Origin of the sequence: Sphingopyxis sp. J-6, assembly GCF_046603995.1 — a bacterium.
Lineage (GTDB): Bacteria > Pseudomonadota > Alphaproteobacteria > Sphingomonadales > Sphingomonadaceae > Sphingopyxis.
In genome coordinates, this window is record NZ_CP145810.1 from 3,561,760 (window position 1) to 3,616,577 (window position 54,818).

At 66.0% G+C, this 54,818-nt stretch carries 57 protein-coding genes (1 of these 57 running past the window's edge); 34 read left to right on the top strand and 23 right to left on the bottom strand.

Features of this window, described 5'->3' with window-relative positions:
• From clpX to V6U71_RS16985, 3 genes are all read left to right on the top strand, one after another.
• On the top strand, positions 1 to 227 hold the final stretch of the coding sequence (gene clpX, locus V6U71_RS16975; protein ID WP_054589037.1) for an ATP-dependent Clp protease ATP-binding subunit ClpX. The gene continues 1,042 nt to the left of window position 1, outside the view; the window shows 227 of its 1,269 coding nt (coding positions 1,043–1,269); its start codon lies beyond the left edge, outside the window; the stop codon is at positions 225 to 227.
• Positions 227 to 808 (top strand): hypothetical protein, encoded by a 582-nt coding sequence (locus V6U71_RS16980; protein WP_411339547.1) that lies wholly within the window; start codon positions 227 to 229, stop codon positions 806 to 808. The genes clpX and V6U71_RS16980 overlap by 1 nt, the downstream gene beginning before the upstream one ends.
• Before the next feature lie 275 nt (positions 809 to 1,083).
• Entirely contained in the window at positions 1,084 to 4,512 is a 3,429-nt protein-coding gene (locus V6U71_RS16985) for a TonB-dependent receptor (RefSeq protein ID WP_411339548.1), read from the top strand.
• A gap of 76 nt (positions 4,513 to 4,588) precedes the next feature.
• Here V6U71_RS16985 and V6U71_RS16990 read toward each other — a convergent pair whose 3' ends face one another.
• The 10 genes from V6U71_RS16990 to V6U71_RS17035 form a co-directional block, all read right to left on the bottom strand.
• Positions 4,589 to 4,999 carry a SufE family protein gene (locus tag V6U71_RS16990; protein ID WP_411339549.1) on the bottom strand — a complete coding sequence of 137 codons (411 nt, stop codon included), beginning with the start codon at positions 4,997 to 4,999 and terminating at the stop codon, positions 4,589 to 4,591.
• A gap of 93 nt (positions 5,000 to 5,092) precedes the next feature.
• On the bottom strand, positions 5,093 to 5,350 hold the full coding sequence (locus V6U71_RS16995; RefSeq protein ID WP_054589041.1) for a hypothetical protein: 258 nt from the start codon (positions 5,348 to 5,350) through the stop codon (positions 5,093 to 5,095).
• Positions 5,351 to 5,376: 26 nt separating this feature from the next.
• Positions 5,377 to 5,646: a hypothetical protein gene (locus V6U71_RS17000; RefSeq protein WP_411339550.1), complete on the bottom strand. Its 270-nt coding sequence runs from the start codon at positions 5,644 to 5,646 to the stop codon at positions 5,377 to 5,379.
• 40 nt (positions 5,647 to 5,686) lie between these two features.
• Complete coding sequence (locus V6U71_RS17005; RefSeq protein WP_054589043.1) at positions 5,687 to 5,935, bottom strand: hypothetical protein; 249 nt, start codon at positions 5,933 to 5,935, stop codon at positions 5,687 to 5,689.
• A gap of 14 nt (positions 5,936 to 5,949) precedes the next feature.
• The gene (locus V6U71_RS17010) at positions 5,950 to 6,267 is read right to left on the bottom strand and encodes a hypothetical protein (protein WP_054731196.1); all 318 of its coding nucleotides are present in this window, start codon (positions 6,265 to 6,267) and stop codon (positions 5,950 to 5,952) included.
• Positions 6,268 to 6,279: 12 nt separating this feature from the next.
• A complete protein-coding gene (locus tag V6U71_RS17015) occupies positions 6,280 to 6,579 on the bottom strand; it encodes a hypothetical protein (RefSeq protein ID WP_411339551.1) in 300 nt (99 codons plus the stop codon).
• Between the two features lie 50 nt (positions 6,580 to 6,629).
• Complete coding sequence (pspC, locus tag V6U71_RS17020) at positions 6,630 to 7,010, bottom strand: envelope stress response membrane protein PspC (RefSeq protein WP_054731198.1); 381 nt, start codon at positions 7,008 to 7,010, stop codon at positions 6,630 to 6,632.
• Between the two features lies 1 nt (position 7,011).
• Positions 7,012 to 7,287, bottom strand: a complete 276-nt coding sequence (gene pspB / locus V6U71_RS17025) for an envelope stress response membrane protein PspB (RefSeq protein WP_054589047.1) — start codon at positions 7,285 to 7,287, stop codon at positions 7,012 to 7,014.
• A 12-nt stretch (positions 7,288 to 7,299) separates the two neighbouring features.
• Complete coding sequence (gene pspA, locus V6U71_RS17030) at positions 7,300 to 7,962, bottom strand: phage shock protein PspA (RefSeq protein ID WP_054731200.1); 663 nt, start codon at positions 7,960 to 7,962, stop codon at positions 7,300 to 7,302.
• 105 nt (positions 7,963 to 8,067) lie between these two features.
• Positions 8,068 to 8,199, bottom strand: a complete 132-nt coding sequence (locus V6U71_RS17035) for a hypothetical protein (protein WP_257720436.1) — start codon at positions 8,197 to 8,199, stop codon at positions 8,068 to 8,070.
• A 177-nt stretch (positions 8,200 to 8,376) separates the two neighbouring features.
• Between V6U71_RS17035 and pspF the strand changes: the two genes are divergently transcribed.
• Complete coding sequence (pspF, locus tag V6U71_RS17040; protein ID WP_411339552.1) at positions 8,377 to 9,402, top strand: phage shock protein operon transcriptional activator; 1,026 nt, start codon at positions 8,377 to 8,379, stop codon at positions 9,400 to 9,402.
• A 119-nt stretch (positions 9,403 to 9,521) separates the two neighbouring features.
• On the opposite strand, the gene V6U71_RS17045 is transcribed toward pspF, so the two are convergent.
• On the bottom strand, positions 9,522 to 10,043 hold the full coding sequence (locus V6U71_RS17045) for a hypothetical protein (RefSeq protein WP_411339553.1): 522 nt from the start codon (positions 10,041 to 10,043) through the stop codon (positions 9,522 to 9,524).
• A gap of 227 nt (positions 10,044 to 10,270) precedes the next feature.
• Here V6U71_RS17045 and rplU point away from each other — a divergent pair, with 227 nt between their 5' ends.
• From rplU to V6U71_RS17060, 3 genes are all read left to right on the top strand, one after another.
• Positions 10,271 to 10,756, top strand: a complete 486-nt coding sequence (gene rplU, locus V6U71_RS17050; RefSeq protein WP_411339554.1) for a 50S ribosomal protein L21 — start codon at positions 10,271 to 10,273, stop codon at positions 10,754 to 10,756.
• A 46-nt stretch (positions 10,757 to 10,802) separates the two neighbouring features.
• Positions 10,803 to 11,072, top strand: coding sequence for a 50S ribosomal protein L27 (rpmA, locus tag V6U71_RS17055; protein WP_242771518.1), 270 nt, complete (start codon positions 10,803 to 10,805; stop codon positions 11,070 to 11,072).
• Positions 11,073 to 11,311: 239 nt separating this feature from the next.
• The gene (locus V6U71_RS17060) at positions 11,312 to 11,908 is read left to right on the top strand and encodes a GNAT family N-acetyltransferase (RefSeq protein ID WP_411339555.1); all 597 of its coding nucleotides are present in this window, start codon (positions 11,312 to 11,314) and stop codon (positions 11,906 to 11,908) included.
• A gap of 31 nt (positions 11,909 to 11,939) precedes the next feature.
• Here the strand turns inward: V6U71_RS17060 and V6U71_RS17065 are convergent, their stop codons facing one another.
• Positions 11,940 to 12,527: a DUF937 domain-containing protein gene (locus V6U71_RS17065; protein ID WP_411339556.1), complete on the bottom strand. Its 588-nt coding sequence runs from the start codon at positions 12,525 to 12,527 to the stop codon at positions 11,940 to 11,942.
• Positions 12,528 to 12,704: 177 nt separating this feature from the next.
• Between V6U71_RS17065 and V6U71_RS17070 the strand changes: the two genes are divergently transcribed.
• The 3 genes from V6U71_RS17070 (at position 12,705) to V6U71_RS17080 (ending at position 16,079) form a co-directional block, all read left to right on the top strand.
• On the top strand, positions 12,705 to 13,124 hold the full coding sequence (locus tag V6U71_RS17070) for a DUF3597 domain-containing protein (protein ID WP_054731212.1): 420 nt from the start codon (positions 12,705 to 12,707) through the stop codon (positions 13,122 to 13,124).
• A gap of 289 nt (positions 13,125 to 13,413) precedes the next feature.
• Complete coding sequence (locus V6U71_RS17075; protein WP_411339557.1) at positions 13,414 to 15,165, top strand: DUF885 domain-containing protein; 1,752 nt, start codon at positions 13,414 to 13,416, stop codon at positions 15,163 to 15,165.
• Positions 15,162 to 16,079, top strand: a complete 918-nt coding sequence (locus tag V6U71_RS17080) for a DUF2268 domain-containing putative Zn-dependent protease (RefSeq protein ID WP_411339558.1) — start codon at positions 15,162 to 15,164, stop codon at positions 16,077 to 16,079. Before V6U71_RS17075 ends, V6U71_RS17080 begins: the two co-directional genes overlap by 4 nt.
• Here the strand turns inward: V6U71_RS17080 and V6U71_RS17085 are convergent.
• Both V6U71_RS17085 and V6U71_RS17090 read right to left on the bottom strand, forming a co-directional pair.
• Positions 16,076 to 16,525, bottom strand: coding sequence for a hypothetical protein (locus tag V6U71_RS17085; RefSeq protein ID WP_411339559.1), 450 nt, complete (start codon positions 16,523 to 16,525; stop codon positions 16,076 to 16,078). The two genes, V6U71_RS17080 and V6U71_RS17085, sit on opposite strands and share 4 nt — an antisense overlap.
• A 48-nt stretch (positions 16,526 to 16,573) precedes the next feature.
• Positions 16,574 to 18,175, bottom strand: coding sequence for a phosphoenolpyruvate carboxykinase (locus V6U71_RS17090; RefSeq protein ID WP_411339560.1), 1,602 nt, complete (start codon positions 18,173 to 18,175; stop codon positions 16,574 to 16,576).
• Between the two features lie 266 nt (positions 18,176 to 18,441).
• On the opposite strand from V6U71_RS17090, the gene V6U71_RS17095 reads away from it, so the two are divergent.
• From V6U71_RS17095 to V6U71_RS17130, 8 genes are read left to right on the top strand one after another with little or no spacing between them, the layout of a single operon-like run.
• Positions 18,442 to 19,152 (top strand): response regulator transcription factor, encoded by a 711-nt coding sequence (locus tag V6U71_RS17095; protein WP_054589059.1) that lies wholly within the window; start codon positions 18,442 to 18,444, stop codon positions 19,150 to 19,152.
• The gene (locus V6U71_RS17100) at positions 19,142 to 20,728 is read left to right on the top strand and encodes a sensor histidine kinase (protein ID WP_411339561.1); all 1,587 of its coding nucleotides are present in this window, start codon (positions 19,142 to 19,144) and stop codon (positions 20,726 to 20,728) included. The genes V6U71_RS17095 and V6U71_RS17100 overlap by 11 nt, the downstream gene beginning before the upstream one ends.
• A gap of 53 nt (positions 20,729 to 20,781) precedes the next feature.
• Positions 20,782 to 21,225 (top strand): HPr kinase/phosphorylase, encoded by a 444-nt coding sequence (locus V6U71_RS17105; protein ID WP_411339562.1) that lies wholly within the window; start codon positions 20,782 to 20,784, stop codon positions 21,223 to 21,225.
• Positions 21,222 to 22,163 (top strand): RNase adapter RapZ, encoded by a 942-nt coding sequence (gene rapZ, locus V6U71_RS17110; protein WP_411339563.1) that lies wholly within the window; start codon positions 21,222 to 21,224, stop codon positions 22,161 to 22,163. The genes V6U71_RS17105 and rapZ overlap by 4 nt, the downstream gene beginning before the upstream one ends.
• 38 nt (positions 22,164 to 22,201) lie before the next feature.
• A complete protein-coding gene (locus V6U71_RS17115; RefSeq protein WP_054590355.1) occupies positions 22,202 to 22,603 on the top strand; it encodes a PTS sugar transporter subunit IIA in 402 nt (133 codons plus the stop codon).
• A complete protein-coding gene (locus V6U71_RS17120; RefSeq protein WP_054589063.1) occupies positions 22,603 to 22,881 on the top strand; it encodes an HPr family phosphocarrier protein in 279 nt (92 codons plus the stop codon). The genes V6U71_RS17115 and V6U71_RS17120 overlap by 1 nt, the downstream gene beginning before the upstream one ends.
• 4 nt (positions 22,882 to 22,885) lie before the next feature.
• Positions 22,886 to 23,707 carry a TrmH family RNA methyltransferase gene (locus V6U71_RS17125; protein WP_411339564.1) on the top strand — a complete coding sequence of 274 codons (822 nt, stop codon included), beginning with the start codon at positions 22,886 to 22,888 and terminating at the stop codon, positions 23,705 to 23,707.
• Between the two features lie 52 nt (positions 23,708 to 23,759).
• A complete protein-coding gene (locus tag V6U71_RS17130) occupies positions 23,760 to 24,470 on the top strand; it encodes an META domain-containing protein (RefSeq protein ID WP_411339565.1) in 711 nt (236 codons plus the stop codon).
• On the opposite strand, the gene V6U71_RS17135 is transcribed toward V6U71_RS17130, so the two are convergent.
• The 3 genes from V6U71_RS17135 to V6U71_RS17145 are packed head-to-tail and all read right to left on the bottom strand — an operon-like array spanning position 24,467 to position 26,881.
• Positions 24,467 to 25,810 carry a DNA recombination protein RmuC gene (locus V6U71_RS17135; RefSeq protein WP_411339566.1) on the bottom strand — a complete coding sequence of 448 codons (1,344 nt, stop codon included), beginning with the start codon at positions 25,808 to 25,810 and terminating at the stop codon, positions 24,467 to 24,469. The two genes, V6U71_RS17130 and V6U71_RS17135, sit on opposite strands and share 4 nt — an antisense overlap.
• A 44-nt stretch (positions 25,811 to 25,854) precedes the next feature.
• Entirely contained in the window at positions 25,855 to 26,337 is a 483-nt protein-coding gene (locus V6U71_RS17140) for a vgr related protein (RefSeq protein WP_411339567.1), read from the bottom strand.
• A 7-nt stretch (positions 26,338 to 26,344) separates the two neighbouring features.
• A complete protein-coding gene (locus tag V6U71_RS17145) occupies positions 26,345 to 26,881 on the bottom strand; it encodes a copper chaperone PCu(A)C (protein ID WP_411339568.1) in 537 nt (178 codons plus the stop codon).
• 156 nt (positions 26,882 to 27,037) lie between these two features.
• Here V6U71_RS17145 and dnaK point away from each other — a divergent pair, with 156 nt between their 5' ends.
• Together dnaK and dnaJ are read left to right on the top strand one after the other, a co-directional pair.
• On the top strand, positions 27,038 to 28,945 hold the full coding sequence (dnaK, locus tag V6U71_RS17150) for a molecular chaperone DnaK (RefSeq protein ID WP_411339569.1): 1,908 nt from the start codon (positions 27,038 to 27,040) through the stop codon (positions 28,943 to 28,945).
• Between the two features lie 56 nt (positions 28,946 to 29,001).
• Positions 29,002 to 30,132 (top strand): molecular chaperone DnaJ, encoded by a 1,131-nt coding sequence (gene dnaJ, locus V6U71_RS17155; RefSeq protein ID WP_411339570.1) that lies wholly within the window; start codon positions 29,002 to 29,004, stop codon positions 30,130 to 30,132.
• 21 nt (positions 30,133 to 30,153) lie between these two features.
• Here the strand turns inward: dnaJ and V6U71_RS17160 are convergent, their stop codons facing one another.
• Together V6U71_RS17160 and V6U71_RS17165 are read right to left on the bottom strand one after the other, a co-directional pair.
• Entirely contained in the window at positions 30,154 to 31,266 is a 1,113-nt protein-coding gene (locus tag V6U71_RS17160; RefSeq protein ID WP_411339571.1) for a hypothetical protein, read from the bottom strand.
• Positions 31,267 to 31,377: 111 nt separating this feature from the next.
• The gene (locus V6U71_RS17165) at positions 31,378 to 33,699 is read right to left on the bottom strand and encodes a patatin-like protein (protein ID WP_411339572.1); all 2,322 of its coding nucleotides are present in this window, start codon (positions 33,697 to 33,699) and stop codon (positions 31,378 to 31,380) included.
• A 136-nt stretch (positions 33,700 to 33,835) separates the two neighbouring features.
• Between V6U71_RS17165 and V6U71_RS17170 the strand changes: the two genes are divergently transcribed.
• The 5 genes from V6U71_RS17170 to V6U71_RS17190 all read left to right on the top strand — a co-directional run bounded on the left by V6U71_RS17170 (position 33,836) and on the right by V6U71_RS17190 (position 42,541).
• Positions 33,836 to 35,986, top strand: coding sequence for a TonB-dependent receptor (locus V6U71_RS17170; protein ID WP_411339573.1), 2,151 nt, complete (start codon positions 33,836 to 33,838; stop codon positions 35,984 to 35,986).
• 2 nt (positions 35,987 to 35,988) lie between these two features.
• Positions 35,989 to 37,074 (top strand): PepSY-associated TM helix domain-containing protein, encoded by a 1,086-nt coding sequence (locus tag V6U71_RS17175; RefSeq protein ID WP_411342371.1) that lies wholly within the window; start codon positions 35,989 to 35,991, stop codon positions 37,072 to 37,074.
• A 49-nt stretch (positions 37,075 to 37,123) separates the two neighbouring features.
• Positions 37,124 to 39,292, top strand: a complete 2,169-nt coding sequence (locus tag V6U71_RS17180) for a primosomal protein N' (protein ID WP_411339574.1) — start codon at positions 37,124 to 37,126, stop codon at positions 39,290 to 39,292.
• 102 nt (positions 39,293 to 39,394) lie between these two features.
• On the top strand, positions 39,395 to 40,966 hold the full coding sequence (locus V6U71_RS17185) for a tetratricopeptide repeat protein (protein ID WP_411339575.1): 1,572 nt from the start codon (positions 39,395 to 39,397) through the stop codon (positions 40,964 to 40,966).
• A gap of 33 nt (positions 40,967 to 40,999) precedes the next feature.
• A complete protein-coding gene (locus V6U71_RS17190; protein WP_411339576.1) occupies positions 41,000 to 42,541 on the top strand; it encodes a hypothetical protein in 1,542 nt (513 codons plus the stop codon).
• A gap of 13 nt (positions 42,542 to 42,554) precedes the next feature.
• Here the strand turns inward: V6U71_RS17190 and V6U71_RS17195 are convergent, their stop codons facing one another.
• From V6U71_RS17195 to V6U71_RS17205, 3 genes are read right to left on the bottom strand one after another with little or no spacing between them, the layout of a single operon-like run.
• Positions 42,555 to 43,313 carry an isocitrate lyase/PEP mutase family protein gene (locus V6U71_RS17195; protein ID WP_411339577.1) on the bottom strand — a complete coding sequence of 253 codons (759 nt, stop codon included), beginning with the start codon at positions 43,311 to 43,313 and terminating at the stop codon, positions 42,555 to 42,557.
• On the bottom strand, positions 43,310 to 44,350 hold the full coding sequence (gene ada, locus V6U71_RS17200; RefSeq protein WP_411339578.1) for a bifunctional DNA-binding transcriptional regulator/O6-methylguanine-DNA methyltransferase Ada: 1,041 nt from the start codon (positions 44,348 to 44,350) through the stop codon (positions 43,310 to 43,312). The genes V6U71_RS17195 and ada overlap by 4 nt, the downstream gene beginning before the upstream one ends.
• Positions 44,347 to 44,817 (bottom strand): DUF1203 domain-containing protein, encoded by a 471-nt coding sequence (locus V6U71_RS17205; protein ID WP_411339579.1) that lies wholly within the window; start codon positions 44,815 to 44,817, stop codon positions 44,347 to 44,349. The genes ada and V6U71_RS17205 overlap by 4 nt, the downstream gene beginning before the upstream one ends.
• A gap of 163 nt (positions 44,818 to 44,980) precedes the next feature.
• Between V6U71_RS17205 and V6U71_RS17210 the strand changes: the two genes are divergently transcribed.
• Together V6U71_RS17210 and V6U71_RS17215 are read left to right on the top strand one after the other, a co-directional pair.
• Positions 44,981 to 45,802 (top strand): DUF2306 domain-containing protein, encoded by an 822-nt coding sequence (locus V6U71_RS17210; RefSeq protein ID WP_411339580.1) that lies wholly within the window; start codon positions 44,981 to 44,983, stop codon positions 45,800 to 45,802.
• A gap of 41 nt (positions 45,803 to 45,843) precedes the next feature.
• On the top strand, positions 45,844 to 47,409 hold the full coding sequence (locus tag V6U71_RS17215; RefSeq protein WP_411339581.1) for a S1C family serine protease: 1,566 nt from the start codon (positions 45,844 to 45,846) through the stop codon (positions 47,407 to 47,409).
• 10 nt (positions 47,410 to 47,419) lie between these two features.
• On the opposite strand, the gene V6U71_RS17220 is transcribed toward V6U71_RS17215, so the two are convergent.
• Positions 47,420 to 48,097 carry a dienelactone hydrolase family protein gene (locus V6U71_RS17220; RefSeq protein ID WP_411339582.1) on the bottom strand — a complete coding sequence of 226 codons (678 nt, stop codon included), beginning with the start codon at positions 48,095 to 48,097 and terminating at the stop codon, positions 47,420 to 47,422.
• Here V6U71_RS17220 and V6U71_RS17225 point away from each other — a divergent pair.
• The 7 genes from V6U71_RS17225 (at position 48,078) to V6U71_RS17255 (ending at position 54,813) form a co-directional block, all read left to right on the top strand.
• On the top strand, positions 48,078 to 48,653 hold the full coding sequence (locus tag V6U71_RS17225; RefSeq protein ID WP_411339583.1) for a hypothetical protein: 576 nt from the start codon (positions 48,078 to 48,080) through the stop codon (positions 48,651 to 48,653). The genes V6U71_RS17220 and V6U71_RS17225 overlap by 20 nt on opposite strands.
• Positions 48,654 to 48,788: 135 nt before the next feature.
• Complete coding sequence (locus V6U71_RS17230) at positions 48,789 to 49,355, top strand: F0F1 ATP synthase subunit delta (RefSeq protein ID WP_411339584.1); 567 nt, start codon at positions 48,789 to 48,791, stop codon at positions 49,353 to 49,355.
• A 3-nt stretch (positions 49,356 to 49,358) separates the two neighbouring features.
• Complete coding sequence (gene atpA / locus V6U71_RS17235) at positions 49,359 to 50,888, top strand: F0F1 ATP synthase subunit alpha (protein WP_054731261.1); 1,530 nt, start codon at positions 49,359 to 49,361, stop codon at positions 50,886 to 50,888.
• A gap of 55 nt (positions 50,889 to 50,943) precedes the next feature.
• Positions 50,944 to 51,819 carry a F0F1 ATP synthase subunit gamma gene (locus V6U71_RS17240; protein WP_411339585.1) on the top strand — a complete coding sequence of 292 codons (876 nt, stop codon included), beginning with the start codon at positions 50,944 to 50,946 and terminating at the stop codon, positions 51,817 to 51,819.
• A gap of 57 nt (positions 51,820 to 51,876) precedes the next feature.
• Positions 51,877 to 53,418: a F0F1 ATP synthase subunit beta gene (gene atpD, locus V6U71_RS17245; RefSeq protein WP_411339586.1), complete on the top strand. Its 1,542-nt coding sequence runs from the start codon at positions 51,877 to 51,879 to the stop codon at positions 53,416 to 53,418.
• 50 nt (positions 53,419 to 53,468) lie between these two features.
• Positions 53,469 to 53,726, top strand: a complete 258-nt coding sequence (locus tag V6U71_RS17250) for an ATP synthase F1 subunit epsilon (protein ID WP_411339587.1) — start codon at positions 53,469 to 53,471, stop codon at positions 53,724 to 53,726.
• Positions 53,727 to 54,018: 292 nt separating this feature from the next.
• On the top strand, positions 54,019 to 54,813 hold the full coding sequence (locus V6U71_RS17255; protein WP_411339588.1) for an ABC transporter ATP-binding protein: 795 nt from the start codon (positions 54,019 to 54,021) through the stop codon (positions 54,811 to 54,813).
• Positions 54,814 to 54,818 lie beyond the last annotated feature (5 nt).

Genomic DNA, 54,818 nt, shown 5'->3' on the forward strand with positions numbered 1-54,818 from the left:
TTACCGACGACGCGCTGGTTGCGGTCGCCAAGAAGGCGATCGAACGCAAGACCGGCGCGCGCGGGCTGCGCTCGATCGTCGAGGCGATCCTGCTCGACACGATGTTCGACCTTCCCGACCTCACCGACGTCGTCGAGATCGTCGTCGACAAGGATGTCGTCGAGGGCCGCAAGGACCCGGTGCGCGTCTATGCCGACAAGGCGAAGGAAGCCGGCGACGCCGCCTGATGTTGCGCGCGGCGCGTCTGGCACTCGCCGCAGCGATCCTCGCTGCGGCGGCGCCCGTCCGCGCCGAACCGGTCAGCATCCCGATCGCCGAGGTCGTCGATTCGACGGAGGTCCGGCGCGAAGGCGATGCGATACGCCACCTTGCCGCGCAATATCTGTTTCCCGCCCGACTGGGGCAGATGCCGGCGCGCAAGTTGATCGTCTACGCGCCGGGCAATATCTCCGTCCAATATACGCTGCGCGGCGGCGGGAACGGCGACGGCTGGATCGATCTTTTCGTTTACCGGCCCGATGAAGGCACGCTGGCGGACGAGGCGCAATCGCTCCAAGCGCTGCTGATCGAACGCTATCAAGGCACGCCGCTCCCGACCCCGCAAGGCTTCACCGACCCCGACGCACCGGTGATGAGCGGATGGTATGACGCCGAGATCGGCGGCAAACCCTATCTCACTTATTACCAACTCGCCCGGCACGGCGACTGGGCCGTGAAGATACGGTTCAGCATGCCGCGCGATGGGGCGGATGACGTGCGGTCGCGCGCGGCAGAAGCGCTTGCCGATGCGCCGACGCGGTGGCGCTGAGGCGCCACGGACGGTCCTCACCGAGTCGTCACCGAGGCATGTTGCAACGCAGCAACAGTAGCTGAAAAAAACGCATGAGCGTTTTCCGATATTAACCACGTCCGGACGCAAACCCCGTGGTTTTCCCGCCTGCGGCAGAACGGGTCGTCGCACCTCGCTTGCCCCGTCAGAACCGCTGTAACAGCCGTGCCACATGCGGGCTTCAGGGGCGCTCGCAGGTGAAGCGCATCCCCCATATTTGCGCGCCTGCCCAATGCAATAAGGGACATTGTGACATGAAACTCCGTTATTCGATCGCCGCGAGCCTGATGGCGATCGGCGCCGCAACCGCGCTTGCCGCCCCCGCCCAGGCCCAGCAGATCACGACCGGCATCCAGGGCCAGGTCAGCGATGACAGCGGCGCCGCGATCGGCGGTGCGACCGTCGTCGTCACCGACACCCGCACCGGTGCCGCACGCACGCTGACGACCGGCGCCGACGGCCGCTTCAACACCTCGGGCCTGACGACGGGCGGTCCCTACACGGTGTCGGTCACCGCCGATGCGTTCGAAGGCCAGACCCTCCAGAACATCTACACCACGCTGCAGGGCAGCACCGACCTTGCCTTCTCGCTCACCTCGGGCGGCGGCGAGATCGTCGTCACCGGCAGCCGCGTCCGCGTCACGCAGCTCGAGGTCGGTCCCGGCACCAGCTTCTCGACCGAGATCCTGACCGCTGCACCGTCCTTCAATCGCGACGTCCGCGACATCATCCGCCTCGACCCGCGCGTCAGCCTCGACCGCGACGACGGCGGCTCGGGCGTCGATCGTATCTCGTGCCTCGGCGGCAACGACCGCGGCAATGCCTTCACCGTCGATGGCATCAGCCAGGGCGACATCTACGGGCTCAACGACACGGGTTTCTCGTCGCGCAGTTCTACCCCGATCCCTTATGACGCGGTGCGCGAAACGCAGGTCCAGTTCGCGCCGTTCGACGTCGATTACGGCGCCTTCACGGGCTGCGCGATCAACGTCGTCACCAAGTCGGGCACCAACGATTATCATTTCGGCGGCTTTTTCGAATATGCCGACAACGGCATGCGCGGCGACAAGGTGAAGGGCGAGCCGGTCGCGCCGATCGAAGCCGAAAAGCGCTGGGGCGCCTGGCTGAGCGGCCCGATCATCAAGGATCGCCTGTTTTTCTTCGGCGCCTATGAGCATCAGGAAGCGGGCCAGTCGCAGGACGACGGTCCGGCCGGCGCGGGCTATCCCAACGAGCTGGCCGGCGTGCCGGTCGATGCCTTCAACGAAATTTCGGACGTTCTGAGCAGCGTTTACGGCATCGAGACCGGCCCGCTGGTCCGCAGCCGCCCCTATGAGAACGACCGCTATTTCGGCCGCCTCGACTGGCAGGTCAACGACGACCACCGCCTCGAACTGACCTATCAGCGGCTCGAGGAAGCCACGACGCGCGCCGACGATTTCAGCACGACGGCGAGCAATCCGCGCGTCACCGGCCTCAACACCTTCTACCTCAGCGGCACCAAGTCGGACTATTATTCGGCGCGCCTCTATTCGCAGTGGTCGGACGAATTCTCGACCGAATTGCGCTATTCGCATTCGAAGGTCACCGACCGCCAGGACCCGATCGGCGGCGGCGAAGCGCAGTCGGACAACCCGATCCCGCGCATCATCGTTGGCGTCACCCAGGGCGAAGGCGATGACGCAATCTATGGGCAGGTGCTCGCCGGTCCGGGCTTTTCGCGCGCCGCCAACGACCTGCGCACCAAGGTCGATGCCTTCCGCGCCGTCGCCAAGCTCGACAAGGGCGCGCACCAGTTGAAGGTCGGGTTCGAAATGAACCGCGCCGACCTGTTCAACCTGTTCGTCCAGAATGCGACCGGAACGCTGTACTTCCAGGATGTCGATGCACTGCGCGAAGGGATTTTGAACGGCGGCACGCTCACCAATCCCACCGCCGAGCAGATCGGGCTCGGCGATTCGGTCGGCGCCGAGGGCAATTTCACCGCCACCGGCGACGTCCGCGACGCCGCGGCGGCGTTCAAGCGCACGACCTTCTCGATCTTTGCGCAGGACGACTGGGAAATCAGCGACCGGCTGAATGCCGTCGTCGGCGTCCGCGCCGACTGGTATTCGGGCGGCCAGCCGAAGCTCAACCCCCTGTTCCTCCAGCGCTACGACTTCCCGAACACGACCGGGTTCAGCAACCTCGACCCGATCATCATGCCGCGCTTTGCGCTGACCTATGACATGGACGATTTCGCGGTGTTCGGCCGGCCGAAGCTGACCGCCGGCGTCGGCATCTTCTCGGGCGGCGACCCGCTCGTCTGGTTCGGCAACGCCTTCCAGAACGACGGCCGCGGCTTCGCCACCGGCACGACGACCGATGCGGCCTGCGGTACCGACCCGATCGACGTCGTCACGGGCGGCCAGTTCACCGGCGTCCCCGGCTGCTTCCAGGAGTCGGCATCGGCCAACGCCGCGGCGGGCCGCGGCGATACGCAGTCGATCAGCCCGAATATCCGGATGCCGTCGGTGCTGCGCGCCAATATCGGCTTCACGTCGGAGCTGAACTTCGCACCTTCGGGCTTCTTCAGCGGCTGGAACCTGAACCTCGACTATATCTACAGCAAATATCGCAACCCGTTCACGCTGGTCGATCTGTCGCAGACGGTGAACCCGGCGCTCGGCATCGACGGCTACACCGTCGACGGTCGCCCGATCTATCGGGCGATCGATGCCAACAACGCGGGCTGCACCGCCCAGCTGGTCGGGCTCAACCCCGCCCCGGTCTGGGAGAATGTCAACGCCGTCTGCTTCGACACCGGCCGCGACGACGAACTGCAACTGACCAACGGCCCGGGTTTCCGCAGCCACATCGCGTCGGTCATCCTGTCGAAGACCTTCGGCGGGGGGCTGTTCACCGAAAACGGCTCGGTCGATTTCAGCCTCGGCTACAGCTACACCGACGCGCAGGATCGCCGGAGCATGTACAACTCGACCGCCGGGTCGAACTATGACCTCGTCGCCGCGTTCGACCGCCAGAACCCCGCGGCATCGCGCGGCTTCTACAGCAGCAAGCACAATATCTCGGCGAACCTCTCGTTCCGCGAGGAGTTTTTCCCGGATCTGTCGACGCGCTTCGGCATGACCTTCGTCGCCCGGTCGGGCCGCCCGTACAGCCTGACCTTCACCGGCGGCGGGGTGTTCAACGACAGCGCCTCGGGCTTCGAAAACGCGCTGCTGTATCTGCCCACGGGCATCGACGATCCGAATATCTCGGCCGCGTCGAACATGGATGCGGTGCGCGAACTGGTCGCCTTCACCAGCGGTCTCGGCTGCGCCAAAAAGTATCTGGGGCGCACGATCCCGCGCAACAGCTGCTCGAACGACTGGTATTTCGACCTCGATCTCAGCTTCTCGCAGGAGTTGCCGGGGCCGGGCCGCCTGTTCGGCAAGCAGGACAAGATCAAGCTCTATGCCACGATGGACAATTTCCTGAACTTCCTCGACAGCGACTGGAACGTCCAGAAGCGCCGCAACTTCGCGGGGCTGCAGGATATCGCGACCGGGGGCGTCGATACGGCGACGGGCCAGTATATCATCAGCGGCTTCAATGGCGTCGATGCTTTCAACGACGACAACCAGATCAACGTGTCGTCGTCGGTGTGGCGCCTGAAGATCGGTGTGTCGTACGAATTCTGATCACCGCCGCTCGCGGCACAGGATCGGGCGCGGAAGGAAACTTCCGCGCCCTTTTTTTGTCGACCAAGAAGGGCGGTCAGCCCGCGGCGATGCGGCGCGCGGTATCCTGAACGAGCGCAATCATATTGGGGACGCCCTGCGTGCGGTTCGACGAGAGCTGGCGCGTCAGGTCGAAGGGGGCGAGCGCGGCGGCGACGTCCATCGCGGCGACCTCGGCCGCCGGCCGGTCCTGCACCGCCGCCAGCACCAGCGCGACGATGCCCTTGGTGATCGCGGCATTGCTGTCGGCGAGGAAGTGAAGGCGGCCGTCGTCCTGCGGCACCGGATAGACCCAGACGCTCGCCGAACAGCCGCGCACCAGCGTCGCGTCGGTCTTGAGCGCGTCGGGCATCGCCTCGAGGGTGCGGCCGAGCTCGATCAACAGGCGATAGCGGTCGTCGCCGTCGAGAAAGTCATATTCGTCGAAAATGTCGGAGAGGCTGCGCATCGCAGCGCCAGTGGCAGATTTGTCGCCGCGGCGAAAGTCCCGCGTCGCCCCAGCAAGGGAAGGGGGCGACGCGGATCGGTGCGGGGCGGACCGTTACAGGTCGACGCCGGCCGCGATGGCTTCGAGCTTGCGCAACCGTTCCTTGAGGTCGGCGATCTCGATCCGCGACCCGGCATGCGGGACGGCGGGGTCCTGCGGCATGCTGTGACCGGCGGCGAGTTCGTCGCGCTTCAGCGCGATCCAGTCACGCCAGCCGCGCAGCGCGACGAGGCTGATGATGGTGAGCGCAGCCAGCGCGACGGTCGCGACCAGCAGGTTGGCACCGAGTTCGGAAGCGATGATGGTGGCCATGGGTCGGCTCCTTCTTCGTCACGGGGTCAGGGGTGAGACCGGTCGCGCAGCCGCTCGATCTCTTCGTCGAGCGTCGCCGCGCGGTTATGGTCGGTGGCGATGCGTTCGAGCACCTGGATCCGCTCCTTCAAGGCGCGGATTTCGGACTGCAAAGCCTTGGTTTCGGCATCCTGATTCTGATTGCCGACGAAATATTCCCCGCCGCGGTGGTCGCGGCGCACGCCGTATTTCGCGCGGATGATGCTGCCGATCGTCACGATGAGGACGATGCCGATCACCATTTCAAAGGGGTTCATGGGAGGATCCTTTCCTTCTTATCGTTGCTCGTCTGTCGTTTCAGTTCAGCGGCGCGTCGCGTAGCTTTTCGATCTCTTCGGCGACATCGACGCCGCGATCGGTGGCGATGCGTTCGAGAACGCGGACGCGCGCCTCCAGCCGTTCGGTCGCAGCGGCATATTGGGCCGCCTTTTCGGCGGTCGCCGCGGCCTGCACCTCGATCATCTTCTGCTGATGCTTCGACCAGAAGATGAAGCCGGCGAGCAGAAAGGGCGCGAGCGGCACGAGAATCCAGATGGTGTCACCCATGGTCTATCTCCCGATCAATTCGCGGGGCGCCGCAGCGCCTCGATCTCGCTGGCGACGCGGTGGCTTTCGTCGGTGACGATCCGTTCGACCACCGCGAGCCGGTCCTTCACCGAACCGAGTTCGGCGCGAAGCTGGGCATTTTCCTGGCTGATGAGCTTGACCCGCTCCATCGCCTCGTCGCTGGTCTTCGGATAGACCGCCTTGCCCCAGCTGTTTTCAAGCGGGTAGCCGTTCTTGACGCGGAGCCAGGTGGTGAAGACCCATCCCGCCACCCCGGCCAGGCCGACGATCGCGGCGACGGGGGCAAGGACATTGAGGGCATCGAGGTTCATGATATTTCCCTTTTAGCGCAGGCGGTCGATCTGGTCCGCGAGCTGCGCGGCCTGACCGTAATTTTCGGTTGCGATGCGTTCGAGCACCGAAATCCGCTCTTCGAGCCGGCCGATCTGGCTGGCGAGCTTGGCATTGTCGTCGGTCAAGAGCTTGATTTTTCGATCAGCGTCGGGGTCGGTTCGATGAACCGTGCCACCCCATTCATTCTCGACCGGATAGCCATGCTTGGCGCGGATCCAGGTGGTGAACATCCAGCCGCCGATCGACAATGCGATGATGGCGAGGACAAACCCGGTACCACCGAAATTCATCTGTCTTCTCCCTGTTGCCGCTGCCCGTCCCTGCCCGATCGGTGCCCGGATTAGCGGAGCGCGTCGATCTCGTCGGCGAGGCGGCGATTGTGGCTGGTGTAATAAAGCTCGATGTCGGCAAGCCGGCGATCGATGTCGCGGAAGCGCGAGCGGATGTCGCGGGTCGAGGCGCTGGGGTTCGAGCGAACTCCCTGCCAGAATTTCGCTTCCTCGTTCGAGCCATAGAGCGCGAAGGGCTTCGGCGTTCCCATCCAGGCGACCATCCAGTAGGCGATCAGCGTCCAGGGAAAGCCGCCCATCAGCGTCAGCAGCACCGCGCCGACACGGACCCAGAGCACGTCGATCCCGCTATAGTCCGCGATCCCGGCGCACACGCCGCTCCATTTGGCGTTCTGCTTGTCGAGATAGAATTTGGTGCGGCTGGCAGACATTTCAGTTCCTCCTGCTCATATTCTCAAGCTGCGCCAGATCCTCATCGCTGCGCACCGCGGGGCGAAAGTCGGGATGGTCGGCGCTGATAATGCGTTCCACGGTATGAAGACGATTCTCAAGCCTCCGAGCCGTATCGTAAAGTTCGTCGAGGAGCTGTTCGTCTTCTCCGGTCAGCGTCTTGGCCTGTTTCCACTTGGTGATGTAGTGGAGGATCAGCCAGGGCAGACCGAGGAAGAGCGTGCCGATGACGATCGGGACGATGATGATTTCTTCCATCGGTCCGGCTCCTTAATTCTTGCCCTGCGCGGCCTTCAGCGCGGCGAGCTCGTCGGCGACCTTGTCGGCGGCCTGCAGTTCGGCGATCTCTTCGTCGAGCGACTTCTTGTAGCCGAGACCCAGCGCATCGGCGCGGCCTTCGGCTTCGTCGACGCGGCGTTCGAGGATTTCGAAGCGCGAGAAGGCGTCTTCGACGCGGTCGCCGTTGGTCATCTCGCGCAGCTTGTAGCGGTTCTCGGCGCTTTCGAGGCGGTTGACGACGCTCGACTGGCGGGCGCGGGCTTCCGAAAGCTTCTTCTGCAGCTTGGCGATGTCGGCTTCATAGCCTTTGAGCGCGTCGTCGAGGACGGCGATTTCGGCCTTCAGCTTCTCGGCCATGTCGCCGGCCTTCTGCTTTTCGACGAGCGCGGCGGTGGCGAGGTCTTCGCGGTCCTTCGACAGCGCGAGTTCGGCCTTTTCCTTCCAGCTGTCCTGCAGGCTTTCGAGCTTGGCGATGTGGCGGCGCATTTCCTTCTGGTCCGCGATCGTGCGGGCGGCGGAAGCGCGGACTTCGACGAGCGTTTCGTTCATCTCGAAGATGATCTGGCGGATCATCTTTTCGGGATCTTCGGCCCGGTCGAGCAGGTCGGTGACGTTGGCGGCAATGATGTCGCGGGTGCGTGAAAAAATACCCATCGGGAAACTCCTGTCGAAAATCTTGAGACCTTGTTGGTTGTCTGCGTAAAAAATGCCGGTGCCGGAGCGGGGCAAGGGGGGAGAGTGCCCCGGCACCGGTGCCGGTCAGGCCGTGAGGCTGACCGCCGGGGTTGTTGCAGCGGCGACCTGCGGCTGATCGATCACCCCGACGAGGATAGCCAGCGCTCCGACCGCGCTGAACGCGAAAGTGGCGGCATGGGCAAACATCATCTTCATGGTTCGATCTTCCTTGGCTCTTGCTGCACCGGTGCATGTTGCGCCGGTTCGTCATATTCTATGCAGAGGCCGTGCCAATTGGCGCGAACCGCAGAAAATGGCCGAACTTCACACTGAATTGCCCATTTTGGCGAATTTCCCTTGCCAATCAGCGGGAAATTTTGCCAATCATTGGGAATGGAGCGCGAAACGCAGTTCATCGGCCAATCGGCCGCCTTTCAGGACGCGGTCGAGCGCGCCAGCCAAGCGGCGACACTCGACCGCCCGGTGCTGGTGATCGGCGAGCGCGGGACCGGCAAGGAATTGATCGCCGAGCGCCTGCACCGGCTGTCGGCACGGTGGGATCGCCCCTATGTGATCATGAACTGCGCCGCAATGCCCGAGACGCTGATCGAATCCGAACTGTTCGGGCACGAGGCGGGCGCCTTTACCGGCGCGACACGGACGCGCGCCGGGCGCTTCGAGGAAGCCGACGGCGGTACGCTGTTCCTCGACGAGCTGGCGACGATGTCGATGGGCGCGCAGGAGCGGCTGCTGCGCGCGGTAGAATATGGCGAGGTGACGCGCGTCGGCTCGTCGCGCCCGATCCGCGTCGACGTGCGTATCGTCGCGGCAACCAACGAGCACCTGCCGGCACTGGTCGACGAGAACCGCTTTCGCGCCGACCTGCTCGACCGACTGTCGTTCGAGGTAATCACCCTGCCCCCGCTGCGCGCGCGCGAAGGCGATATCGAGGTGCTCGCCACCTATTTCGGCCAGCGCATGGCGGCGGTGGTCGGCTGGGAAGAATGGCCCGGCTTCGGCCCGCGCGCGCTCGCGCAGATGGAGGGGCATGACTGGCCCGGCAATGTTCGCGAACTGAGGAACGTCATCGAGCGCGCCATCTATCGCTGGCACGAGCCCGAAAAGCCCGTCGACGCGCTGAGCTTCGATCCTTTTGCCAGCCCGTGGCAGCCGGTGCACCGCGCGGCGGCGAAGGCCGCGAGCGCGCCAACTTCACCGGCCGAATCGCCCGCCCCTGCCGCGTCGCCGCCCTCGGGCCCGGTCAGCGACCTGCGCGGCGCGGTCGATGCCTATGAAAAGCAGATCCTGTCGGACACGATGGCGCGGTGCCGTTTCAACCAGAAGGTCGCGGCCGAGGCCTTGGGGCTCAGCTATGACCAGATTCGCCATGCGCTGAAGAAGCACGGCTTGAATCAGTAGAAGAATGCCGCCGCCCCCGCGCAGGCGAGGGCCGCTATCGGCCTCACGTGCCATGTCCCGTAAAACGCCAACGGCCCCCGCCTGCGCGGGGGGCGACGTACACCGTGGTGGCCCGGTAGTTACTGTCCGGGCAATGCCGCGCTCAGCGCCTGCAAGATCGCATCCTGCGCCGATTCCATTTCGGCGATCCGGTCGCGCAGCGCATAAATGTCGGGCAGGCCGTCGACCGCTTCGTCGACGGTGCGTTCGATATAGAGCCGGTCGATGTCGGCGAGCGCCCCCGAAAGCGGCGCTCGCGCCGCGGTGAGGCGCGAGATCGCCTGTTGCGCGACGACCCAGCGCTCGCTGGCGACCGGCGCACCCGCGGCGGCCGCGACGAGCGCTGCGGTGGCGTCGCGTTCGGCGGCGAAGGCCTGTTGCCCGCTGGCCGCATCGGCTTCCCAGCGCGCGAGGCGCCCAGCGAGATCCGACGGCAGCGGCCCGGGCGGCGGAATCACGATAGCCGGCGGGGCGACATCGAACCGCCCCTCGATCGGCCGCTTGGCGAGCGAGGGCGCCTGCGTCTGCTGCGCCGCGGCGCAGGCCACGAGCGACAGCGATGCCGGCATTGCAAAACTCAGCAAAAGAAGGGCGCGCTTCATAATCGCTCCTGATATGGGCGGGCGGTCCGGGCAGCAAGGGCGAATCGCCGCGCAGCCATCGTGATCGCACCGGCCGCCGCAAAACCGCAAAAAGCGCGGAAATATGCGGTTGACAGCGGCGCACTGGGACGTTAGTGGCGCTGACTTTCCCGCATGCCGGAAAAATCGCCTGCTTCGGCGGGTGACTGGCAGCGCGGGTGTTTTAGTTTCTGATTGGATGGAAGACCATGTTCGCAATCGTGCGCACGGGCGGCAAGCAGTATCGCGTCGCCGCTGGAGACAAGATCGCCGTTGAAAAGATCGACGGCGAAGCTGGCGACACCGTGTCGCTGGGCGACGTCCTGCTGGCCGGTGACGGCGGCGAAGTGAAGGACGCCAAAGGTCTGACGGTTTCGGCCGAGATCATTGCCCAGACGCGTGGCGAAAAGGTCATCGTCTTCAAGAAGCGCCGCCGGCACAATTACCGCCGCCGCAACGGTCACCGCCAGTCGCTGACGCTGCTGCGCATCCTTGCCGTCGGCGAAGCCAAGAAGGCCGCGCCGAAGAAGGAAGCCGCCCCGAAGGAAGAGGCCAAGGCCGCTCCCGCCGCGGACGCTCCGAAGACGGAAGCCGCTCCCAAGAAGGCCGCCGCCCCCAAGGCCGAAGCCGCTGACAAGGCGCCCGCCGAAAAGAAGCCCGCCGCCAAGAAAGCGGCCCCCAAGAAGGAAGCCTGAGCGCGGCAACGCAGCTCGGCCCCAAGCGAAACAAGGAGTTTAGGTCATGGCACATAAGAAAGCAGGCGGTTCTTCGCGCAACGGTCGCGACTCAGCCGGCCGTCGCCTTGGCGTGAAGAAGTTCGGCGGTCAGGAAGTGATCGGCGGCAACATTATCGTGCGCCAGCGCGGCACCCGCGTCTATCCGGGCGTCAACGTCGGCATGGGCAAGGACCACACGCTGTTCGCCACCGCCGACGGCCGCGTCCGATTCCACGACGGCAAGCTCGGCCGCAAATATGTATCGGTCGACATGATGGCCGAAGCCGCCGAATAAGGACGATCGCCGACGGGTCGTCCATCCAAGGGATGACCCGGAGCTGTCCTTTCCGCCCAGCGGAAACAAGGTTCGAAAAGAGGGAGACGGGTCACCCCGTGGCTCCCTTTTTTCTTGTCCCGGCTCTGCCGCGCCGGATTTCAGACCTGAAAACAGGGCGTTCCATCTCCCTCTCTATCGATTGTCGTCAAAGCGTCACCATCTGGCGCCAAGGCGACAGGCACTGGGAGTTTGAAAAGATGTTCGCGCGTACCGAAAGACTGTTGCTGCGGCCCGGCTGGCTGGAAGACGCCCCCGCGCTCGCAAAGGCGATCGGCGAGGAAGCGGTGGTCCGCAATCTCGCGACCGCGCCCTGGCCTTATGACGAAACGCAGGCCCGGGAATTCCTCGGCCAGCCGATCGATCCCGACCAGCCGCGGTTCCTGATCTTCGCCCGCACCGGCGGCGCCCCGCGCCTTGTCGGCGGCTGCGGCATTTCGCCGAGTCCCGAGGACGGCCTCGAAATGGGTTATTGGATCGCACGTCCCTATTGGGGGCTCGGCTTCGCAACCGAGGCCGGGCGCCAGTTGGTCCGCATCGCGCGGGCGATGAACCTGCCGAAGCTGTCGGCGGGGCATTTCGTCGACAATCCGGCCTCGGGCGCCGTGCTGCGCAAGCTCGGCTTCCGGCCGACCGGCAAGGTCGCCCAGCGCTACAGCCTGGCGCGCGGCGGCAATGCAGCATGCGCGCTGTTCGAGGAAGGCGATGGTGACGGCAGCGATGCCGTCACCCCCATGCGCGGCCGCGTCACCGTCGAAGAGGATTTCCGCGAGGATATCCGGTTGATGGCGGCCTGATTATCCCCTCCCGCCGGCGGGAGGGAGCGGCCTAGCCGCGCATCTTGTTCACCATGCCCATGATGTCGTCGAGCGGGTTGCCGTCGCCATCCATGTCGAGCATTTTGCCCAGACCGCCGAGACTCCCGCCGAGGCCGCCTGCCGACGGCGCCGCGCCGCCACCGACCGCGCCGCCGAGCACATTGCCGATCAGGTCGCCGAGGCCGCCGCCGCCCGACTCGCCGCCCTGCTTGGCCATATAGCCGGCGACCATCATCGCGAGGATCGGCAGCATCTTCTTGAGCAGTCCCGAATCGAGCCCGGTCTGCGCCGCCGCCTGCCCGGCGACGGTGCGGCTGACGTCCTTCGACCCGAAAATCTGCCCGAGTACATCATTACCCTGGTCGACCGGGGTCGGCTGCGACCCCAGCACCGAGTCGAGCAGGCCGCCGCCGCCAAGCTGGCCGAGCAGGCCGCCGAGCCCCTCGATGCCGCCCGATTGCGCCTGTTTCTTGAAGCCGCCGAGGATCGCGGGGAGCAAAGCCTCGGCGCCTTGCCGCGCCATCGCGGGCGGCACGCCGAGTTCGCTGGCCATCGATTCGATGCCGCCGGCCTGCTGCAATATGTCGGTGAGGTTCATTATCGGGTCTCCCACTTTGGCACGGATCGAACCGGGCCGATGCGGGTTAGTATAGCAGCGCGCGGGCGGACGGCGAGCCGTTCATTTGGCTGTCATTTCCAGAGGCATAGTCCTAGCCTGCGGCCATACGACTCGCCCCGTCCGGGGCGGGCCGCATCATCCAGTGGGAGCAAATCGATGAGCATTTTCGGCAAGATCAAGGACGCGATTTTCGGCAAGAAGGCGCAGGCTGCCGAGCCCGCCGCCCCCGCGACGCCGGCGGCCGGTTCGGTCGGCGCGGCGCTCGACGCGGCAACGAGCGCGATGGCTTCGGCAGCGGCGGCGCCCGCCCCGATCAGCGAAGTCGATGTCGAAGCGATCCTGTCGGCGGAGGCCGCCAATGCCGGCCAGCCGCTCAACTGGCGCACCTCGATCGTCGATCTGATGAAGCTGCTCGGCATCGACCCGAGCCTCGACAACCGCAAGGCGCTGGCGCAGGAACTCGGCTATACCGGCGAACTCAACGGCAGCGCCGAGATGAACATCTGGCTGCACAAGGCGGTGATGCGCGAACTCGCGGCCAACGGCGGCCGGGTGCCCGCCGATCTGACCGACTGACGTCAGAGGACTGACAAACGGTCGATAAAATTCGACGGGGGGTCGGGAAGGCAAAGGCTTTCCCCGACCCCTTTTCGTTGACCGCCGCGCGGGCGTGCCTAGACAGGTTTCACAAGAAACAAAGTCGCAAGGGAGCGCGCGCGTGGACAATTATTTTTCCGGCCCGGTCAACCGCCGTCAGACACTGGCCACAATCGGAGCGGCAGCGACCGCGACCTTATTGGCGGGGTGCATGCACGACCCCCAAGATCCCCGTTATCGAGCACCCATGACACCGGGGATGCCCCCCATGGAACCCGACCCGACCGAAGCGGCGAACCAGTTGCTGACATCGATCGCCGACAATCTGCTCGCCCATTCGCCCGAGGGGGCGACCTCGCTCGGCATCGACACCGGCGACCGCGCCGCGATGCGCGGGCAGCTCGGCGACCGGTCGCCCGCTGGGCAAAAGGCGCTGGCCGAGACGCTGAAGACCGACCTCGCGCGCGTCCGCGCCGCCTATACCGGCGGGCTCGACCATGCGACACGGACCAGCCTTGCGGTGGTCGAAAGCGCCTATGGCGTCGCGCTCGACGGCTTTGCCCAACCCTATGGCGACGTCGCGGTCGGCGGCTGGCGCAACACGCCCTATGTCGTGATCCAGAATGTCGGCGCCTATCTCGACGTGCCGAAGTTCCTCGACAGCGACCATCCGGTGAAGAGCGCCGCCGACGCCGAAGCCTACCTCGCGCGCTTGGGCGCCTTTCCCGGCGTGCTCGACGGCGAGACCGAACGGCTGAAGGCCGCGGGCGCGCAAGGGCTGATCGCCCCCGCCTTCCTGATCGACAAGGCGGTCAAGCAGATGGAAGCGAGCCTTGCCGACGCGAAGGCGGGCGGATCGATGGTCGAAAGCCTCGTTCGCCGGGCCGGTGAAGCGAAGATCGCCGGCGACTGGAACGCCCGCTCGGCAAAGGTCGTCCAGGGCCCGGTCGCCGCGGCGCTCGAACGCCAGCTCGCCGAGATGAAGGCGCAGCGGCCGAAGGCGGTGATGGACGCCGGCATGTGGGCGCGTCCGGGCGGTGACGAATTCTATGCCTGGGCGCTGCGCGCCTCGACGACGACGCGCATGACCCCCGACGAGGTCCATGCGATGGGCCGCGCCGAACTCGCCGAACTCCACGGGCGGATGGACCCGATCCTGAAGAAGATCGGCTATAGCGAGGGATCGGTCGGCGACCGGATGAACGCGCTCGCCAAGGACCCCAAATATAAGTTCCCCGACAATGACGCCGGCCGCGCCGAGATCGTCGCCTATATCCAGACCTGGCTCGGCAAGATCCGCGCCGAACTGCCGCGCGCTTTCCGCACGCTGGGCAAGGGCAATGTCGAAGTGAAGCGGCTGCCGCTGGCCGAGGAGCCCGGCGCGCCCGCCGCCTATGGCGGCGCGGGGTCGATCGACGGCAGCATTCCGGGGCGCTTCTGGATCAACCTGCGCACCACCGAACTGCACAGCAAATATTCGCTTCCCGACCTCACGATGCACGAGGCGATCCCCGGCCATGCCTGGCAGGGCGAATATGCGAACAAGATGCCGCTCATCCGCACGATGCTGGCGTTCAACGCCTATTCGGAAGGCTGGGGGCTCTATGCCGAGCAGCTTGCCGACGAACTGGGCCTGTACGACGATTTCGAGGTCGGCCGCCTCGGCTATCTGCAGTCGCTGGCCTTCCGCGCCTGCCGCCTCGTCGTCGACACCGGCATCCACGCCAAGCGCTGGACGCGCGAGCAGGGCGTCGAATTCTTCGTCAGGGAGAATGGCTCGAATCCGCTCGAGGTAGCGAGCGAGGTCGATCGTTATTGCAGCTGGGTCGGACAGGCGTGCGGATACAAGGTCGGGCACAGCGAGATCGTCCGCCAGCGCGGCCGCGCGCAGACGGCGCTCGGCGCGAAATACGACCTGCGCGATTTCGACAATGTCGTCGTCGACGGCGGCAATGTGCCGCTCGACGTGCTCGCCAAGAATGTCGACGAATATATCGCGAAAGGCGGAGCGAAGGCGTGATCCGGCCGATTGCGGCCGCGCTGGCGGCGCTGCTGTCGGGTAGCGCCGGCCATGCGGTCGAAGCGGCACCGCGCGTCGCGATCGTGACGTCGGATGTCGACCGCTTCTATACGCTCTATGACGATCCGGCGCTGGCCGCCGACCCCGAGCGGCTGGCGGCACGCTATCTCGCCGACCCTTCGCCGGGATTGGTCGAGTTCATGGCGCTGCGCCGGATTACGCCCGAAAAGCTGGCCGCGGCGCTGCGCGACAAGCCGCAGGTCTTCAAGGACGCGCGCGGCTGCGCGGCAAAGCTTCCCAACGTCCGCGCGCGCCTCGTCGCCGGGACCGATCAACTCGCGCAAATCTATCCCGCCGCGAGCTTTCCACCGATCACCGTCGCGATCGGCCGCGCAACGACGGCAGGGACGGCCAACGCGAAGGGGCTCTACATCGGTCTCGAAGCCCTGTGCGCCGCGAAGTTCATCGAAGCCGACGACGAGGATCGTTTCGTCCACGTTATCGCGCACGAATATGTCCACGCCCAGCAGCCGCTCGCACAGATTGAGGATCGCGAAGAATCGGTCCTGCGCGCCGCACTCGTCGAAGGTGCCGCCGAATTTATCGCCGAACAGATGAGCGGCTCGGTCGGCTATCCGCTGCTTCATATATGGGCAAAGGGGCGCGAGAAGGAATTGGAGACGGCGTTTCTTGCCGAAAAGGACGCCAAGGCGATCGGCTCGCGCTGGCTTTATAACCAGCAGGGCAGCGACGGCTGGCCGGGCGACCTTGGCTATTGGGTCGGCTACCGCGTCGCCAAAAGCTATTACAACCGCGCCTCCGACAAGGCCGCAGCGATCAAGGCGATCATCGAGATGCGCGACCCCGCCGCCTTCCTCGCGGAAAGCGGCTGGACGCCGGGGATCGAGCTTTAGGCCGGGAACGGCGCGAGGTCAGGTTCGACGAAGCCGCGCCGCGCCGCGACCGAAAAGAGCAGGTCGCGGCTGTAGAAGCGCAAGGGCCAGTCGCGGCGACCGACGTCGGAGAGCAGCATCGCGTTCACCCGCCCCGCCAGTCCGGTCTCGGCGGTTTCCGCCAGGAAAAGCCGCACCCCCGCGACATAGGCGCGGGTGATGCTGTCGTGATAACCCTGCGTGTCGTCGTTCACGCCGCCGACGCTCTCGTTATAGCGGCTGATGATGGTCGCGATCTCGGCATCGATGTCGATGTCGGGGCGTTCGCTGACGAGCCAGAGGCAGGCGCCGAGATGCGCCTCGTGTGTCCACGCCTCGCGCGGCAGGGTGCGCGCGAGCAGGCCGATGCCGATCGCGCGGATATCTTCGTCGCGCTCGAACAGGCGCGGGCTGTAATCGGTGGTCATCGGTCCGGTCCTTCCGGGTGATGGAGCACCCGGAAGTTTCCGGGTCAATTATGCTGCAACAGCCGCTTGCGGGGCCGCTTGGCGGACACCTTCGTCGACATGCTCGGCAAATTGCTCGAAATTGTCGATAAACTGGCCGACGAGCGTTTGCGCCGTGCGGTCATAGGCCGCCTTGTCGGCCCATGCTTCGCGCGGATCGAGCAGCGCCGAATCGACGCCCGGCACCGCGACGGGAACCATGAAGCCGAAGTTCGGGTCCTTGCGGAATTCGGCATCGTTGAGGCTGCCGTCGAGCGCCGCGTTGAGCAGCGCGCGAGTCGCCTTGATCGGCATGCGCTTGATGCCGTCCATCGTCGCCATGCCGCCGGTCCAGCCGGTGTTGACGAGCCAGCACTGGACGCCGCCCTTGGCAATGCGTTCCTTGAGCAGGTTGCCGTAAACCGACGGGTGGCGCGGCATGAAGGGCGCGCCGAAGCAGGTCGAGAAGGTCGCCTCGGGCTCGGTCACGCCGATTTCGGTGCCGGCGACGCGCGCGGTGTAGCCCGAGAGGAAGTGATACATCGCCTGGTCGGGCGTGAGCTTCGCGATCGGGGGCAGCACGCCATAGGCATCGGCAGTGAGCATGATGATGTTCTGCGGCACCGGACCCATATTCTTTTCCGAGGTGTTCGGAATGAAATCGATGGGATAGCTGCCGCGGCTGTTTTCGGCGAGGGTCGCGTCGTCGAAGTCGAGCTCGCGCGTTTCGGCGTCCATCACGACGTTTTCGAGCACCGTGCCGAAGCGCTTGGTCGTCGCGAAAATCTCGGGCTCTGCCTCGGGCGAGAGGCGGATCATCTTGGCGTAGCAGCCGCCCTCGAAATTGAAGACCGCGGTGTCCGACCAGCCATGTTCGTCGTCGCCGATCAGGGTGCGCGACGCGTCGGCCGACAAGGTCGTCTTGCCGGTTCCGGAGAGGCCGAAGAAGACCGCCGTGTCGCCCTTGGCGCCGATGTTAGCCGAGCAGTGCATCGGCATCACGCCCTTCACGGGGAGCAGATAGTTGAGGATGCCGAACACCGACTTCTTCATCTCGCCAGCGTACTGCGTGCCGCCGATCAGGATCAGCTTCTCGGTGAAGTTGACCGCGATCACCGTCTCGGTGCGCGAGCCATGCTTCGCCGGGTCGGCGCGGAAGCTGGGCAGATCGATGATCGTATATTCTGCCGCGAACGCCGCCAGCTCCGCGTCGGTCGGACGGCAGAGCAAGGTGCGGATGAACTGGCTGTGCCAGGCAAATTCGGTGATGACCTGCACCCCGACGCGATGCTCGGGCTGCGAGCCGCCGAAGAGCTGCTGACGATAGAGGCGCGGGCGTGTCGCGAGGTGCGCGAAGAAATCGGCCTTCAAGGCCGCGAAATGATCGGGGGTCATCGGGACGTTGGTCTTGCCCCACCAGATGGTGTCGCGCGTCTCGTCGTCCTGGACGATGAACTTGTCCTTGGCGCTGCGGCCGGTGTGCTTGCCGGTCGCGACGACGAGCGGGCCGTCCTTGGCGAGTCGGCCTTCGCCGTTGCGGACCGCGTCTTCGACGAGCTGGGCCGTGCCCCAGTTTTCGGCGACATCCGCCTGCGTCTCGACGGCCTGATCGCCGATCACCACCTTGGTCATTTGTTTCGCCTTTCCTCTGTCCCGCGCGCACCTTTGCATAGGTATGCAGCCGATGCCAAGCCGCAGGGTCTGGGCCCGCATCGCAATGGGTGCCGACGTGACGCCGATTCCGTAAATCCCGGCCGCGTTAGCGATGATGGGGGTCGAGGTCAAAAGATTTAGGGGTGAATCGGGATCGTCCGTTGGCGGCAACGGCCCGCTCCGCTGCCCGGTTGTCGCTGGGCGGCGGATCGGCTAATTGCTGCGGTCCGCCCAATGGAAAGAGCATGACGGCAACCATCGCGCTGGTCGACGACGACCGCAACATCCTGCAATCCCTGTCGATCGCGCTGCAGGCCGAAGGCTTTGTCACGCGCGTCTATTCGGACGGCGAGGCGGCGCTGAAGCCGCTGATCGACAATCCGCCCGACCTGGCCGTCTTCGACGTCAAGATGCCGCGGATGGACGGGCTCGAACTGCTGCGCCGGCTGCGCGAGAAGAGCCAGCTTCCGGTCATCTTCCTGACCAGCAAGGATGACGAGATCGACGAGGCGCTGGGGCTGGCGATGGGCGCCGACGACTATATCGCCAAACCCTTTTCGCAGCGGCTGGTCATCGCGCGCATCCGGGCGATCCTGCGCCGCGTCGAACTCAATCGCGCACCGCCGAGCGAGGACGACGAGCCCGTCGCCGAGCCGATCACCCGCGGCCGGCTGCAGATGGATCCGGCACGCCACAAGGTGCTGTGGGACGGCAAGGACGTGACCCTGACGGTCACCGAATTCCTGATCCTCGAAACGCTCGCCTCGCGCCCCGGCATCGTGCGTAGCCGCAACCAGTTGATGGACGCCGCCTATCAGGACGACGTCTATATCGACGACCGCACCATCGACAGTCACATCAAGCGGCTGCGCCGCAAGTTCCGCGAGGTCGACCCCGATTTCGACGCCATCGCGACGCTTTACGGGGCGGGATACCGCTTTTCCGATGACAGCTAAAGTATCCGCCGTCGAGCAAGAGGAAGCGCCGCTCGTCTGGTCGGCGCGCTGGTCGCTGACCGCGCGCATCCTCGCGGTCAACATCCTCGCCGTCGCGCTGCTCGCAGGCGGTTTCTATTATCTCGACACCTATCGCTCGCGGCTCGTCGACACGCGGATCGGGGTGATGGAAGAAAAGCTCGAAATGCTCGACGCGGCGCTCGAGGCGGCGCGCGCCGACCAGCGCGAGCGGCTGATCGGCGAATTCACCCGCGCCACCGAATCGCGGCTGCGCTTTTATGCCCCCGACGGGCGGCTCATCGCCGACAGTTTCCGCACCGCGCCGCCGACCTACACGCTGCGCGACCCCGACCTCCAGCCGTGGAAGCGCGATGCGGCGCGCGCGATGGACCGCGGCATCGACTGGATCGTCGGCGCGCCCTCCTATCCCGAATTCGAGGAGCCGAAGATCGACCGCGCGTCGGCATGGCCCGAAGTCATCGAAGCCCAGCATAGCGGGCTGGCAACGAGCCGCTTCCGCTATGCGCCCGAACGCACGCCGTTGCTGAGCTCGGCGCGGATCGTCGACCTCGAAACGCCGCAGACGATGCTGATGACGCTGAACGCGCGCGACATCACGCGGACGGTGCGCGCCGAACGCTTCCGCCTCGCGGTCGTCGTCGCGGTGGTGCTGCTCACATCGGTGCTGTTGTCGCTGTTCCTTGCCCGCACGATCGTCCGCCCCCTGCGCAAGCTCGCGCGCGCCGCCGTGCGCGTCCGGCTCGGCCGCGCGCGCGAAGTCGTCGTGCCGCGGCTGCCGAGCCGCCGCGACGAAATCGGCACGCTGGCGCGCGCACTTTCGGACATGACGCAAGCCTTGCGCGAGCGCATCGACGCGGGCGAGCATTTCGCCGCCGACGTGACGCACGAACTCAAGAACCCGATCGCCTCGGTGCGCTCGGCGATCGAGGGGCTCGGGCGGGTCCGCACCGACGAGCAGCGCGCGCAACTGCTTAGCATCGCCGACGAGGATGTGCGGCGGCTCGACCGGCTGGTGAACGACATCAGCGAGGCAAGCCGCGTCGACGCGCAATTGTCGCGCACCCTGTTCGAGCCCGTCGATGTCGGCATCATGATCGAATCGATGCTCGCCGGGCGTGCCGCGCGCGCTGGCGGGGACGCGCCGCGCATCGCCTTTGCCCGCCCGCGCAAGGACACCGCGACGGTGATGGGCGATGGCCACCGGCTCGAACGCGCGATCGACAATCTGATCGACAATGCGATCAGCTTTTCGCCGCCCGGCGGGCTGGTCTGCATCGCCGCGACCCGGCTGGGCGACGAGGTCCATGTGCGCGTCGACGACGACGGTCCGGGGATCGAACCCGCGCAGCGCGAGGCGATCTTTCGCCGTTTCCACAGCGAACGCCCCGACGGCGAGGCGTTCGGCCGCCACAGCGGCCTCGGCCTTGCGATCGCACGCACGATCATCGAAGGCCATGGCGGTACGGTAGCGGCACGCGACCGCGACGACGGCAAGCAGGGCGCCAGCCTGCTGATTACCCTGCCCGCGCGCGAGGGCCATGCCGAAACGGGATAGGCGCAGGCGCCATCCGCCTTGCGGCCACGGGCGCACCCCGGTAAGCCAGCGCCATGCTTTCCGGCCGGACCAGCCCCCCGATATCGAATATCCATGCGAGCTGCGTCGTGGCGGGCGAGCGCGGCGTCCTGCTGCTCGGCGCATCGGGTCAGGGCAAGTCCGATCTGGCGCTGCGCCTGATCGACCGCGGGGCGCGGCTGGTCGCCGACGACCGCTGCGACATCTGGTTCGAACGGGGCCGGCTGTGGTGCCAGCCGCCCGAAAATCTGGCCGGCAAGCTGGAAGTTCGCGGCGTCGGCATCGTCGAACAGCCGTGGACCGGCCCGGTGCCGCTGGCGCTCGCGGTGCGGCTGGTCGAACGCTACGAGCGCATGCCGCCGTCGGGCCAGGTCGAAATCGTCGCGGGGCACGCGCTGCCCTCGCTGCTCCTGTCGGCGTTCGAAACCTCGGCCCCGATCAAGATCCTGCTCGCGCTCGACGCGTTGGTGGCGGGATGAGCCGGGCCGCCGAACCGCGGTTGCTGCTCGTCACCGGCCTGTCGGGAGCGGGCAAGTCGACGGTGCTGAAGGTGCTCGAGGACCTTGGCTGGGAGGTCGTCGATAATCTGCCGCTCTCGCTGCTCGAAGCCCTGATCGCCGCCCCCGCGAAGGGTAGCAATGCGAGCCGCCCGCTCGCGGTCGGCATCGACAGCCGCAGCCGGGGATTCAAGCCGAGCCGGCTGGTCAAGCAGATCAAGTCGCTGCGCGAGGCCGGCGGGCGCGACGTCCAGACCTTGTTCATCGACTGTGCCGGCGCCGAGCTGGAGCGGCGTTTTTCCGAAACCCGCCGCCGCCATCCGCTCGCCGAAGATCGCCCGGCCGCCGACGGCATCGCGCGCGAGCGCGAGATGATGGAATCGCTCCGCCGCTGGGCGGAGCATGTCATCGACACGACCAATTACAGCAGCAACGATTTGCAGCAGGAGGTGCGCCAGCGCTTCGGCGATACCGGTCAGGACGAACCGGTGCTCAATATCATGAGCTTCGGCTTCGCGCGCGGGTTGCCGCGCAATGCCGACCTGGTGTTCGACATGCGGTATCTGCGCAATCCGCATTGGGATGCCAAGCTGCGTCCGGGGACCGGGCTCGATGCCGACGTGTCCGCCTATATCGCCGCCGATCCGGCCTATGAGGCGACCGTCACGCAGATCGAGGCGCTGCTCATCGCGCTGCTGCCGCGCTATCGCGCCGAGGGCAAATCCTATGTCACCGTCGCCTTCGGGTGCACCGGCGGGCGCCACCGCTCGGTGCATGTCGCCGAACGTGTGGCCAAAAGGCTACGCGCGGCGGGCCATGCGCTGACGGTCATCCACCGCAATCTTGACTCCGCCCCGCAAGATGGGCTTGAGGGCAGGCCCCCGTCAGCGCCTTCCGCGCCCGGCGGCGGAAAAGCATGAGGGTCGTGTCGTAGATGGGTACCGATAAAGCCTTGCCGCTGCTGGGAATGGTCCTCGTGACCCACGGCCGACTCGCCGAGGAAATGGTCACCGCGATGGAACATGTCGTCGGTCCCCAGCGCGCGATCGCGACGGTGTGCATCGGCCCCAACGACAATATGGAAATGCGGCGCAAGGAAATCGCCGACGCGATCCGCACCGTCGACGAAGGCCGCGGCGTGATCATGCTGACCGACCTGTTCGGAGGCACGCCCTCGAACCTTGCGATCAGCCTGCTCGAAAGCGGACGGACCGAGGTGATCGCCGGCGTCAACCTGCCGATGCTGATCCGCCTCGAAAGCGCGCGCAAGACGATGGAATTGCGCGCGGCGGTGATCGCGGCGAAGGAAGCGGGCCAGAAATATATCTCGGTCGCGTCGGAAATGCTGGGGGTGGGATGATGGCGGAAGTCTCCGAGACGGTCGAAATCACCAACCAGCGCGGCCTGCACGCGCGCGCGAGCGCCAAGTTCGTGACGTTCGTCAGCCGCCTGCCCGAAACCGTGTCGGTCGAGGTCGAAAAGGGCGGATCGCGCGTCAACGGCACGTCGATCATGGGGCTGATGATGCTCGGCGCCGCGAAGGGCGATTCGATCACCATCCATACGAAGGGCGACGGCGCCGACGCCGCGCTGCTCAAGCTTGTCGGGCTGGTCAAGGACAGCTTCGGCGAGGATTGACGGGATGACCAGCGCCGGCCGCCGGTCCCGCATCGAAAGCCTGTCGAACCCGCTGGTCAAGCGGATGCGGTTGCTGCGCGAGAAACGCCATCGCCGCGCCGAGGGATTGTTCCTTGCCGAAGGGCTGCGCATCGCGACCGAAGCGCGCGAGGCCGGGGTGCTGCCGCAATGGCTGTTTCTTGCCGACGACGGCGCCGCGCATCCGCTTGCCAGGGCGCTCGTTGAGGCAACGCTCGCGACGGGCGGCGAGGTGATCGACACCACCCCCGCGATCCTCTCGAAACTGTCGGGCAAGGACAATGCGCAGACGATTGTCGGCATCTATGCCGAGCCGCAGACGGTGCTGACCGACCTCGACCGCGACGCCGCGCCGATCTGGCTGGTCGCCGAGCGGATGCGCGATCCCGGCAACCTCGGCACGATGCTGCGCACCGGCGACGCGGTCGGTGCCGGCGGGCTCATCCTGCTCGGCGAAAGCACCGATCCCTATTCGGTCGAAGCGGTGCGCGCGAGCATGGGGGCGATCTTTACCCAGCGCCTCGTGCCGGCGGGATGGGACGAATTCCTCGGCTGGTTGCGGAGCGGACGCGGCGAGCTGGTCGCGACCTGGCTCGGCGACGATACGAAGGATTATCAGGCGGTGCGCTACACGGCGCCGACCTTCATCCTGATCGGCAATGAATCGCAGGGGATGCCGGCCGACTATGCCGCCGCCGCCGACATACGCGTCAAGATGCCGATGATGGGCAAGGCCGACAGCCTGAACGCCGCGGTCGCGGCGGCGGTGATGGCCTATGAGGTGCTGAACCAGCAGCGGAACCGATAGCGCGCCGCGCCGTTCATCCAGCGATCAGTCCTCCCGGCTTAAGAGACGTCATATGACAAGGATCACCCTGCCCGCTCTCGTTTCGCTCTTCGCGCTGTCGGCGTGCGTCCCCGCCGCGGAACCGCCGCAATCGCCCGGCGGTAGCGCGGGCTCCTATATGGCGCTCGGCACCGAGCCCGGCTGGACGCTCGAGATCACGCCCGGCCTGCTCAATTACGACGGCGATTATGGCGACACCAAGATCGTCATCGCCAACCCCGGCGCGCGGCCGAGCTTCAATGGCGAGCGCTATGTCACCCCGCGGCTGACCGTCGACATCACCCATGGCGAATGCAGCGACGGGATGAGCGACCGCCGCTATCGCGACACGGTGACGGTAACCGCCGACGGCCAGACAGTGAAGGGCTGCGGCGGCGGCATATTGCCCCCGGCCGAGCTTGCCGGAACGAGCTGGACCTTCGTATCGATCGGCGGCGTCAAGGTGGCGCCCGACCGGCCGACCTCGCTGCAGTTCGAGGGCGAGCGGCTGAGCGGTAGCGCGGGCTGCAACCGCTTTTCGGGAAGCTACAGCCACGCCGACCGGACACTGACTGCGGGGCCGCTGATGGCGACCGAAATGGCGTGTCCCGGCGCGGGCATGACGCAGGAAAATGCCTTCTTCGCGCTGATGCGCGGGCCGGTGAGCACGAGCTTTCCGACCGACGGGACGCTGATCCTGGCCGGGGCCGACGGCAAGACGGCGGTGCTGAAACGGGCGATCTAGTCGTTCGCGCCGTTGGCGCCCGACAATTTGGCCAGCGGACGCGCGGCCTGTTCGGCGACGGGCAGCGCCGGAATTTCGCGGTCGCCCGTCTCGATGTCGAGCGCCTCGAAGCGTTTCGCCTGCGTCAGGACCTGCGATTCGAAGCTGCCGACGAACGCGTTATACGCCCCCGTCGCCTGATCGAGATTCTTGCCGACGCGCGCGATGTGCGAGCCCATCACCGACATGCGCGCGTAAAGCTCCTTGCCGAGCGCCGCGATCTCGCGCGCCTGCCCGGCGAGCTTTTCCTGCCGCCACACCGCCGCGACGGTACGCGCGATCGCGATAAGGTTGGTCGGGGTCGCGAGCAGCACCTTGCGCTCGAAGGCATAATCCCAGAGCTCGTGATCCTGATCGAGCGCGGCGGCGAGGAAATGCTCGCCGGGGACGAACATCACGACGAAATCGGGGGTGTCGTCGAACTGGTTCCAGTAGGATTTGGCGCCGAGCGTGTTCACATGCGCCTTCATCGCCGCGGCGTGGGCGGCGAGATGCACCGCCTTCTCGCCCTCGTCGACCGCACCGAAGGCGTCCTGATAAGCGTTGAGCGAAACCTTCGCGTCGATGACGAGGCTCTGTCCGCCCGGCACCTTGACGACGACGTCGGGGCGGAGCCGCCCACCGTCGCCGCCGTCGACGCTGACCTCGGTCTGGAAATCGGCATGCTCCGAAAGCCCGCAGCTTTCGAGGACGTTACGAAGCTGCTGTTCGCCCCAGCGTCCGCGCGCTTTCGGCGCGTTGCGGAGCGCGTTGACCAGCTTCGCCGCTTCGCTCGACACGCGCTCGGTCCCCTCGCGCATCGCCGCGATCTGCCCGTGCAGCAGGCCGAAAGCGTCGCGCCGCTCGGCCTCGACCTTCGCCACCGCCGCTTCATATTTTTCGAGCCGGTCATGGACCGGATGGAGCAGCGCCTTCAGATTCTGCCCGGCGGTCGCCTCGCTCTCCCTGAAGCGCGCTTCGGCGCGTTCGAGAAACGCCTTTTGCGCCCCGTCGAGCATCGCCTGCCCGACTTCGCGAAACTGCGCCGTCAGCGCCGCCTGCGCATCCCTGAGCTGGGCGATCTGCGCGTCATGCGCCGCGTCGCGCGCGCGCTGTTCGGCGAGCAGCGCCGCAAGCTGGCGATCCGCCGCCTGCCGTGCCTCGCTTTCGGTGGCAAGATCGGCGACCGCCGCCTTGAAACGCTCCGAGAAGCTATCGCGTTCGGCCTTCAGCCCGCCCGCCTGCCGCCCGGCGAACAGCCAGCCGATCAGGGCGCCGATAGCGAGGGCGACGAAGGCGATAGCGAGTGACAATCCATCCATGGCGGGAACATATATCGAACACCGCCCCTATGGCTAGTCGCTAATTACGCCGACGGGGCGAACGGCAGGATCGCGCGATAGGCCTCGACCCCCGGCGCGCCGCCGATCGTCACCCCCTGCGTCAGCAGCCAGTAATGCCGCACGATCTCCGCCTGCTGTTCGAGGCCGTAGCGATGCAGCGGCCAGCCGGGCTTGAGGCTGTAGTCATAGGTCGCGAAGGGGTGGCGCATCAGGACGAGGTACCAGCGTCCGCGCGTCTGTGCCTGCCACACATGCGTCATTTCGTGGATGAACAGCCCCTTGCCGCGCATGGCGCCGTCGGCGGGGCAGGAAAAATCGTCGCAATAGCTGTCGCCGCGCGGATGGAAATGGAGATGCCCCATCGGCGCCATGACGATGCGGCGCGGCTGGAAGAAAATCCATTTGCGATGCCGCACCCGCACTTCGCCATAGCGGATCGCATCGCCGAAGACGCTGCGCGCCAGCGCGATCTCCCCCTCGGTCAGCGGGCGCCCTTCGCGCTCCATAAGCGGCCTATTTCTTCGCCGCGTCCGCTGGGGGCGTGTGATCCATCGCGCCATGGTCCATCGCACCCTCGCCGCCCATCGCGGTCGACGCCTGCTTGATCGGCAGGTCGAACAGGATGCGTTCATTGTTGTTGTTGGTGAAGACGAACTGCATCGGCAGCTTGCCCGCGCGCACCGCCGCGCCGTTGATGTTCCAGATCATCAGATGCTTGCCGCCCTGCTTGAACACCAGCTCGCCCTTTGCCGGCACGTCGGCACGGACGAGCGGCTTCATCGTCACGACGCCGTTTTCACGCACGCTTTCATGCATTTCGACGCGCTGCGCGAGGTCGGCGGTTACCGCGACGAGTTGCGCGTCGCGCGGGCCGCCGGTGACGCGGAAATAGCCGACCGCGGGCCGGTCGGGGGTCGCACCCATCTCGATATAGCCGCTGACCACATTGAGCTGCGGCCCGGCGCCGAGATTTTCCTTGCACGCCGTCAGCGACAGCGCGGCGGCGGCAACGGCGGCCAGAGTGAACGAGCGGCGTGCGAAGGACTTCATGATGGCTGGGACTCCCGAAATGCGGCAATTTTCCTGTTCCAGATAAGCCGTCAAAGCCCTTGTGCCAAGGATTAGCGCACCTATATCGCCCCCATTGAAAACCATGGACGGCGTGCCTTTTCAGGGCGCCGGAGAAGCAACAAGGACGGAATATCAATGGCCAAAGTGATCGGGATCGACCTCGGCACCACCAATAGCTGTGTGGCGGTGATGGAAGGCGGCAAGCCCAAGGTTATCGAAAATGTCGAAGGCACGCGCACCACGCCTTCGATCGTCGCCTTCGCCAAGGACGGCGAGCGGCTGATCGGCCAGCCGGCGAAGCGCCAGGCGGTCACCAATCCCGAAAACACCATCTTTGCGGTGAAGCGCCTGATCGGCCGCCGCTTCGACGATCCGATGACCAAGAAGGACATGGAACTCGTCCCCTATACCATCGCCAAGGGCACCAACGGCGACGCGTGGGTCAAGGCGGGCGGCGAGGATTATTCGCCGTCGCAGATCAGCGCCTATATCCTCCAGAAGATGAAGGAAACCGCCGAAGCCTATCTGGGCGAAAAGGTCGAGCAGGCGGTGATCACCGTTCCCGCTTACTTCAACGACGCCCAGCGTCAGGCGACCAAGGACGCCGGCAAGATCGCCGGCCTCGAAGTGCTGCGCATCATCAACGAGCCGACCGCGGCGGCGCTCGCCTATGGCCTCGACAAGACCGAGAACAAGACGATCGCGGTCTATGACCTTGGCGGCGGCACCTTCGACATCTCGATCCTCGAAGTCGGCGACGGCGTGTTCGAGGTGAAGTCGACCAACGGCGACACCTTCCTCGGTGGTGAAGATTTCGACAGCAAGATCGTCGAATTCCTCGCTGACACCTTCAAGAAGGACGAAGGCATCGACCTGCGCGGCGACAAGCTCGCGCTCCAGCGCCTGAAGGAAGCCGCCGAAAAGGCGAAGATCGAACTGTCGTCGGCCGCGACGACCGAGGTCAACCTGCCCTTCATCACCGCCGACGCCAACGGGCCGAAGCACCTCGTCAAGACAATCACGCGTTCGGACCTCGAAAAGCTGGTCGAAGACCTCGTCAAGCGCACGCTCGAGCCGTGCAAGAAGGCGATCAAGGACGCCGGCATTTCGGCCAGCGAGATCGACGAAGTCGTGCTGGTCGGCGGCATGACGCGCATGCCGCGCGTCCGCGAAGTCGTGAAGGATTTCTTCGGGAAGGAACCGCACACCGGCGTGAACCCCGACGAAGTCGTCGCGATCGGCGCCGCGATCCAGGCGGGCGTGCTGCAGGGCGACGTCAAGGACGTGCTGCTGCTCGACGTGACGCCGCTCTCCCTCGGCATCGAGACGCTGGGCGGCGTGTTTACGCGCATGATCGACCGCAACACGACGATCCCGACCAAGAAGTCGCAGGTCTATTCGACCGCCGACGACAATCAGTCGGCAGTGACGATCCGCGTCTTCCAGGGCGAACGCGAAATGGCCGCCGACAACAAGATGCTCGGCCAGTTCGACCTCGTCGGCATCCCGCCGGCGCCGCGCGGCGTGCCGCAGATCGAGGTGACCTTCGACATCGACGCCAACGGCATCGTGTCGGTCCACGCCAAGGACAAGGGCACCGGCAAGGAACAGCAGATCAAGATCCAGGCCTCGGGCGGCCTCAGCGACGCGGACATCGACCAGATGGTCAAGGACGCCGAGCAGTTCGCCGAAGAGGACAAGAAGCGCCGTGAGGCGGCCGAGGCGAAGAACAATGCCGAAAGCCTGATCCACTCGACCGAAAGCCAGCTCCGCGAGCATGGCGACAAGGTCGACGAGACGCTGAAGGGCGAGATCGAAGCGGCGGTTGCCGAAGCCAAGACCGCGGTCGAAGGCGGCGATCCGGCGGCGATGACCGAAAAGAGCCAGGCGCTCGCGCAGGTCGCGATGAAGCTCGGCCAGGCGATTTACGAGAAGGAACAGCAGGCCGCAGCATCCCCCAGCGCCGACGATGCCGGCGCAGCCAAGGCCGACGAAGATGTCGTCGATGCCGAATTCTCGGAAGTCGAAGACGACAAGAAGTAAGAAACTCTCCCCGCCGCGCGCAACGCGGGCGGCGGGGTTGAGGGGGCATTGAATTTATGTCGCTCGACGTCGATTATTACGAACTGCTCGAAGTCGAGCGCACCGCCGACGATGCGACGCTGAAGGCCAGCTATCGCAAGCTCGCGATGAAATATCACCCCGACAAGAATCCGGGGTGCGGCGACAGCGAAGCGCGCTTCAAGGCAATCAGCGAAGCCTATGACTGCCTGAAAGACCCGCAGAAGCGCGCCGCCTATGACCGCTTCGGCAAGGCGGGCCTCAATGGCGGCGGCGGCTTCGGTGGCGGCGGCAACGCCGATTTCGGCGATATCGGCGATATTTTCGAATCGATCTTCGGATCGGCCTTCGGCGGCGGCGGCCGGCAACAGCGCGGGCCCGCACGCGGCGCCGACCTTCGTTACGACATGGAAATCAAGCTCGAAGACGCGCACGCCGGCTGCACCCGCGAGATTCAGGTCGATGTCGCCGCGCGCTGCGAAACCTGCGACGGCAGCGGCGCCAAGCCCGGCACCGCGACCAACCGCTGTTCGACCTGCGCCGGTCATGGCAAGGTACGCGCGCAGCAGGGTTTCTTCATGGTCGAGCGCACCTGCCCGACCTGTCAGGGTGCGGGCGAGGTCATCGCCGACCCGTGCAATACATGCCATGGCGAAGGGCGTGTCGACCGGCGCAAGACGCTGACCGTCACCATTCCCGCCGGGGTCGACGAAGGCACGCGCATCCGCCTGTCGGGCGAGGGCGAAAGCGGTGCGCGCGGCGCGGCGCCGGGCGACCTTTATATCTTCCTGCACATGGCCCGGCACAAATTGTTCGAGCGCGAGGGTACAACCTTGTTCACCCGCGCCCCGATCAGCTTCACCACCGCGGCGCTCGGCGGGTCGATCAGCATCCCCGGCCTCGACGGCAAGAAGCACGACATCAGCATCCCGGCGGGTATCCAGTCGGGCAAGCAACTCCGCCAGCGCGGCGCCGGCATGCCGGTTCTCAACGGCCGCGGCCACGGCGACCTGGTGATCCAGATCGATGTCGAGACGCCGACGAAGCTGAATGCCAAGCAGAAAGAACTGCTCCAGGCGTTCCGCGAAACCGAGACCGGCGACGAATGCCCCGCGAGTCAGGGCTTTTTCGGCCGCATCAAGGAAATGTGGGACGATTTGACCGATTGATCCGGCGCGACGGGTCCGTCGTTATCGCAGCCCCAGCGAGTCCAGCTTCGGTTTCGGGTTCCAGCGCAGCCTGTCGCACAGGGCGGCGCGGCGCGAACGCGCGGCCGCGAGTTCGCTATTGCTATTGTCGGCGGTTCCGATCGGCAAGCGAACGCAGGACGTGCGGGCGAGCTGCATCAACGCCATGAATGTCTTCCCGCTGACGTCGATGCGAATATCGTCCCCGGCGATTTCCCCCGGATGGGGGCCGAACAGATTGTCGGCCGAAACGCCAAGGCACGCCACCGCCTGCTTTACCGTCCAGCGGGTTTCGTCATATTCGTCATAATCGGGCGCCACGGCGGACTTGCTGCTGCAGCGATCGAGGTTGGCGACCAACGCCTCCTGTCCGCTTCGATATGTGCCCGAAGCGGTATGCAGTCCCTTGATCCCGACGAACACCACCTTGAGCCCGTTCCAGGCGCTGCCCAGAAAATTGCCCTTCTGGATGTCTTCGGCGAATTTGCGAACATGGTCGCGCGGCAGGGTCGCGAAGAGCAGGCGCATCATCCGCGCTTCGATCAACGGCACATCGGCTTCGAAATTGACGAAGTAACCATTGCAGGGCGGCACTGCCGGTTCCGGAGCAGCTGCCGCTGCAATCGCCGGAGGGGTTCCGCTCGCAAGCATGGCACGGACCGATGTTTCCGCGGCTGTCGCCACCTGTGCCGAACGCCCGGCGTCCTGTGCGGCCCGTTCGGCGTCGGCGACTGCCGTATCGAGCCGCGCAATCTGTCCGGGCAAAGGACGAGCAGGCTGTTTCACGTCGCCGACCCGGCAAGCTACGCCTCCGTCGGACGGGTAGATATTCGCCGCGGCATAATTGATCTCGTCGGCTGCGGCCGCCAGATAGTCGGCGATGGCGTCGGCTTCCTTTGCATCGGTCACCGTTTCGCCCCCCATCCGCGCCGCCATCGCGAGGATGATGGTGAAGCGAAGCAATTGAACCTGCTTCGATTCGCTGGCGTCGAACGTCCGCTCGTCGAGAAGATGGCCGGGATAACCGCCCGGGTGGCGCAAATCGCGCGTGATCGCCCCGCAGCCGGAGAGGCAAAGCGCCGCCGCCATCGCCGCAACCATACCGGTCTTTCGCATCAGCCTTCCCCCAAAAGCCACAGCAGATTCGCCCGATATCATGGCTAATCCCGCAGCCGGGAAAGGAAAGCCCATTATTCTTCCATATTGATCGCCATGTCGGCGCTTTCGTTACCGTTCCGGGCCGATCTCGCCGCGCAACTCGTCGATCAGTGCCTTCACCTTCGGCAACCGCTCTTCCTCCTCATCGAGGATGGCGTGAAAGGCGCGTCGCTTGATCGCGGCCAGTTCGTCGGCTTTCAGCGCGTCTTCGCCGGTTGCGCTGCTCGATACGATATCAATGAGCCGGTCGGCGCCGTGGAGGCGTCCCCAGAGGTAGTCGTTCTCGCGGTACGCACGGCTGAAGAAAGCGCCGAAGCTGTTGAATTCGATGCCCTTGAGCATCACCGAGGCGCCGCCGCTGCGGATCGCGGTCGCATCCGACGGCGAGATGCGGTCGATCTTGATCGGGTCGAACTCGTCGAATCCCTCGCCCTGCAGCAAGGGCAGCGTCGCGATGTCGTAGAAGGGATAGCCCAGATAGGCGAGCAGCAGCACGCGCCGGTCGTCCTTCGGCAGCGCGGTCAGTGCCGCAGCGATCAGGACGTCGGCTTCGCCATCGACGGCCGTGAGGTCGCGCCGCGCCGCGATGGCATCGATCCACTGCCCCGGTGCAGCGTCGGCAGGCACGTCGAGCTCCGCAATCCAGCTATCGCCCTCGCGCTCGAGATAGAGGCCGAGCGCGGTGAAAATCGCACCGCGCATATCCTCGCACGCGGTGTCGCGCCCTTCGCGGCGGCTCTCGATCACCGCGTCGAGTTCGCGCGCCATGAAGCGCAAGCGGCGGATGCGAAAGCCGAGGTCGTGGGTGCGGAAGAAGGCGATCGCGTCGCCGCTCGCGCCCGCCCCTTTCCGGCCCGAAATTCGGTCGAGCCCGCGCGCGCGGACCTCGTCCCACAGTGCCTGCCGCCGGTTGCTGCGGTGGACGGCACCCTCGGGCGGCGACAGCCGGTCGACCATGCCGACGAGTTCTTCGACCACCGCCGATAATTTGAGGTGGCCATAGGGCGCATAGGCGAAACCGGCGCGTGCCGCCGCCTGCTCCTGCGCCTTGGCGCGCCATTTCTCGAGCCGCGCCGGGGTCGGCGTGTCGAGGAAGAAGGTGGTGCCGAACAGCGCCGCCACCTGTTCCTCGACCTCGACCTTCATCGCGTCGACGATATGCTGCATGCGGCGGATGCGTCGCGACATGCCTTCGATCGCCTCGACATTCTCGCGGATCGGCTGTTCGCGCGGGATTTCCGAAAGCGCGCCGAGAATCGTCGGCAGGAAACCGGGCAGGCGCGCCTCCTCGCCCGCCGCGACCTCGCCCGGTTTGCCGAAGCTGATCGAGCGATAATCAGGCTTGGGATCGATATAGACGAAGCGCCGGTCGACCTCGCGCCGTGCCGGGCGCTGCTTCAGCGCGGCAATGGCGGGGCGGAAGGGCGCGTTGGCGAGCACGGACCCGTCGATCAGCACCCGGTCGGCGGGATCGTTTTCGCCGCCCGACGGAAGCTGGGTGCGCACGAAGGCATCGCGCCCGGACCAGTCTATGCCACGCTTTTCGAGCACCGCGTCGAGTTCGCGCAAGGTGAAGGGCGGGAAGGCACCCGGGAAACTCGCGGTCGCGCGCGCCGCTGCGGCGAGGCCCGGCACGTCGCCGAGGTCTTTCCCCGCGCGCCCATCCTGCCGGAAATGCAGGATCAACCGGTGCTCCTGCTCGGTCACCCGCGGCGGGCTGTTGAGTGCGAGCGGCATGCTGTGCCCGGCAAAATCGGTGACCGAGACGAACAGGTCGACGGGCTGCCCCACCGGCACCAGTGCCGGCCCCTTGGGCCCGGCATCCATCGCGTCGAAGGCGTCAAGCAACAGGTTCGAAAAGGTCTCGCCGCCGAACGGCGGTTCGAACCAGCGCGCGCGGACGAAGCGCGAGAGCTTGGCGCGCACCTCGTCCTGCGCGCCCTCGCCCACCGTGCGGTCGATGACGTTGCCGCGCCGCTTCATCGCCCAGCCGGCGATCGGCACCGCCCAGAATTTGGTTGCCGCCGACAGCGGCCGGGCATCGGGGTCGAGCAGGCTGTCGACATCGGCGCCGCCCAGCCACAATTCGGTGAGCGGGTCGAGCGACTGGCCCGTCGCCAGCGCCCGGGCGAGAAAAATACCGTTGATCCCACCCGCGCTCGCCCCCGCGACGATGTCGGCGAGCACGCGCAGCCGGACGCTGCTGCGCGCCGCGATGGCGGCGAGCAAATCGCGATAGACCGCGCCCGAACCAGCCGGCTCGCCGCCGTCGTGCCACGCGCGCGACGCGGCGGCGAGGCGCCATATTTCCTTGGTGATACCGTGCATATAGACGGCGAGGCTGATGCCGCCGTAGCAAATCAGGGCAAACCGCAGTTCCTTTTCGCGCATGCGCCGGCTGATAGCGCGGTTTCGCGACTGTGGCGAATTTTCCACATCTCCGCAGGAAGCGACCGAATCCCGCCCGCGAACGGGGTTTCTTCTTGCATATGCGAATTGGTCGCATTAGCCGCGCCGCGAACAGGAGATGAGAATGAATCGCAAAATTGTCCTCGCGGCGCTCGCCTGCACGGCGCTTTCCTCCCCCGCTTTTGCGCAAGACAATGCGCCCGTCGCCGATGGCGACGAGGGCGAAGGCACGATCATCGTCACCGCCGCACGCACGACCCTGCCGCCGAACGCCCTGCCGCTGACGATCGATGTCATTTCCCAGGACACCCTCGATCAACAGGTCGCGATCTCCGGCTCGGTCATCGACGCGGTAGCGAACCTGACCCCCAGCTTCTCGCCGACGCGCCAGAAACTCTCGGGCGCGGGCGAAACGCTGCGCGGCCGCTCGCCCCTCTATGCGATCAACGGCATTCCGCAATCGACCCCGATCCGCGACGGATCGCGCGACGGCTATACGATCGACCCCTTTTTCCTCGATCGCGTCGAGCTGATCTATGGATCGAACGCCCTGCAGGGGATCGGCGCGACCGGCGGCGTCGTCAATCAGGTGGTGATCAAGGCGCCGCGCGAAGACGGCCTCTCCGGCCGCGCGCTGGTGCAGGGATCGACAGGCAATTTTGAGGACAACAGCTTCGGCGGCAAGCTCGGCGGGCTACTCGCGTACCGGCAAGGCGCGTTCGATGTAACCGGCGGCGTCGCCTATGAAACGCGCGGCCTTTATTATGACGGCGCGGGCCGCCGCGTCGGCATCGACAATACGCAGGGCGATGTGCAGGACAGCAAGAGCCTGAGCTTCTTCGCACGGCTGGGCTATGACCTGTCGTCGACCGCCCGCATCGAACTGTTCGCCACGCGCTTCAACCTCGAAGGCAATGGCGACTGGATACAGGTCGCGGGCGACCGGGCGACGGGCCTTCCCACCAGCTCGAGGCGTGAGAAAATTCAGGGCGAAGCCGCCTCGAACCGCGTCGAAACGGTCAACCTGACGCTGACCGATACCGACCTTGGCGGCGGCAATCTGGTATTTCAGGCCTTTTTCAACCGGTCGCGCGATATTTTCGGCGGCGATGTCAGCGCAACCTTCCAGGATGCCAGCATCGCCCCCATCGGCACCTTGTTCGACCAGTCGGCGAACCGTTCGCGCAAGCTGGGCGCGCGCATCAGCTACGAACGCCAGCTTTTCGACGCCCTCAACGTCACGCTCGGCTTCGACTCGATGTGGGACAAGACCCAGCAGGGCTTGCTCGCGACCGGACGTTATTGGGTCCCGCCAACCACCTTCCGCACGCTCGCGCCCTTCGGCCAGGCCAATCTGAAGCTGTTCGACGGTGCCCTACGCCTGGCCGGCGGCGCACGCTGGGAAAATGGCCAGCTCAAGGTCGATGATTATGTGACGCTGGCCTCCTATAATTCGGCCCGTGTCAGCGGCGGCACCCGCAATTTCGACGATCTGCTGATCAATGGCGGCGTGATTGTCGAACCTGCGCAGGGTATCCGCGCCTATGCCAGCTATGCCGAAGGCTATTCGATTGCCGACGTCGGCCGCATCCTGCGCGCGGTCAACGGCGCGACCCAGCCGAATTTCCGCATCGAGGATGTCAACGTCACCCCCGTGATTTCGAACAACCGCGAGGTCGGGATCGAAATCAAGCGCGGGCCGCTCGATGCCAGCGCGTCCTATTTCTGGTCGACGTCGAAAGACGGCGGCCTGTTGGTCCTCAACAGCGCCGGCGTCTACGACGTTCAGCGCCAGCGCATCGAAATCCAGGGTTTCGAGATCAATCTTGCGGTCCAGCTTCCGGTCGACGGGCTGAAGCTCGGCACCGGCTATGCCCATCTGTCCGGCCGCACCGACAGCAACAAGGACGACAAGGTCGATATCGATCTGGACGGCGCGAATATTTCGCCCGACCGCGTCAATGTCTGGGCCAGCTATGAAAAGGGGCCGGTGTCCGCGCGCATACAGGCGGGCCTTTATCTCGACCGTAAATTCGATGGCGCGGCGGCGAACACCGTTTTTTCGGGCTACACGCTGACCGATGCCGTGCTGCGCTACGAACTGCCGCGGCTGGGCGGGATCACGCTTGCGGCCTCGAACCTGTTCGACGTCGACTATGTCACCTATAACAGCCAGACCATTCGCTCGACCGTCGCGGCGACCGACAATGCCCGCTTTTTCACCGGGCGCGGACGGACCTTCACGCTCGGGTGGGATTACCGGTTCTGATGATGAAACTGCTCGACACGCTGCACCGCTGGACCGGTGGCCTGATCGGTCTCGTGCTCGGCCTGCTCGGCCTGTCGGGCACGATTTTGCTCTACGAGCATCTGTGGATCGGAGTGCCGGGCGCGGGTGACGCGTTGCGCGGCGACCTTCCGACCATCACCGCAGCGACCGAGCGGCTCATGGCGATGCCGGGCACGCAAGGCATCATCTATGCCGACGAACGCTTCGGGCTGCATCAAACCCGCTTCGGCGAAGGCGCGGGCGCCTATGCCGACCAATCGGGCGAGGTCGTGACGCGCTGGGCGAGCCAGTGGGAGCGGCCCGAGCTGTGGATTTTCGACTTCCACCATCATCTCTTCGCCGGCGACAGCGGCGAGTGGGTGATCGGGATCGCGGGATTGTGCGGCCTGTTCTTCGTGATCAGCGGCGCAATCCTGTGGTGGCGGACGCGGCGGACCTTCCAGCTCCGTCTATGGCCCAAGCGGATGAGCCGTCCGTCGATCGTGTGGCACCACCGCGACCTCGGCATCGTCGCCGCGCCGCTGCTGCTGATCTCGATCGTCACCGGAACGATGATGATCTTTCGCCCCTTCGCGATGGTGATGGTCGCGCCCTTCGGCTCGCCGGCGGCCGCGGCGAAGGCGCTCGACCCGCCGAAATACAAGGGCGGTCCGCTTGCGGCAAAGCCCGATTATGCGGCAATGCTGGCCGAGGGGCGACGACGCTTTCCCGACGCCGAGTTCCGTATCCTGAGCCTGCCGCGCAAGCCCGGCGACCCGATCAGCCTGCGCATGAAACAGCCCGCCGAATGGCTGCCCAACGGCCGCACGACGATCGCGTTCGACGCCGCGACCGGCGACGTGCTCGCCGCGCGCGATGCGCTCGCCCTCCCGGGCGGGGCGCAGGCGTTCAACATGGCCTTTCCGATCCACGCGTCGAAGGTCGGCGGCTGGACCTGGCGCATCCTGCTGACGATCTCGGGCCTCGCGATGACGATGCTCGGCAGCTTCGCGGTGTGGACCTTCTGGTTCAAGCGGCCAAAACCCGCGAAACGACCGGCGAAGAAGGCGGCGCTAGCGACAGGCTGACGCGCAGCGCTTTCCTATTTTGCGGGTAGCCCTATATCCTGCCCGATCCATGACCCGCGCCCGCGTCCTCCTTTTGACCGCCGCCCTCGGCCCGCTCGATTACCGGGTGCCTTACGGCACCGAAGCGCCGCTCGGCAGCGTCGTCGTCGTGCCGCTCGGGCCGCGGCGGATGGGCGGCGTCGTGTGGGAGGACGAAAGTTTCGGCGCGCCCGAGCCGGTCGGCGACAATCGCCTGCGCAACCTGTTCGAGGTCGTGCCGGTGCCGCCGGTCCCCGCCCCGCTGCGCAAGCTCGTCGAATGGACGAGCGACTATTATCTCGCACCGCCGGGATCGGTGCTGCGCATGGTGCTGCCGGGTGCGGCCTTTGCCGACGCCCGGCGTCCGATCGTCGAATATCGCGCCACCGGCGAACTGCCGGCGCGGATGACACCGCAACGCACCGTCGCGCTCGAGAAGATCGGCGCGCGGCAGGGGATCGTGCGCGAACTCGCCGCGATGGCCGAGGTCAGCGAAGCGGTGATCCGCGGGCTCGTCCAGACGGGCGCGCTCGAAGCGGTGAGCGTATCGGCCGACCAGCCCTATCCCGAACCCGATCCGGCCTTTGCGCCGCCCGATCTGTCGGACGAGCAAACCGCCGCCGCGCATCAGCTTCGCGAGGCGGTCGATGCCGCGAAGTTCGAGACGTTGCTGCTCGACGGCGTCACCGGGTCGGGCAAGACCGAAGTCTATATGGAGGCGATCGCCGCGGCGATCGACGCAGGCAAGCAGGCGCTCGTCCTGCTTCCCGAAATCGCGCTGACCGAACCGATGCTGACGCGCTTCGCCGCGCGCTTCGGCTGCGAACCGGTCGCCTGGCATTCGGGCCTCCGCTCGACCGAACGCCGCCGCGCCTGGCACAGCATCGCGGCGGGCGAGGCGAAGATCGTCGTCGGCGCGCGCTCGGCCTTGTTCCTGCCCTATGGCAATCTCGGCGTCATCGTCGTCGACGAGGCGCATGAGACGAGCTTCAAGCAGGAGGACGGCGTCCATTATCATGCGCGCGACGTCGCGGTGATGCGCGGGCATTTCGAGGGGCTGCCGGTGGTGCTCGCGAGCGCGACCCCGGCGCTCGAAAGCCTCGCGCAGGTCGAGGCGGGGCGCTATCGTCATATCGTCCTGCCCGCGCGCTTCGGCGGCGCGGCGATGCCCGATCTCGCGGCGATCGATATGCGGCAGGACCCGCCCGACCGCGGGAGCTGGCTCGCCCCGCCGCTCGTCGAGGCGCTCGCCCACCGGCTCGAAAAGGGCGAGCAAAGCCTGCTGTTCCTCAACCGCCGCGGCTTTGCGCCGCTGACGCTGTGCCGCACCTGCGGCCACCGCATCCAGTGCCCCAATTGCACCGCATGGATGGTCGAGCACCGGCTCGTCCACCGCCTCGCCTGCCATCATTGCGGCCATGTCATGCCGCCGCCGCGGCTCTGCCCCGAATGCGAGGACGAAGACAGCCTCGTCGCCTGCGGGCCGGGGGTCGAGCGCGTTGCCGACGAGGTCGCGCTGCGCTTTCCCGAAGCGCGCGTCGCGATCGTCACGTCGGACACCTTATGGTCGCCCGCGAAAGCTGCGGAATTCGTCGATAATGTCGAAGGCGGCCTCATCGACATCATCATCGGCACCCAGCTCGTCACCAAGGGCTATCATTTCCCCAACCTCACGCTCGTCGGCGTGGTCGATGCCGATCTCGGGCTCGACGGCGGCGACCTGCGCGCCTCGGAGCGCACCTTTCAGCAGATCGCGCAGGTCGCGGGGCGCGCCGGGCGCGGGGTGAAGCCGGGCGCGGTGCTGATCCAGACGCGCGTTCCCGAGGCGCCGGTGATGGCGGCGCTCGTCGCCAACGATCGCGACGGTTTCTATACCGCCGAAGCGGCGGCGCGCAAATTCGCCGGCGCGCCGCCCTATGGCCGCTTCGCCGCGCTGGTCATTTCGTCGGAGGATATCGAGGTCGCGCGCGGGCAGGCGCAGCGGCTGGGCCAGAAAGCACCGGTTGCCGAAGGCCTCGCCGTCTACGGGCCCGCGCCCGCACCACTCGCGATGCTGCGCGGCCGCCACCGCTTCCGCCTGCTCCTCCACGCGCCGCGCAGCTTCGACCTGCAGGGTACGATCCGCGAGTGGGTGAACAGCGTCGACTGGCCGTCGAAAGCGCGGCTCGCGATCGATATCGACCCCTATAGCTTCGTCTGACGGCCTTGCGACGAAGCGATCTGGATTCGCCCGATTTTCCTGTTAATCATCGACGCATTACCGGGGTTTGAGTGGGTGGAGGTTACCGTGAATATTCGCAAGATGGCCCGCGCGATCGGCGCGGGCGTGGCTTTGGCGGCGCTGACGATCAGCGGGGCGGCGCGCGCCGAATGGTGGGAAGCCGAAACGTCGCACTTCATCGTCTATTCGGAAAGCAAGAAGGAGGACGCCGAACAGTTCGCGCGCCTGCTCGAGCGTTATGACAATGCGCTGCGCTATTTGCAGGGCCGGCCGGTCCCCGGCCCCGACATGGGCAAGGCGAACAAGGTCAAGGTGTTCCGCAGCGGCGATACCGACGACATCGCGGCGCTCGCCGGCGCCCCCGAATCGGGCATCTACGGCTTTTACATCCCCCGGGCAGGCAGCACCGTCGCTTTCGTTCCGGCGCGCAACAAGCGCCGCGACGGCGTCGGCGTGCGCACCCTCAACGAGGTGCAGCTCGACACCCAGCGCGTCCTGTTCCACGAATATACGCACCATTTCATGCTGACCAATTTCAGCACCGCCTATCCCTATTGGTACACCGAAGGCTTTGCCGAAGTGTACGGCACGATCGAACTCAGGGACGACGGCAGCTTCCATCTGGGCAATGTCCCGCAGGCGCGCGGCGAAGCGCTGCGCGTGCTGCCCGATACCCGTCTGTCCCGCATGTTCGACCACAAGGCCAAGCTGAAGGGAATGGAGCTGATGCAGTCCTATTCGGTCGGCTGGCTGCTCTCGCACTATCTGAACTTCAGTCAGGAACGCAAAGGCCAGCTTCCGGCCTATCTGAGCGCGCTGAACAAGGGCGAGGACAGCCTCGAGGCCGCGAAGCGCATCTTCGGCGACCTCGACAAGCTGCAGGCCGAATTGCGCAAATACAAGAACGGCCCCTTCCCCGGCTATGACATCAAGCCGGCCTCCTATGTCGAACCGGTGGTGACGATGCGCGCGCTGGCACCGGTCGAGGAAAGCCTGATGTCGTCCTATATCCGCTCGCAGCGCGGCGTCGACCAGAAGCAGGCCAAGGATGTCGCCCGCAGCGTCGCGGGCAAGGACGCGGCCAATCCCGACAGCCTGTTCGCGCAGCTTGTCGTCGCCGAGGCGCAGCTTGATGCGAAGAATTACGACGCCGCCGAGACCGCGGCCAAACGCGCGATCGCCATCGCGCCCGCTTCGTCGCTGGCCCATTTCATGATGGGCGGCGTCTTCATGGCGCGCGGCGAGGCCGACAAGGCCCAATATGCCGCGGCGCGGCCGTGGTTCGAGAAGGCGCACCAGCTCGATCTCAAGGACCCGCGGCCGATGATCGGGCTCTATATGTCCTATTTCGAAGCCGGCGAGGCCATTCCCGAAGCGGCGCTCATCACGCTCGAGGATGCATGGGATTATGCATCCTACGATACGGGTTACCGCCTGATCCTTGCGCGCCAACTGCTCAACGAGAACAAGGGCAAGCTCGCCAAGGACGTGCTGTCGCCGATCGCCTATTCGGCGCACGGATCGGACAAGGAAAACAAGATTCTCGCGACGGTCGAGTTTATCGAGCAGGACAAGCTCGACGACGCGCGCGCAAAAATCGCCGAAATCTTCCAGGAGCAGAAGGACGAAGCGGCAGGCAAGAAGAAGGGCTGACGCCGGGGCGGCGCAGACCCGAACGGGGGACATATGCGACACTGGATTGCGGCAGCGCTTGCCGTCCTGCTCACCGCCGCGCTGGCCACCCCGGCCAGCGCGCGCTGGCTGCGCGCCGACACGAACAATTTCATCATCTACAGCGAGGGCAGCGAAAAATCGCTGCGCAGCTTTTCCGAGAATCTGCAGCGGTTCGACGCAACGCTGCGCCATCGTTTCAACGTGCCGGGCGGGGCCGAGCCCAACCGGCTGACCATCTATCTGGTCGAGCGCGCCGACGAGGCGGGGTGGCTGGCGTCGGGGAAAAGCGGCTCGTCGATCGCGGGCTTCTATCTCGCGGGCTCGGACGGCGCGTTTGCGGTATCGAACCGCGAGAATGACGAAGGGCGCGGCACCCCGGCGGCGCAGCAGACGCTGTTCCACGAATATGCCCATCATTTCATGAAGCGCTATGTCCCCGCCGCCTTCCCGGCCTGGTTCATCGAAGGCTTCGCCGAATATGTGTCGACTGTCGACTTTTCGCGCGAGGGCAAGGCCTCGATCGGCAAACCCGTCTATCGCCGCGCCTACGGGTTGCTCGAAATGCCGAAGATTCCGGTCGAGCAGTTGATCACCCAGCGCCCCGACGCGATGCGCAGCAGCGGGATGGCCGACGCCTATTATGGCCGGTCATGGCTGCTGACCCACATGCTCTACAGCGATCCGAACCGGCAGGGCCAGTTGCTCGCCTATATGCAGGCGATCAATCGCGGCGAAGAGGCCGTCGAGGCGGCGCGCAAGACCTTTGGCGACCTTGGCCAGCTCGACAAGGATCTCAATCGCTACCTCAATCGCTCGCTCGCCTATGTCGCGCTTCACGAACCGATGAAGGTCGAGGGGACGATCGCCATCGCGCCGCTCGCCGCCGCCGAAGACGCGCTGATCCCGCTCCGCCTCGAACGGCTGAGCGCCCAATATTCGCCCGAACGGATGGCCACCGTCCGCCCCGCGCTGCAAAAGCTTGCCGCCGTCCAGCCCGGCGATGCCGGCACCTGGTACGAACTCGCCGCGGCCGAATGGGGCATGGACAAGGACAAACGCGACCTCGCCGCAGCGCGCGCGGCGGTCGACAAGGCGATCGCGCTGAAACCCGACCACGTCCGCGCCAATGTGCTGCTCGGGCGGCTGATCGCGGTCGGGCTGGACGAGAAAGGCGATTACAGCGCCGGGGCGTGGAGCGCGGTGCGCAAGCCGATCATGCTCGCCAACCGCACCAACCCCGACGACCCGATCCCGCTCTATGCCTATTTCCAGACTTTCAGCGATCAGGGCTTCCGCCCGACCGACATGGCGCTGCAGGGACTGGAAAAGGCGTTCATACTCGAGCCCGAGAATGTCAGCATCCGGATCAGCCAGGCCTTCGCGCTCGCCAACCAGGCCCGTTTCAACGAAGCAATCGGGCTGGCCGAAAGCGTCGCTTTCGACCCGCACGATCGCGGTCAGGGGCAATCGCTGCTCGACCAGCTCGAAGCAATGCGCGCCAGCCGCGAAAAGACGTTCATACGTACCGAGGGAACCGAAGGCGTGACCGACTGATCGACGCCTGGCGTCAATAATCGGGTTCTTCGCCGCCCAGCACCTGCCCTGCCTGCGCCGTCAGCCACGCCATCGCCGCCGCCCACGGCTGATGGCCATGGCTGATCCGCGCGACGCCGAGACCGGCGAGTTCCCTGTGCGTCGGTCCACCCTTGCCGCGCAGGATATTGACGGGCAGCGGCGACGCCTCGCAGATCGCGCCGATGCATTTCGAATCGAGCAGGAAGGGCACGAACAGCGATCCCGCGCCGGCATCGGCATAGGCCCGCGCGCGTTCGAGCGCCGCAGCGACGAGCGCATCGCCGTCCTTCGCGATATCCTGCCCGCGGAAGGTGTCGCAGCGCGCATTGACGAAAATTCCGGTGTCGGCGGCGGCGCGATAACGGTCTTGCGCTTCGCCGATCGAAAGCAGCTCGGTAACGCCCGGCAGCCGGTCCTCCATATTGATCCCCGCCGCGCCCGCAGCTTTCGCGCGCCCGACCGAGGCGCCGACCGCCGCGGCATCGGCGCCATAGCCCGATTCCATGTCGATGGTGACGGGCAGGTCGGTGACCGACAGGATGCGCGCCAGATTTTCGAAGACGTCTTCGAGCGGAAAATCCTCGCCGTCGGCGCGCCCCTGCGCTCCCGCGACGCCATAGCTGCCGGTCGCGATCGCCTTTGCCCCCGCGGCCGCGACGGCCTTCGCGCTCCCGGCGTCCCAGATGTTGACGAGGATCAGCGGGTCGCCGGGAACGTGCAGCGCGCGAAACTGCGCAATCTTGTCGGTCACTTGATCGTCTCCCTCTTGAGCAATTCTTCCTTGATCGGCAGGCCATAGGCATAGCCGCCGAGCGTGCCGTCGCTACGGACCACGCGGTGGCAGGGGATCAGCACGGCGACATTGTTCGCGCCGTTCGCGCTGCCCGCGGCGCGCACCGCGCCCGGCTTGCCGACCGCCGCGGCGATATCGGCATAGCTGCGCGTTTCGCCCGCCGGGATCTTCCTGAGTTCGCGCCACACCGCTTCCTGGAACGCGGTGCCTTTGACGTCGATCGGGATATGATCGAAGCCCTGGGTCGGCGCCTCGACCGCGGCGACGACCTGTTCGAGCAGCGCGGAAAACTCGTCGCCGCCCTCGATCAGGTCGGCGGCCGGAAAGCGGCCCTCGAGCGCCTCGCGCCCTTCGGCGAACGACAGGCGGCAGACGCCCTTGTCGGTCGCGGCGACGAGCATGTCGCCAAGACTGGTCGGCACGACCGCCCAGTGGATCGTCACCCCCTTGCCGCCATTCACCCATGCCGACGCTGTCATCCCCATGCGTCCTTCCATATTTTCGTAGAAGCGCGACGGCCCCGAAAAGCCCGCATCGTAAATGGCATCGGTGACGCGGCCGCCTTCGCTCAGCGCCTGCCGCGCCCGTTCCTCGCGCAAGGCGCGCGCATAGGCGGCAGGCGACAGTCCGGTGTGGCGGGTGAAAACGCGCTGGAAATGTGTCGGCGAGTAACCGGTGCGATCGGCAAGGTCGGCAAGCGCCAGCGGTTCCTCGCTCTCTTTGATCGCCGCGATCGCGGCGAGCACCGCGCCTTCGTCGCGCGCGACCTCGTCGGGCAGGCAGCGCTTGCACGCGCGCAACCCGGTTTCGCGCGCCGCCGCACCATCCTCGAAGAAGCGGACATTCTCCCGCTTGGGATGGCGCGCAGCGCAGCTCGGCCGGCAATAGATGCCGGTGGTGAGCACGCCGGTGACGAAACGCCCGTCGAGCGCCCGGTCGCGACGCAGCACCGCGTCCCAGCGATCGTCGTCGGTCATGATGTAGGCGGCGCTCATGGCTCGTCCCTCTCGATCCGCGCGGCAAAGCAGCCGTGCGCGGCGTTATGTGCATCGATATAGGCGATGCGATCGTCCGCAAACAGGCCCCGGATCGCGCCGTCGACCTCGCCCGGCCCCGCCAGCCGCGCGTCCTGCAGCATGCCGTCGCGATCGAAGGCGCGCAGCGCCAGCGGACGCCCCTCGAAAACCGGCGGCAGCGCGTCGCGATAGGTCGCCGCGGCGACGCCCGGCCGGACATAGATCGCATAGGCGCTGCGATAGGGCGTTTCGACATCGTGGCTGATGTGGTGGAGCAGGATCAGCGCCTCGCCGGCGCGCGCATCCTCGAGGCTGATGCGACAGGGAAAGCCCCGGTCCGCGGTCGCGATGACGCGGCGGGCGTTGCAGCCGGCGAGCGCGGCATCGTCCATCGCGAACAGCGGCGCAAAGCGGTCGGGGTCGAGGCCGGTAATCGAATAGGGCATCGGTTCATCCTTTCTTTAAGCGCGACCATCTTTGCCATGCCGCTTCGCGGGCCGCGTCCCGGGGCTTGCGATCAAAGCTGTCTCTTGGTGTATTGCTGTATTATATCATTGACTCACCAACATATCGGGATCAGTCTGCAGCTTCAGACCGGGAGTTGGCGATATGGCGACCATCGACGCATCTTTCGCACCCGCACGCAAGGGACGCCGCGCCGACTGGCTGGGGCGCGCGGCGACCCTCTGCTATCTCGCCATCGCGGCGGGGCAGCTACTCTTCGTCGCCTTCATCCTGCTCTTTTATTATCCGCCGACGCTGACCGGCAATTTCGCGGCGTGGAACGACAAGCCGCTGATCACCGGCCATGTCGCGGGCGACACCGCGGGCAACCTGTTCTTCGCCGTCCATGTCCTGATGGCGGCGGTCATCACGCTCGGCGGGCTGGTCCAGCTTGTCCCGGCGATCCGGTCCCGCTGGCCTGCGGTCCATCGCTGGAACGGCCGGCTCTACCTGCTCTCGGCGCTCGCGCTTGCCCTCGGCGGGCTGTGGCTGACGTGGATTCGCGGCACATGGCTGGCGCTGGGCGGCGCGATCGGCATCACGCTCGACGCGCTGCTGATCCTCGCATTTGCCGGGCTGGCGTGGCGAGCGGCGCATGCGCGGCGCTTCGTCGACCACCGCCGCTGGGCGATCCGGCTGTTCGCGGTCGCGAGCGCGGTGTGGTTCATGCGCGTCGGCTATATGGTATGGGGCCTCGCGACCGGCGGCGCGGGCATCGGCAAGGCGATGGACGGGCCGTTCGACCTGTTCCTCGCCTTTGCCAATTCCCTGCTGCCGCTTGCCGTCGCCGAACTGTATCTGCGCGCGGGTGCGACCGGCACCCCGGCGGCGCGCAAGGCGGTCGCGGGGCTGCTCGGACTTTGCGCCCTCGTCATCCTCGCCGGCAGCGCCGGGGCATGGATGGTCATGTGGGGCCCCTATATCTAGCACCGCTTGCCTTCGCATCCGCGGCGGCTAGTCTGCGCGCCATGACCCGCCTCCTCACGCTGCTGCTCGCCCTCTTCGCCCTTGGCCTGACCCCGGCCCTTCCCGCCCGCGCCGCCGACGATATCAGCGCCGCGTCGCGCAGCGTCGTGCGCGTCGTCACCGTCGCGATGGTCGACGGCGAGGTTGTCGGCTTCGGCCACGGCAGCGGCATCGCGATCTCGCCGACGCGAATCGTCACCAACGCACATGTCGTCGAATCGGCGGTCAAATATCCCGGCAATGTCGCCTTGGGCGTCGTCCCGTCCGAAGGGCAGAAAAGCTATGCCGGCAAGCTGATCGCGATCGACACGGCGCGCGACCTCGCGCTGATCGAGATTACCGAAGGCCGGCTGCCCGCCGCCGCGGTTTATACCGGTCCGCTCGAATCGGGTGCCGACGTCGTTGCGCTCGGCTATCCGGGCAATGTCGACCTCGCGACCGCGCGCAGCGCCGCCGATTATATCACCCCGCGCACCCCGACGCGCAGCGAAGGCAATCTGTCGAACACGCAGGCCGTCGACGGGGTCGCGATGCTGGTCCACACCGCCAAGATTTCGCGCGGCAATTCGGGCGGCCCGCTGGTCGACGGGTGCGGCCGCATCACCGGCATCAACACCGCGATCACCCGCGCCGACGACGGCGATTCGCCCTTCGCCTTCGCAATCTCGACGCGCGAACTCACGCGCTTCCTTGCCGACGCCGACCAGCAATATGCCGGCATCGGCACGCCCTGCCTGTCGATGGCCGAAGCCGACGCTCGCGACCGCGCCGCGCTCGACGCCGAAAGCCGCGCGAGCGCCGAGGTCAATGCCGCGAAGGAAGCTGCGGCGAAGCTCGACCGCGAACTCAGGCAGGCGCGCGCCGAGGAAGAGGCGCTGGCCTCGCGCGAGAACCGTATCGCGCTCGCCGGGGTGCTGTTCGTGATCGGCGCGCTCGCCGCTGGCGCCGGCCTGCTCTTTTACAGCCAGAAGAATATGCGCAACGCCAAGATCGCCGGCGGTGCCGGCGCGGTGCTGGTGCTCGGCGCCGCAGTGCTGTTCGTGACGCGCCCCGACGCGCATGCCGAGCTGGCCGCCACGCCCGCGCCGGGCGCCGCGACCGGCACCGCCGCGCCCGCACTCGCCGAGGGGCAGTATCTTTGTACCATCCAGCCCGAACGCAGCCGCGTGACGGTGTCGGCGACGACCGACGTGCCGGTAAAAATCCACGGCGGCGGCTGCGTCAACGACCGCACCCAATATGCGCAGGGATCGGACGGGCGCTGGCAGCGCATTCTGGTACCGAACGAGGAAGCAACGGTCACTGTCGCCTCGATCGATCAGGCGGGGAAGGAATATCGCGTCGACCGCTATTTGCTCGATGCCGAGACGATGGCGAAAGCGCGCGAGATTCGCGCCGGCACGACGCTCAAGGGCTGCACCGCCGACGCGGGCGCGCTCGCCGCGCTGACGACGCAGCAGGAAGCGATCCGCAGCGCGCTGCCGCCGAGCCCGAACGAACGGCTCGTCTATCGCTGCCAGAAATCGACTGCGGGTGCCGCAGCGGCGGCGGGTGCGACAGGCGGCTGATCAGGCCCGCTTACCCGCCGCACGCCTTGAACAGCATCAGTGTGCGTTCGCGCGCCTGTTCGCTGCTCGGTTCGTGATAATCCTTGCGCCGGTCGCTGTTGAAACCATGCCCGGCCTCATAGACGAATATCTGCGCGGTCGGATGATCCCTGGCGATCAGCGCCTCGACGCCTTCCATCGGAATGCCGCCGTCGAAGCGGCCGAAATGGGCGATGGTCGCGCATCGCGGCGCCTCATCGGCGAACTGCGTCGGGACGAGGCTGCCATAATAGGATGACGCCGCGGCCAAGTCGGGGCTGATCTGCGCCATCCGCCACGCGACCGACCCTCCATAGCAATAGCCGGTGATGAAGACCGGGCCTTTGCCCTTCAGCGCGTCGATGCAGGTCTGCGCGTCCTTCAGGCTCTGTTCGAACGGATGGAGCTGGCGCGCGAGTTCGACCGCGCGCTCGAACTGCGGCCCCGAATAGTCGCTCTCGAAGCCCGGATGCTCACGGTCGAACAGCGCGGGCGCCAGCACCTCGTAACCGTCGGCGGCATATTCGTCACACAGCTCGCGGATATGGTCGGTGACCCCGAAGATTTCCTGGACCAGGACGAGCCCGCCGCGGCGTGCGCCTTCGGGCAGCGCATGATAGACGGCGATTTCCGCGCCATCGTCCATCGTCATGCGGATCATCTCGCCCATCGCCATCTCCCATGTTAGTTCGTCGACGACGGTTTATGGGAGGGGGACGGGAATGCAAGCAATGCCACGCTTCAGGCTGGGCATCACCGCCGTGGCGGCGATCTTCATATCCGGTTGCGGCGACTCCAAACAGGAATCACCGGCGAAGGTCTTCAGCAAGGCCGAAGCCACGAAACGGTTTGCCGAGATCGACAGGCTGCATAATCAATCCTGCCTCTGCAAACTGGCAGGGAGAAATAGCGATGCGATTAATCAGCGGCTGTCGATCGCAACCGCGGGACTAGAAGTCGGAGGGGCAGACGCGCCGGCGATACCCGTGCGGCATTTCAACGACTGCTACCCCCAATTGGGCCGATCAGCCTGCATCACCGCCTATTCGCTTCATAGCTCGGTCGGCGGCGGCGAAGTCTGCACCCACGAGCAATGGCGCGAGATACAGGATGTATTCGACGAGCGTGGGGGCAGCGGAGAAAGAGCAACCAAGGCCGTCCAAAAGACGTTGAACAAAATGCATGAGGCGGCTGCAAAGGCGATTCCGCAATCCGCTTGCAACTAGCGCCCAACCCCCGCCTTGCATTGCAGCAAAATCGTTGCTAGGCGCGCCGCGACTTCGCGCGGGGGGCATTCGTCGAATCCCCCACAAAAGCGCGCGACCCATCCCCCACGGGATCGTAGCAAAGGACTTTCGCGCGTGGAGAATTCCGGCGGCATTCAGGGCAACATCACGGCGGGCCTCGCGGGCCGTTATGCGGTCGCGCTGTTCGATCTGGCCCGCGAATCGAATCAGATCGATGCGGTCGCCAAGAGCCTTGCAACGCTGAAAGCCGGCCTTGCCGATTCGGCCGACCTCACGGCACTGACCCAGAGCCCGGTCGTCAGCCGCAGCGATGCCGCGAACGCCGTTGCGGCGGTCGCCAAGTCGCTGAAGCTCGATTCGCTGACCGCCAAGTTCCTTGGCGTGCTCGCCGAGAATCGCCGCCTCGCCGACCTTTCGAAGATGATCGCCGCGTTCGATGCGATCGTCGCCGCGCATCGCGGCGAAGTGACGGCGCAGGTCACCAGCGCGCATCCGCTGACCGCCGAGCAGCTCAAGGCGCTGACCGCCAATCTCAAATCCCGTGTCGGGCGCGACGTCACCGTCGCGACGACCGTCGACCCCGCCATTCTTGGCGGTCTCGTCGTCCAGCTGGGCAGCCAGCTGATCGACGGCAGCATCCGTACCCGTCTCAATAGCTTCGCACAGGCGATGAAAGGCTAAACAATGGAAATCCGCGCCGCTGAAATCAGCAAGGTCATCAAGGACCAGATCGCCAATTTCGGGACCGACGCCACGGTCAGCGAAATCGGCCAGGTTCTGTCGGTCGGCGACGGCATCGCTCGCGTCCACGGCCTCGACAACGTCCAGGCCGGCGAGATGGTCGAATTCGCCAACGGCGTGAAGGGCATGGCGCTCAACCTCGAAGCCGACAACGTCGGTATCGTGATCTTCGGCTCGGACAGCGAGATCAAGGAAGGCGACACCGTCAAGCGCACCGGCACGATCGTTGACGTTCCCGTCGGCAAGGGCCTGCTGGGCCGCGTCGTCGATGGCCTCGGCAACCCGATCGACGGCAAGGGCCCGATCAAGGCCGACAAGCGCATGCGCGTCGAAGTCAAGGCGCCGGGCATCATCCCGCGTACCTCGGTGCACGAGCCCGTCCAGACCGGCCTCAAGGCGCTCGACGCGCTCGTCCCCGTCGGCCGCGGCCAGCGCGAACTGATCATCGGCGACCGTCAGACCGGCAAGACCGCCGTCGCGATCGACACCTTCATCAACCAGAAGGAGGTCAACGCGGGCGACGATGAGAGCAAGAAGCTCTATTGCATCTACGTCGCCGTCGGCCAGAAGCGCTCGACCGTCGCGCAGATCGTCCGCCAGCTCGAAGAAAATGGCGCGATGGAATATTCGATCGTCGTCGCCGCGACCGCTTCGGAGCCGGCACCGCTGCAGTATCTCGCACCCTATGCCGGTGTGACGATGGGCGAATTCTTCCGCGACAACGGCATGCACGCCGTGATCGTGTACGACGACTTGTCGAAGCAGGCCGTCGCCTATCGCCAGATGTCGCTGCTGCTGCGCCGCCCGCCGGGCCGCGAAGCTTACCCCGGCGACGTTTTCTATCTCCACAGCCGCCTGCTCGAGCGCGCCGCGAAGATGAACAGCGACAATGGTTCGGGTTCGCTCACCGCGCTGCCGATCATCGAAACGCAGGCGGGCGACGTGTCGGCGTACATCCCGACCAACGTGATTTCGATCACCGACGGCCAGATCTTCCTCGAAACCAACCTGTTCAACGCCGGTATCCGCCCCGCGATCAACGTCGGCCTGTCGGTGAGCCGCGTCGGCTCGGCCGCGCAGACCAAGGCGATGAAGAAGGTGTCGGGCTCGATCAAGCTTGAGCTCGCGCAGTATCGCGAAATGGAAGCCTTTGCGCAGTTCGGTTCGGACCTCGACGCGTCGACGCAGAAGCTGCTCAACCGCGGCGCGCGCCTGACGCAGCTCCTGAAGCAGCCGCAGTTCCAGCCGATGCCGTTCGAAGAGCAGACCGCGTCGATCTTCGCCGGCACCAACGGCTATCTCGACAATGTCGCGACGACCGACGTGTCGCGCTACGAACAGGCGATGCTCGCCTATCTGCGCAGCGACCACGCCGATGTGCTGAAGACGATCCGCGACACCAAGGACCTTGGCGACGACGCCAAAAAGGGTCTGGTCGCGGCGCTCGAAGCGTTCGGCAAGATTTTCGCGTAAGCCAAGTTACCGTGAGCCCGGCCCCGCGCCGGGCTGACGAACAAGAGGGGCCGTAATGGCATCGCTTAAGGAACTCAAAGGGCGGATCGTCTCGGTCAAATCGACCCAGAAGATCACCAAGGCCAAGAAGATGGTCGCCGCCGCGAAGCTGCGCAAGGCGCAGGCCGCGGCCGAAGCGGCGCGTCCCTATGCCGAGCGGCTCGAAGGCGTCGTCGCCAGCCTCGCGTCGAAGGTCGGCGCGTCGGATTCGGCGCCGAAGCTGCTTTCGGGCACCGGCAAGAGCGACACGCACCTGCTCGTCGTGCTCAACAGCGACCGCGGCCTCGCCGGCGCGTTCAACTCGAACATCGTCAAGGCGGCGCGCGATAAGGCGCTCGAATTGCAGGCGCAGGGCAAGAAGGTTCTCTTCTATCTCGTCGGCCGCAAGGGCCGCCCGGTGATCGCCCGCCTGTTCCCTGGCCAGATCATCGAGCAGTATGAAACGACCGGTATCCGTGACATCGGCTTCGAACAGGCGAGCGACATCTCGGCGAAAGTGATGGAGCTTTACGAAGCCGGCGCCTTCGACGTCGCGCATCTCTTCTACTCGAAGTTCCGCTCCGCGCTGCTTCAGATCGCCACCGGCCAGCAGATGATCCCGGTGCCGCCGCCGGCCGACGTCCCGACGTCGAGCGGCGCCGCGGTCGAATATGAGCCCGACGAGGAAGCGATCCTCGCCGACCTGTTGCCGCGCAACGTCACCATCCAGATCTTCAAGGGTCTGCTGGAAAATGCCGCATCCGAACAGGGTGCGTCGATGACCGCGATGGACAATGCGACGCGCAACGCGGGCGACCTGATCAACAAGCTGACCATCGTTTACAACCGCACGCGTCAGGCGGCGATCACCACCGAACTCATCGAAATCATTGCTGGCGCGGAAGCGCTGTAGCAACACGAAGAAAACGGCGCCGAAGCGCTGTAATCGATCAACCCAAGGAAGAAGACCATGGCAACCGCTCCCGCTGAAAAGAAGGCTCCTGCCAAGAAGGCCGCCGCGCCCAAGGCTGCTGCGCCGAAGAAGGCCGCCGCTCCCAAGGCCGCCGCAACCGCCGGCACCGCAACGGGCCGCGTCGCGCAGGTCATCGGCGCCGTCGTCGACGTCCAGTTCACCGGCACCCTGCCGGCCATTCTGAACGCGCTCGAAACCGACAACAACGGCAACCGCCTGGTTCTCGAAGTCGCGCAGCACCTCGGCGAAAACACCGTCCGCACCATCGCGATGGACGCGACCGACGGCCTGACCCGCGGCCAGCCGGTGACCGACACCGGCGCGCAGATCACCGTGCCCGTCGGCCCGCAGACGCTCGGCCGCATCCTCAACGTCATCGGCGACCCGATCGACGAACGCGGTCCGGTCAACGCCGGCATGTCGGCGCCGATCCATGCCAAGGCTCCCGAATTCGTCGACCAGTCGACCGAAGCCGCGATCCTCGTCACCGGCATCAAGGTCATCGACCTGATCGCCCCCTATGCCAAGGGCGGCAAGATCGGCCTGTTCGGCGGCGCCGGCGTCGGCAAGACGGTTCTCATCCAGGAACTGATCAACAACATCGCCAAGGGCCACGGCGGCGTGTCGGTGTTCGCGGGCGTCGGTGAACGCACCCGCGAAGGCAACGACCTGTATCACGAATTCCTCGACGCCGGCGTTATCGCCAAGGACGCCGACGGCAACCCGACCCCCGACGGGTCGAAGGTGGCGCTGGTGTTCGGCCAGATGAACGAGCCCCCGGGCGCCCGCGCCCGCGTCGCGCTGTCGGGTCTGACGATGGCCGAATATTTCCGCGACGAAGAAGGCCAGGACGTTCTGTTCTTCGTCGACAACATCTTCCGCTTCACGCAGGCGGGTTCGGAAGTGTCGGCGTTGCTCGGCCGTATTCCTTCGGCGGTGGGTTACCAGCCGACCCTGTCGACCGACATGGGCGCGCTGCAGGAACGCATCACCTCGACCACCAAGGGCTCGATCACCTCGGTGCAGGCCATTTACGTTCCCGCGGACGATCTTACCGACCCGGCTCCCGCAACTTCGTTCGCCCACTTGGACGCAACGACGACGCTGAGCCGCGCGATTTCGGAACTCGGCATCTACCCCGCGGTCGACCCGCTCGACTCGACCTCGCGCGTGCTGACCGCCGCGACCGTCGGGCAGGAGCATTATGAGACCGCCCGCCGCGTTCAGGAAACGCTGCAGAAGTACAAGTCGCTGCAGGACATCATCGCGATCCTCGGCATGGACGAGCTGTCGGAAGAAGATAAGCTGGTCGTCGCCCGCGCGCGCAAGATTCAGCGCTTCCTGTCGCAGCCGTTCCACGTCGCCGAAGTCTTCACCGGCATCCCCGGCAAGTTCGTGGCGATCGAAGACACGGTGAAGTCGTTCAAGGCCGTTGTCGACGGCGAATATGACCACCTCCCCGAAGCGGCCTTCTACATGGTCGGCGGCATCGAGGAAGCGGTCGCCAAGGCTGCCAAGCTGGCTGCCGACGCTGCATAATTACCCAATTCCCCTCCCGCCTTCGTGCGGGAGGGAAATGAGAGACTGACATGGCCCTGAAGTTCGAACTCGTTACCCCCGCCCGCCTTGAGCGGTCGAGCGACGTCTATATGGTCACCGTACCGGGCAGCGAGGGCGATTTCTCGGTGCTCGAAGGCCATGCGCCGTTCATGGCGACGCTGCGCAACGGCCCGCTGACCATCTACCAGACGCAGGGCGCCGCGCCCGAGACGATCGAAGTCGAAGGCGGCTTTGCCGAGGTCAACGAGGCCGGCCTGACAGTGCTGGCCGAACATATCGCAGGCTGATCGCGCCGCATTGCCAACAAGAAGGGCCCGCATTCGACGCGAATGCGGGCCCTTCTTGTTTGGATGATCGGTTGTGGCTGGGAGCTGCCTCATCCATCATCGTCACCCCGGACTTGATCAGGGGTCCATAACTTCAGCGCAGCGATGTATCCCGGATCAAGTTCGGGATGACGAATGAGGGCACACGAGTCCCCGCTCACCACGCCATATCAGCCATCGGCACCTCGCTCCCGCACTCGCAGCCCGCAATTCCCTCTTCCCCATCGCGCTGCGTCGTGCTCATGGCAGCGCCATGTCCGATAATGCTCCCCTGCTTTCGATCGCCAATGCCCGTGTGATGGCGGACGAAACCTGTATCCTCGACCTTCCCGCGCTGACCCTCCATCCGGGCGAGAACACCGCCATTCTCGGGGCCAACGGATCGGGGAAGTCGACGCTGGTCAAGCTGATCACGCGCCAGATCTATCCGCTCTACGGCGGGCAGGTGCGAATTTTCGGGCAAGACAACTGGAATGTCTTCGACCTCCGGAAATTGCTCGGCATCGTCTCGTCGACGATGCAGCTCGATTTCGACGCCGATCCGCCGCTCGAAGTCGTCGATTGCGTCGTCTCGGGATTTTTCGCGGCGCGCGGGCTGTGGGCGCATAACGAGGTGACGCCGGCGATGCGCGACGCGTCGCAGGCCGCGCTCGCGGACGTTGGCGCGGCGCATCTCGCCGGGCGCAGCATGGCGAGCCTGTCGACCGGCGAAGCGCGCCGCGTCCTGATCGCCCGCGCCCTCGCCCACCGGCCCCGCGCCCTGCTGCTCGACGAACCGTGCGCCGGGCTCGACCCCGCGGCGCGGCATCATTTCCTCGACATGCTCCGCGCCGTCGCGCGCGGCGGCACGACCTTGCTGCTGATCACCCACCATATCGAGGAGATATTGCCCGAAATCTCGCGGATCGTGACATTGCGCGGTGGCCGGATCGACGAAGACGGCACCAAGGACCGGCTGCTGACCAGCGCCGCGCTCACCCGTCTGTTCGGGCTGCCGATCGAGGCGTCGCCGCGCGGCGACTGGTTCCACGCCGATATTATTGCCTGATCCGC

Excerpts from the sequence above, each read along its gene's own strand:
- V6U71_RS17125 (WP_411339564.1), top strand. The coding sequence starts at position 22,886 with ATGACCAGCGCCGGCCGCCGGTCCCGCATCGAAAGCCTGTCGAACCCG.
- V6U71_RS17205 (WP_411339579.1), bottom strand. The coding sequence starts at position 44,817 with ATGCCCTATTCGATTACCGGCCTCGACCCCGACCGCTTTGCGCCGCTG.
- V6U71_RS17180 (WP_411339574.1), top strand. The coding sequence starts at position 37,124 with ATGACCCGCGCCCGCGTCCTCCTTTTGACCGCCGCCCTCGGCCCGCTC.
- V6U71_RS16980 (WP_411339547.1), top strand. The coding sequence starts at position 227 with ATGTTGCGCGCGGCGCGTCTGGCACTCGCCGCAGCGATCCTCGCTGCG.
- rpmA (WP_242771518.1), top strand. The coding sequence starts at position 10,803 with ATGGCACATAAGAAAGCAGGCGGTTCTTCGCGCAACGGTCGCGACTCA.
- atpD (WP_411339586.1), top strand. The coding sequence starts at position 51,877 with ATGGCAACCGCTCCCGCTGAAAAGAAGGCTCCTGCCAAGAAGGCCGCC.
- V6U71_RS16995 (WP_054589041.1), bottom strand. The coding sequence starts at position 5,350 with ATGGCCACCATCATCGCTTCCGAACTCGGTGCCAACCTGCTGGTCGCG.
- V6U71_RS17220 (WP_411339582.1), bottom strand. The coding sequence starts at position 48,097 with ATGGGCGAGATGATCCGCATGACGATGGACGATGGCGCGGAAATCGCC.
- V6U71_RS17000 (WP_411339550.1), bottom strand. The coding sequence starts at position 5,646 with ATGAACCCCTTTGAAATGGTGATCGGCATCGTCCTCATCGTGACGATC.
- V6U71_RS17170 (WP_411339573.1), top strand. The coding sequence starts at position 33,836 with ATGAGAATGAATCGCAAAATTGTCCTCGCGGCGCTCGCCTGCACGGCG.
- V6U71_RS17185 (WP_411339575.1), top strand. The coding sequence starts at position 39,395 with ATGGCCCGCGCGATCGGCGCGGGCGTGGCTTTGGCGGCGCTGACGATC.
- V6U71_RS17165 (WP_411339572.1), bottom strand. The coding sequence starts at position 33,699 with ATGCGCGAAAAGGAACTGCGGTTTGCCCTGATTTGCTACGGCGGCATC.
- V6U71_RS17070 (WP_054731212.1), top strand. The coding sequence starts at position 12,705 with ATGAGCATTTTCGGCAAGATCAAGGACGCGATTTTCGGCAAGAAGGCG.
- pspC (WP_054731198.1), bottom strand. The coding sequence starts at position 7,010 with ATGTCTGCCAGCCGCACCAAATTCTATCTCGACAAGCAGAACGCCAAA.
- V6U71_RS17250 (WP_411339587.1), top strand. The coding sequence starts at position 53,469 with ATGGCCCTGAAGTTCGAACTCGTTACCCCCGCCCGCCTTGAGCGGTCG.
- V6U71_RS17060 (WP_411339555.1), top strand. The coding sequence starts at position 11,312 with ATGTTCGCGCGTACCGAAAGACTGTTGCTGCGGCCCGGCTGGCTGGAA.
- V6U71_RS17065 (WP_411339556.1), bottom strand. The coding sequence starts at position 12,527 with ATGAACCTCACCGACATATTGCAGCAGGCCGGCGGCATCGAATCGATG.
- V6U71_RS17085 (WP_411339559.1), bottom strand. The coding sequence starts at position 16,525 with ATGACCACCGATTACAGCCCGCGCCTGTTCGAGCGCGACGAAGATATC.
- V6U71_RS17215 (WP_411339581.1), top strand. The coding sequence starts at position 45,844 with ATGACCCGCCTCCTCACGCTGCTGCTCGCCCTCTTCGCCCTTGGCCTG.
- V6U71_RS17240 (WP_411339585.1), top strand. The coding sequence starts at position 50,944 with ATGGCATCGCTTAAGGAACTCAAAGGGCGGATCGTCTCGGTCAAATCG.
- V6U71_RS17160 (WP_411339571.1), bottom strand. The coding sequence starts at position 31,266 with ATGCGAAAGACCGGTATGGTTGCGGCGATGGCGGCGGCGCTTTGCCTC.
- V6U71_RS17255 (WP_411339588.1), top strand. The coding sequence starts at position 54,019 with ATGTCCGATAATGCTCCCCTGCTTTCGATCGCCAATGCCCGTGTGATG.
- V6U71_RS17130 (WP_411339565.1), top strand. The coding sequence starts at position 23,760 with ATGACAAGGATCACCCTGCCCGCTCTCGTTTCGCTCTTCGCGCTGTCG.
- dnaJ (WP_411339570.1), top strand. The coding sequence starts at position 29,002 with ATGTCGCTCGACGTCGATTATTACGAACTGCTCGAAGTCGAGCGCACC.
- atpA (WP_054731261.1), top strand. The coding sequence starts at position 49,359 with ATGGAAATCCGCGCCGCTGAAATCAGCAAGGTCATCAAGGACCAGATC.
- rplU (WP_411339554.1), top strand. The coding sequence starts at position 10,271 with ATGTTCGCAATCGTGCGCACGGGCGGCAAGCAGTATCGCGTCGCCGCT.
- V6U71_RS17045 (WP_411339553.1), bottom strand. The coding sequence starts at position 10,043 with ATGAAGCGCGCCCTTCTTTTGCTGAGTTTTGCAATGCCGGCATCGCTG.
- rapZ (WP_411339563.1), top strand. The coding sequence starts at position 21,222 with ATGAGCCGGGCCGCCGAACCGCGGTTGCTGCTCGTCACCGGCCTGTCG.
- V6U71_RS17120 (WP_054589063.1), top strand. The coding sequence starts at position 22,603 with ATGGCGGAAGTCTCCGAGACGGTCGAAATCACCAACCAGCGCGGCCTG.
- V6U71_RS17145 (WP_411339568.1), bottom strand. The coding sequence starts at position 26,881 with ATGAAGTCCTTCGCACGCCGCTCGTTCACTCTGGCCGCCGTTGCCGCC.
- V6U71_RS17100 (WP_411339561.1), top strand. The coding sequence starts at position 19,142 with ATGACAGCTAAAGTATCCGCCGTCGAGCAAGAGGAAGCGCCGCTCGTC.
- V6U71_RS17005 (WP_054589043.1), bottom strand. The coding sequence starts at position 5,935 with ATGGGTGACACCATCTGGATTCTCGTGCCGCTCGCGCCCTTTCTGCTC.
- V6U71_RS17075 (WP_411339557.1), top strand. The coding sequence starts at position 13,414 with ATGGAACCCGACCCGACCGAAGCGGCGAACCAGTTGCTGACATCGATC.
- V6U71_RS17010 (WP_054731196.1), bottom strand. The coding sequence starts at position 6,267 with ATGAACCTCGATGCCCTCAATGTCCTTGCCCCCGTCGCCGCGATCGTC.
- pspA (WP_054731200.1), bottom strand. The coding sequence starts at position 7,962 with ATGGGTATTTTTTCACGCACCCGCGACATCATTGCCGCCAACGTCACC.
- V6U71_RS17135 (WP_411339566.1), bottom strand. The coding sequence starts at position 25,810 with ATGGATGGATTGTCACTCGCTATCGCCTTCGTCGCCCTCGCTATCGGC.
- V6U71_RS17035 (WP_257720436.1), bottom strand. The coding sequence starts at position 8,199 with ATGAAGATGATGTTTGCCCATGCCGCCACTTTCGCGTTCAGCGCGGTC.
- pspF (WP_411339552.1), top strand. The coding sequence starts at position 8,377 with ATGGAGCGCGAAACGCAGTTCATCGGCCAATCGGCCGCCTTTCAGGAC.
- V6U71_RS16990 (WP_411339549.1), bottom strand. The coding sequence starts at position 4,999 with ATGCGCAGCCTCTCCGACATTTTCGACGAATATGACTTTCTCGACGGC.
- V6U71_RS17090 (WP_411339560.1), bottom strand. The coding sequence starts at position 18,175 with ATGACCAAGGTGGTGATCGGCGATCAGGCCGTCGAGACGCAGGCGGAT.
- V6U71_RS17175 (WP_411342371.1), top strand. The coding sequence starts at position 35,989 with ATGAAACTGCTCGACACGCTGCACCGCTGGACCGGTGGCCTGATCGGT.
- V6U71_RS17140 (WP_411339567.1), bottom strand. The coding sequence starts at position 26,337 with ATGGAGCGCGAAGGGCGCCCGCTGACCGAGGGGGAGATCGCGCTGGCG.
- V6U71_RS17225 (WP_411339583.1), top strand. The coding sequence starts at position 48,078 with ATGCGGATCATCTCGCCCATCGCCATCTCCCATGTTAGTTCGTCGACG.
- V6U71_RS17105 (WP_411339562.1), top strand. The coding sequence starts at position 20,782 with ATGCTTTCCGGCCGGACCAGCCCCCCGATATCGAATATCCATGCGAGC.
- V6U71_RS17210 (WP_411339580.1), top strand. The coding sequence starts at position 44,981 with ATGGCGACCATCGACGCATCTTTCGCACCCGCACGCAAGGGACGCCGC.
- pspB (WP_054589047.1), bottom strand. The coding sequence starts at position 7,287 with ATGGAAGAAATCATCATCGTCCCGATCGTCATCGGCACGCTCTTCCTC.
- V6U71_RS16985 (WP_411339548.1), top strand. The coding sequence starts at position 1,084 with ATGAAACTCCGTTATTCGATCGCCGCGAGCCTGATGGCGATCGGCGCC.
- V6U71_RS17095 (WP_054589059.1), top strand. The coding sequence starts at position 18,442 with ATGACGGCAACCATCGCGCTGGTCGACGACGACCGCAACATCCTGCAA.
- V6U71_RS17190 (WP_411339576.1), top strand. The coding sequence starts at position 41,000 with ATGCGACACTGGATTGCGGCAGCGCTTGCCGTCCTGCTCACCGCCGCG.
- V6U71_RS17015 (WP_411339551.1), bottom strand. The coding sequence starts at position 6,579 with ATGAATTTCGGTGGTACCGGGTTTGTCCTCGCCATCATCGCATTGTCG.
- dnaK (WP_411339569.1), top strand. The coding sequence starts at position 27,038 with ATGGCCAAAGTGATCGGGATCGACCTCGGCACCACCAATAGCTGTGTG.
- ada (WP_411339578.1), bottom strand. The coding sequence starts at position 44,350 with ATGAGCGCCGCCTACATCATGACCGACGACGATCGCTGGGACGCGGTG.